Annotated in this window: 55 protein-coding genes, 5 tRNA genes and 4 pseudogenes (2 of these 64 only partly in view); 29 read left to right on the forward strand and 35 right to left on the reverse strand. The window is 35.9% G+C overall.

Features of this window, described 5'->3' with window-relative positions:
• Both HCD_RS01935 and HCD_RS01940 read right to left on the reverse strand, forming a co-directional pair.
• Positions 1-39: pseudogene (locus tag HCD_RS01935) on the reverse strand (DNA cytosine methyltransferase); its annotated part reaches 300 nt to the left of the window's first position; the annotation flags it as partial.
• A 51-nt stretch (positions 40-90) separates the two neighbouring features.
• Positions 91-1,413, reverse strand: a complete 1,323-nt coding sequence (locus HCD_RS01940) for an RNA-guided endonuclease InsQ/TnpB family protein (protein ID WP_014658798.1) — start codon at positions 1,411-1,413, stop codon at positions 91-93.
• Positions 1,414-1,449: 36 nt separating this feature from the next.
• Between HCD_RS01940 and tnpA (HCD_RS01945) the strand changes: the two genes are divergently transcribed.
• Positions 1,450-1,866, forward strand: coding sequence for an IS200/IS605 family transposase (tnpA, locus tag HCD_RS01945; protein ID WP_014658764.1), 417 nt, complete (start codon positions 1,450-1,452; stop codon positions 1,864-1,866).
• Positions 1,867-1,971: 105 nt separating this feature from the next.
• On the opposite strand, the pseudogene HCD_RS01950 reads toward tnpA (HCD_RS01945), so the two are convergent.
• From HCD_RS01950 to HCD_RS01975, 6 genes and pseudogenes are all read right to left on the reverse strand, one after another.
• A pseudogene (locus HCD_RS01950) lies at positions 1,972-2,622 on the reverse strand (DNA cytosine methyltransferase); the annotation flags it as partial.
• Between the two features lie 34 nt (positions 2,623-2,656).
• The gene (locus tag HCD_RS01955) at positions 2,657-4,156 is read right to left on the reverse strand and encodes a Na+/H+ antiporter NhaC family protein (RefSeq protein WP_014658941.1); all 1,500 of its coding nucleotides are present in this window, start codon (positions 4,154-4,156) and stop codon (positions 2,657-2,659) included.
• A gap of 121 nt (positions 4,157-4,277) precedes the next feature.
• Positions 4,278-4,365 (reverse strand) — tRNA-Ser (locus HCD_RS01960).
• 34 nt (positions 4,366-4,399) lie between these two features.
• A tRNA-Cys gene (locus HCD_RS01965) sits at positions 4,400-4,474 on the reverse strand.
• Positions 4,475-4,576: 102 nt separating this feature from the next.
• Positions 4,577-4,663: transfer RNA gene (locus tag HCD_RS01970), tRNA-Leu, on the reverse strand.
• A gap of 55 nt (positions 4,664-4,718) precedes the next feature.
• Positions 4,719-4,793: transfer RNA gene (locus HCD_RS01975), tRNA-Gly, on the reverse strand.
• 325 nt (positions 4,794-5,118) lie between these two features.
• Here HCD_RS01975 and HCD_RS01980 point away from each other — a divergent pair.
• From HCD_RS01980 to HCD_RS02015, 8 genes are all read left to right on the forward strand, one after another.
• Positions 5,119-5,496, forward strand: coding sequence for a RidA family protein (locus HCD_RS01980; protein ID WP_014658942.1), 378 nt, complete (start codon positions 5,119-5,121; stop codon positions 5,494-5,496).
• Positions 5,497-5,507: 11 nt separating this feature from the next.
• On the forward strand, positions 5,508-6,755 hold the full coding sequence (locus tag HCD_RS01985) for an NAD(P)/FAD-dependent oxidoreductase (protein ID WP_265101287.1): 1,248 nt from the start codon (positions 5,508-5,510) through the stop codon (positions 6,753-6,755).
• Positions 6,756-6,810: 55 nt separating this feature from the next.
• Positions 6,811-8,163, forward strand: coding sequence for an alanine/glycine:cation symporter family protein (locus HCD_RS01990; RefSeq protein WP_014658944.1), 1,353 nt, complete (start codon positions 6,811-6,813; stop codon positions 8,161-8,163).
• A gap of 6 nt (positions 8,164-8,169) precedes the next feature.
• Positions 8,170-9,312 carry an alanine racemase gene (gene alr, locus HCD_RS01995; RefSeq protein WP_014658945.1) on the forward strand — a complete coding sequence of 381 codons (1,143 nt, stop codon included), beginning with the start codon at positions 8,170-8,172 and terminating at the stop codon, positions 9,310-9,312.
• 94 nt (positions 9,313-9,406) lie between these two features.
• Positions 9,407-10,177 (forward strand): transporter substrate-binding domain-containing protein, encoded by a 771-nt coding sequence (locus tag HCD_RS02000; RefSeq protein ID WP_014658946.1) that lies wholly within the window; start codon positions 9,407-9,409, stop codon positions 10,175-10,177.
• Complete coding sequence (locus HCD_RS02005; protein ID WP_014658947.1) at positions 10,161-10,874, forward strand: amino acid ABC transporter permease; 714 nt, start codon at positions 10,161-10,163, stop codon at positions 10,872-10,874. The genes HCD_RS02000 and HCD_RS02005 overlap by 17 nt, the downstream gene beginning before the upstream one ends.
• A 541-nt stretch (positions 10,875-11,415) precedes the next feature.
• Positions 11,416-13,008 (forward strand): outer membrane protein, encoded by a 1,593-nt coding sequence (locus HCD_RS02010; RefSeq protein WP_014658948.1) that lies wholly within the window; start codon positions 11,416-11,418, stop codon positions 13,006-13,008.
• 10 nt (positions 13,009-13,018) lie between these two features.
• A complete protein-coding gene (locus HCD_RS02015) occupies positions 13,019-14,572 on the forward strand; it encodes an outer membrane protein (protein ID WP_014658949.1) in 1,554 nt (517 codons plus the stop codon).
• 1,227 nt (positions 14,573-15,799) lie between these two features.
• On the opposite strand, the gene HCD_RS02020 is transcribed toward HCD_RS02015, so the two are convergent.
• The 4 genes from HCD_RS02020 to accD all read right to left on the reverse strand — a co-directional run bounded on the left by HCD_RS02020 (position 15,800) and on the right by accD (position 18,760).
• The gene (locus HCD_RS02020) at positions 15,800-16,126 is read right to left on the reverse strand and encodes a hypothetical protein (RefSeq protein ID WP_014658950.1); all 327 of its coding nucleotides are present in this window, start codon (positions 16,124-16,126) and stop codon (positions 15,800-15,802) included.
• Between the two features lie 271 nt (positions 16,127-16,397).
• The gene (locus tag HCD_RS02025) at positions 16,398-17,408 is read right to left on the reverse strand and encodes a hypothetical protein (RefSeq protein WP_014658951.1); all 1,011 of its coding nucleotides are present in this window, start codon (positions 17,406-17,408) and stop codon (positions 16,398-16,400) included.
• A 9-nt stretch (positions 17,409-17,417) separates the two neighbouring features.
• Positions 17,418-17,870, reverse strand: coding sequence for a 23S rRNA (pseudouridine(1915)-N(3))-methyltransferase RlmH (gene rlmH, locus HCD_RS02030; RefSeq protein ID WP_014658952.1), 453 nt, complete (start codon positions 17,868-17,870; stop codon positions 17,418-17,420).
• Between the two features lie 20 nt (positions 17,871-17,890).
• A complete protein-coding gene (gene accD, locus HCD_RS02035) occupies positions 17,891-18,760 on the reverse strand; it encodes an acetyl-CoA carboxylase, carboxyltransferase subunit beta (RefSeq protein ID WP_014658953.1) in 870 nt (289 codons plus the stop codon).
• A gap of 82 nt (positions 18,761-18,842) precedes the next feature.
• Here accD and recO point away from each other — a divergent pair, with 82 nt between their 5' ends.
• Positions 18,843-19,457: a recombination protein RecO gene (gene recO / locus HCD_RS02040; RefSeq protein WP_014658954.1), complete on the forward strand. Its 615-nt coding sequence runs from the start codon at positions 18,843-18,845 to the stop codon at positions 19,455-19,457.
• A 12-nt stretch (positions 19,458-19,469) separates the two neighbouring features.
• Positions 19,470-20,126: a nicotinamide-nucleotide amidohydrolase family protein gene (locus tag HCD_RS02045; RefSeq protein WP_014658955.1), complete on the forward strand. Its 657-nt coding sequence runs from the start codon at positions 19,470-19,472 to the stop codon at positions 20,124-20,126.
• A gap of 192 nt (positions 20,127-20,318) precedes the next feature.
• Here the strand turns inward: HCD_RS02045 and HCD_RS09515 are convergent, their stop codons facing one another.
• The 10 genes and pseudogenes from HCD_RS09515 to HCD_RS02095 all read right to left on the reverse strand — a co-directional run bounded on the left by HCD_RS09515 (position 20,319) and on the right by HCD_RS02095 (position 31,935).
• Positions 20,319-20,483: a hypothetical protein gene (locus HCD_RS09515; RefSeq protein WP_227624868.1), complete on the reverse strand. Its 165-nt coding sequence runs from the start codon at positions 20,481-20,483 to the stop codon at positions 20,319-20,321.
• A 95-nt stretch (positions 20,484-20,578) separates the two neighbouring features.
• Complete coding sequence (locus tag HCD_RS02050; RefSeq protein ID WP_014658956.1) at positions 20,579-22,558, reverse strand: AAA family ATPase; 1,980 nt, start codon at positions 22,556-22,558, stop codon at positions 20,579-20,581.
• Between the two features lie 71 nt (positions 22,559-22,629).
• Positions 22,630-23,101 (reverse strand): annotated as a pseudogene (locus tag HCD_RS09290) (group I intron-associated PD-(D/E)XK endonuclease).
• The gene (gene dcm, locus HCD_RS02065; protein ID WP_014658958.1) at positions 23,094-24,023 is read right to left on the reverse strand and encodes a DNA (cytosine-5-)-methyltransferase; all 930 of its coding nucleotides are present in this window, start codon (positions 24,021-24,023) and stop codon (positions 23,094-23,096) included. Before dcm ends, HCD_RS09290 begins: the two are co-directional and overlap by 8 nt.
• A gap of 3 nt (positions 24,024-24,026) precedes the next feature.
• Positions 24,027-25,817 carry a translation elongation factor 4 gene (gene lepA, locus HCD_RS02070; protein WP_014658959.1) on the reverse strand — a complete coding sequence of 597 codons (1,791 nt, stop codon included), beginning with the start codon at positions 25,815-25,817 and terminating at the stop codon, positions 24,027-24,029.
• A 25-nt stretch (positions 25,818-25,842) separates the two neighbouring features.
• Positions 25,843-27,687 (reverse strand): 1-deoxy-D-xylulose-5-phosphate synthase, encoded by a 1,845-nt coding sequence (gene dxs / locus HCD_RS02075; protein ID WP_041594874.1) that lies wholly within the window; start codon positions 27,685-27,687, stop codon positions 25,843-25,845.
• A gap of 7 nt (positions 27,688-27,694) precedes the next feature.
• Positions 27,695-28,471: a flagellar assembly protein FliH gene (fliH, locus tag HCD_RS02080; protein WP_014658961.1), complete on the reverse strand. Its 777-nt coding sequence runs from the start codon at positions 28,469-28,471 to the stop codon at positions 27,695-27,697.
• The gene (gene fliG / locus HCD_RS02085; protein ID WP_014658962.1) at positions 28,464-29,495 is read right to left on the reverse strand and encodes a flagellar motor switch protein FliG; all 1,032 of its coding nucleotides are present in this window, start codon (positions 29,493-29,495) and stop codon (positions 28,464-28,466) included. The genes fliH and fliG overlap by 8 nt, the downstream gene beginning before the upstream one ends.
• 3 nt (positions 29,496-29,498) lie before the next feature.
• Complete coding sequence (fliF, locus tag HCD_RS02090; protein ID WP_014658963.1) at positions 29,499-31,202, reverse strand: flagellar basal-body MS-ring/collar protein FliF; 1,704 nt, start codon at positions 31,200-31,202, stop codon at positions 29,499-29,501.
• Between the two features lie 49 nt (positions 31,203-31,251).
• Positions 31,252-31,935, reverse strand: coding sequence for a phosphatase PAP2 family protein (locus HCD_RS02095; RefSeq protein WP_014658964.1), 684 nt, complete (start codon positions 31,933-31,935; stop codon positions 31,252-31,254).
• Positions 31,936-32,206: 271 nt separating this feature from the next.
• On the opposite strand from HCD_RS02095, the gene pyrG reads away from it, so the two are divergent.
• The 5 genes from pyrG (at position 32,207) to HCD_RS02120 (ending at position 38,431) form a co-directional block, all read left to right on the forward strand.
• A complete protein-coding gene (pyrG, locus tag HCD_RS02100; protein WP_014658965.1) occupies positions 32,207-33,823 on the forward strand; it encodes a glutamine hydrolyzing CTP synthase in 1,617 nt (538 codons plus the stop codon).
• Between the two features lie 14 nt (positions 33,824-33,837).
• Positions 33,838-35,385 (forward strand): single-stranded-DNA-specific exonuclease RecJ, encoded by a 1,548-nt coding sequence (gene recJ, locus HCD_RS02105; RefSeq protein ID WP_014658966.1) that lies wholly within the window; start codon positions 33,838-33,840, stop codon positions 35,383-35,385.
• Entirely contained in the window at positions 35,385-36,281 is an 897-nt protein-coding gene (locus HCD_RS02110; protein WP_014658967.1) for an RluA family pseudouridine synthase, read from the forward strand. The genes recJ and HCD_RS02110 overlap by 1 nt, the downstream gene beginning before the upstream one ends.
• A 411-nt stretch (positions 36,282-36,692) precedes the next feature.
• The gene (locus HCD_RS02115; protein ID WP_014658968.1) at positions 36,693-37,277 is read left to right on the forward strand and encodes a restriction endonuclease subunit S; all 585 of its coding nucleotides are present in this window, start codon (positions 36,693-36,695) and stop codon (positions 37,275-37,277) included.
• Positions 37,274-38,431 carry an N-6 DNA methylase gene (locus HCD_RS02120; RefSeq protein ID WP_014658969.1) on the forward strand — a complete coding sequence of 386 codons (1,158 nt, stop codon included), beginning with the start codon at positions 37,274-37,276 and terminating at the stop codon, positions 38,429-38,431. Before HCD_RS02115 ends, HCD_RS02120 begins: the two co-directional genes overlap by 4 nt.
• Before the next feature lie 71 nt (positions 38,432-38,502).
• Here HCD_RS02120 and ruvX read toward each other — a convergent pair whose 3' ends face one another.
• From ruvX to HCD_RS02150, 6 genes are all read right to left on the reverse strand, one after another.
• Positions 38,503-38,910 carry a Holliday junction resolvase RuvX gene (ruvX, locus tag HCD_RS02125; RefSeq protein WP_014658970.1) on the reverse strand — a complete coding sequence of 136 codons (408 nt, stop codon included), beginning with the start codon at positions 38,908-38,910 and terminating at the stop codon, positions 38,503-38,505.
• Positions 38,907-39,707, reverse strand: coding sequence for a DNA-processing protein DprA (gene dprA, locus HCD_RS02130; protein ID WP_014658971.1), 801 nt, complete (start codon positions 39,705-39,707; stop codon positions 38,907-38,909). The genes ruvX and dprA overlap by 4 nt, the downstream gene beginning before the upstream one ends.
• Before the next feature lie 12 nt (positions 39,708-39,719).
• Complete coding sequence (minE, locus tag HCD_RS02135) at positions 39,720-39,956, reverse strand: cell division topological specificity factor MinE (protein ID WP_014658972.1); 237 nt, start codon at positions 39,954-39,956, stop codon at positions 39,720-39,722.
• On the reverse strand, positions 39,953-40,759 hold the full coding sequence (gene minD, locus HCD_RS02140) for a septum site-determining protein MinD (RefSeq protein WP_014658973.1): 807 nt from the start codon (positions 40,757-40,759) through the stop codon (positions 39,953-39,955). The genes minE and minD overlap by 4 nt, the downstream gene beginning before the upstream one ends.
• Before the next feature lie 8 nt (positions 40,760-40,767).
• Positions 40,768-41,760 (reverse strand): ketol-acid reductoisomerase, encoded by a 993-nt coding sequence (ilvC, locus tag HCD_RS02145; RefSeq protein ID WP_014658974.1) that lies wholly within the window; start codon positions 41,758-41,760, stop codon positions 40,768-40,770.
• Positions 41,761-41,872: 112 nt separating this feature from the next.
• Positions 41,873-41,949: transfer RNA gene (locus HCD_RS02150), tRNA-Arg, on the reverse strand.
• 83 nt (positions 41,950-42,032) lie between these two features.
• Here HCD_RS02150 and HCD_RS02155 point away from each other — a divergent pair.
• Together HCD_RS02155 and HCD_RS02160 are read left to right on the forward strand one after the other, a co-directional pair.
• The gene (locus HCD_RS02155) at positions 42,033-42,815 is read left to right on the forward strand and encodes an NAD+ synthase (protein WP_014658975.1); all 783 of its coding nucleotides are present in this window, start codon (positions 42,033-42,035) and stop codon (positions 42,813-42,815) included.
• Positions 42,812-43,750, forward strand: coding sequence for a tetraacyldisaccharide 4'-kinase (locus HCD_RS02160; protein ID WP_014658976.1), 939 nt, complete (start codon positions 42,812-42,814; stop codon positions 43,748-43,750). Before HCD_RS02155 ends, HCD_RS02160 begins: the two co-directional genes overlap by 4 nt.
• On the opposite strand, the gene pseH is transcribed toward HCD_RS02160, so the two are convergent.
• From pseH to flgH, 4 genes are read right to left on the reverse strand one after another with little or no spacing between them, the layout of a single operon-like run.
• Positions 43,683-44,225: a UDP-4-amino-4,6-dideoxy-N-acetyl-beta-L-altrosamine N-acetyltransferase gene (gene pseH / locus HCD_RS02165; protein WP_041594875.1), complete on the reverse strand. Its 543-nt coding sequence runs from the start codon at positions 44,223-44,225 to the stop codon at positions 43,683-43,685. The genes HCD_RS02160 and pseH overlap by 68 nt on opposite strands.
• Positions 44,222-45,097 carry a hypothetical protein gene (locus tag HCD_RS09520; RefSeq protein WP_014658978.1) on the reverse strand — a complete coding sequence of 292 codons (876 nt, stop codon included), beginning with the start codon at positions 45,095-45,097 and terminating at the stop codon, positions 44,222-44,224. The genes pseH and HCD_RS09520 overlap by 4 nt, the downstream gene beginning before the upstream one ends.
• Positions 45,088-45,777: a pseudaminic acid cytidylyltransferase gene (gene pseF, locus HCD_RS09525; protein WP_014658979.1), complete on the reverse strand. Its 690-nt coding sequence runs from the start codon at positions 45,775-45,777 to the stop codon at positions 45,088-45,090. The genes HCD_RS09520 and pseF overlap by 10 nt, the downstream gene beginning before the upstream one ends.
• Before the next feature lie 11 nt (positions 45,778-45,788).
• On the reverse strand, positions 45,789-46,493 hold the full coding sequence (flgH, locus tag HCD_RS02180) for a flagellar basal body L-ring protein FlgH (RefSeq protein ID WP_014658980.1): 705 nt from the start codon (positions 46,491-46,493) through the stop codon (positions 45,789-45,791).
• Between the two features lie 150 nt (positions 46,494-46,643).
• Between flgH and HCD_RS02185 the strand changes: the two genes are divergently transcribed.
• Complete coding sequence (locus HCD_RS02185) at positions 46,644-47,318, forward strand: outer membrane protein (protein ID WP_411269451.1); 675 nt, start codon at positions 46,644-46,646, stop codon at positions 47,316-47,318.
• Positions 47,319-47,326: 8 nt separating this feature from the next.
• On the opposite strand, the gene HCD_RS02190 is transcribed toward HCD_RS02185, so the two are convergent.
• Positions 47,327-47,872, reverse strand: a complete 546-nt coding sequence (locus HCD_RS02190) for a phospholipase D-like domain-containing protein (protein WP_014658982.1) — start codon at positions 47,870-47,872, stop codon at positions 47,327-47,329.
• A gap of 144 nt (positions 47,873-48,016) precedes the next feature.
• On the opposite strand from HCD_RS02190, the gene chePep reads away from it, so the two are divergent.
• The 5 genes from chePep (at position 48,017) to HCD_RS02215 (ending at position 53,045) form a co-directional block, all read left to right on the forward strand.
• Positions 48,017-49,672 carry a chemotaxis regulatory protein ChePep gene (gene chePep, locus HCD_RS02195; protein ID WP_014658983.1) on the forward strand — a complete coding sequence of 552 codons (1,656 nt, stop codon included), beginning with the start codon at positions 48,017-48,019 and terminating at the stop codon, positions 49,670-49,672.
• Complete coding sequence (gene gmk, locus HCD_RS02200; protein ID WP_014658984.1) at positions 49,665-50,279, forward strand: guanylate kinase; 615 nt, start codon at positions 49,665-49,667, stop codon at positions 50,277-50,279. The genes chePep and gmk overlap by 8 nt, the downstream gene beginning before the upstream one ends.
• A 79-nt stretch (positions 50,280-50,358) precedes the next feature.
• On the forward strand, positions 50,359-50,598 hold the full coding sequence (gene tatA / locus HCD_RS02205) for a twin-arginine translocase TatA/TatE family subunit (protein ID WP_014658985.1): 240 nt from the start codon (positions 50,359-50,361) through the stop codon (positions 50,596-50,598).
• A 2-nt stretch (positions 50,599-50,600) separates the two neighbouring features.
• Positions 50,601-52,226, forward strand: coding sequence for an arginine--tRNA ligase (argS, locus tag HCD_RS02210; RefSeq protein WP_014658986.1), 1,626 nt, complete (start codon positions 50,601-50,603; stop codon positions 52,224-52,226).
• Between the two features lie 63 nt (positions 52,227-52,289).
• Positions 52,290-53,045 carry a HugZ family heme oxygenase gene (locus tag HCD_RS02215; RefSeq protein ID WP_014658987.1) on the forward strand — a complete coding sequence of 252 codons (756 nt, stop codon included), beginning with the start codon at positions 52,290-52,292 and terminating at the stop codon, positions 53,043-53,045.
• 223 nt (positions 53,046-53,268) lie between these two features.
• On the opposite strand, the gene HCD_RS02220 is transcribed toward HCD_RS02215, so the two are convergent.
• Positions 53,269-53,796, reverse strand: coding sequence for a hypothetical protein (locus HCD_RS02220; protein WP_014658988.1), 528 nt, complete (start codon positions 53,794-53,796; stop codon positions 53,269-53,271).
• 542 nt (positions 53,797-54,338) lie between these two features.
• Between HCD_RS02220 and HCD_RS02225 the strand changes: the two genes are divergently transcribed.
• Positions 54,339-54,773, forward strand: coding sequence for a hypothetical protein (locus HCD_RS02225; protein WP_193770227.1), 435 nt, complete (start codon positions 54,339-54,341; stop codon positions 54,771-54,773).
• A gap of 216 nt (positions 54,774-54,989) precedes the next feature.
• Positions 54,990-55,163 carry a hypothetical protein gene (locus HCD_RS09295; protein WP_158308546.1) on the forward strand — a complete coding sequence of 58 codons (174 nt, stop codon included), beginning with the start codon at positions 54,990-54,992 and terminating at the stop codon, positions 55,161-55,163.
• 135 nt (positions 55,164-55,298) lie between these two features.
• Here HCD_RS09295 and HCD_RS02230 read toward each other — a convergent pair whose 3' ends face one another.
• On the reverse strand, positions 55,299-56,621 hold the full coding sequence (locus HCD_RS02230; RefSeq protein WP_014658798.1) for an RNA-guided endonuclease InsQ/TnpB family protein: 1,323 nt from the start codon (positions 56,619-56,621) through the stop codon (positions 55,299-55,301).
• 36 nt (positions 56,622-56,657) lie between these two features.
• Here HCD_RS02230 and tnpA (HCD_RS02235) point away from each other — a divergent pair, with 36 nt between their 5' ends.
• From tnpA (HCD_RS02235) to HCD_RS02245, 3 genes and pseudogenes are all read left to right on the forward strand, one after another.
• On the forward strand, positions 56,658-57,074 hold the full coding sequence (gene tnpA / locus HCD_RS02235; RefSeq protein ID WP_014658764.1) for an IS200/IS605 family transposase: 417 nt from the start codon (positions 56,658-56,660) through the stop codon (positions 57,072-57,074).
• A 260-nt stretch (positions 57,075-57,334) separates the two neighbouring features.
• Positions 57,335-57,580: pseudogene (locus HCD_RS02240) on the forward strand (ParA family protein); the annotation flags it as partial.
• 56 nt (positions 57,581-57,636) lie between these two features.
• A protein-coding gene (locus HCD_RS02245; protein ID WP_014658991.1) for a hypothetical protein crosses the window boundary here: on the forward strand, positions 57,637-57,671 show its beginning. It continues 337 nt past the right edge of the window; the window shows 35 of its 372 coding nt (coding positions 1-35); the start codon lies at positions 57,637-57,639; its stop codon lies off the right edge, out of view.

Consider the following 57,671-nt stretch of genomic DNA (forward strand, 5'->3'; position numbering starts at 1 on the left):
ATTTCTGCTCATAAAAATGGGCGAATAAGAACCAGTGAAACACCCCTCGCTAAAGCGAGGAGCTTCCTAACTAAAGCACCCTACTGAATGCTAATACGAAAGGCTTTGCTCTTTAAAGTCTGCAAGGCTATTTCCTAACCCAAGAAGACTTAACCCTTTGCTTAAAATATTACTTGCGGCGTTTATATCTCTATGCTCTATATATCCGCAATTTTGACACAGATATTCTCTATGATTTAATTTAAGCTCGTGGTTGATTTGCCCACAACTATGACAAGTTTTACTCGTATATTGTGGGGGAGCTTTCACTAACAATTTGCCATTATGCTGTTGTTTGTAGTCTAAAAAAGAGATGATTTGATAGAATGAAGTATTTAGTATAGACTTATTAAGCCCACTCTTTTGTTTAACATTTTTGAGTTTGGCTCTTTTGGTCATGTTCTTAATTTGTAAGTCTTCAACTACTATCAATTCAAATTGCTTTGAAAGTTCGCTTGTGATTTTATGGTATCTGTCTAGTTTTTGATAGCTTGATTTATCAAAGGCTTTGTTTAATTTTTTTTGAGTTTTGTAAAAATTACCTCCTAGTTTGATTTTATTTTGTTTAGATTTTAAAACCCTACGGCTTTGTTTTCTTTGTAGTCTTTTAAATTCTTTAGAGTATTTTTTAAAAGAATGTAGTTTAGAATAAGTAGGAATAAGTCGTTTTAGATTGATATTTTCATCTACTTTTAAACCTAGTTCTTTCATGTCTTTTTGGTATTGTTCTAGGTCGGTTAGTTTTTCATATTCTTTTAAATCAACGCTTAAAGCTATATCATAGATATTTAAGTCCACACCGACACAATTTCTAGGCTCTTTAATAGTGTTAAGCTCTTTTTCGTATTCTATGCTAAAACTAACAAAATATTTTTGATGAGAGCAAGAGACTACGATTTGTTTAATCTTAGCATTAAGGGGTAAGTCTCTATGCATACGCATTTTTAAGGGCATTTTCATTAAGTTAAACATCTTAAAGCGTTCGTTAAAGTCTTTGATAGAAAAGCCTTGATTATTCCAAGTAAAACTTTGTTTAGCAAATTTAGAGTTTTTAAATTTAGGAAAGCCCCTATTTTTGACTTTAAAGGCATCTCTTAAGGCTCTTTCTGCATTCATGCGTGATTGTTGAGCGACTACACTACTAAAACTTAAATTCCTAGCTTTTAAATGGTGCTTAATCGCACTATCTAATTCGCTTGATTTTTGCCATTTTCTTTGTTTAGTGGGTAAATCTTTGTTTTTTTCGTATTGCTCTTGTTGTAGATTTAAGCAAATGTTATAGGCTTGGTTATAGACAAAAAAAGAGTGTTGTAATTTGGTCTGTTGCTCTTTGGTAGGATACAAACGAAATTTAAAGCCCTTATTTACTTTCATAGAAAGATTTTAGCATAATTTAGTTAAACTTGGTCTATGAAACAAATTGATAATATTAGACATGGCAGACATTGTGTTTTTTTAATGCATGTGCATTTAGTATTTGTAACTAAATATAGGCGTAAAGCATTCAACAAAGAAGTTATAGACTTTTTAGGTTCTGTATTTGCTAAGGTATGCAAAGACTTTGAAAGCGAGTTAGTAGAATTTGATGGGGAAAGCGACCATGTGCATTTACTTATCAATTATCCACCAAAAGTTAGTGTTAGTAGGTTAGTTAATTCTTTAAAGGGTGTTAGTAGTCGTTTGGTTAGACAACAAAATTTTAAAAATGTTAAAGCTACTTTGTGGGGCAATCATTTATGGTCGCCTAGTTATTTTGCTGGAAGCTGTGGGGGTGCTCCTTTAGAAATCATTAAGCAATATATCCAAGAGCAAGAAACACCACATTAGATTTGCTAACCTTTTGTTTTTAGGTTAAATGACACTAAAAAATAGCCTAACGGCTATTGACGCTTACATCTCCGCCCTAAAGGACGGAGTTTTTCGCTTTGTTGGGATAAAATACTCATGATTATTGATTGCTTTAGGGTTATGCTTGTTTTTTTCTAATGCACTCACTACGCTATCTTTTAAATCCCAAATAATATCTTTTAGAGTTAATTTTTTTAAATGCGTTGAACCTTTAGGAATAGTGTAATTGATTTTTAAATCTTTTCTAAATCCAATATAAAAAACTCTAAGTCTCTCTTGTGCTACTCCATAATCTTTAGCATTCACTAAATGTATGCTTACTTCATAATTGCACTCTTTAAAAGCATTAAGGATATTTTTTACGCTTTTTTCGTGGCGTTTAGCCAGCATGCCTTTCACATTTTCGCACAAGAAAAATTTAGGTTTAAGCTCTTTTAAAAGGCGCAAGTATTCATAAAATAGCTGCCCCCTAGCATCATCAATGCCTTTTAAATTCCCAGCCTCTGACCAACTCTGGCATGGCGGTCCACCAATAATCCCATCAACAGAAAAATTAATTTCATTTATTTGTAAGTTTTTAATATCTTTTTCTAATAGTTGGGTATTTTTATGGTTTAATCTATAAGTGGGCGTAATGCTTTTGTCATATTCATTTGCAACTACTATTTTAAACCCCGCTTTTTCAAACCCTAAATCTAGTCCTCCAGCCCCAGCAAATAACGAGAGTAAATTCAAAAGTTATCCTTTAATTAATTCACAACATTAAAATCTAATTTTGAGCTACTAATTCTTTTTTCCTATAAACCACCTTCAAAACATAAAACACCCCCACAAGCAAAGCTAAGCCTACTACAAGGGCGAGTGTATTAGAATGCGTAAAACTTGCAATCATTAAACTCACCATGCTACAAAGCATCGTAATAGTTGCATAAGGAAGTTGCGTGATAAAATGGCTTTGCACTGAGCATCCTGCCCCTGTAGCTGATAAAATGGTGGTATCAGAAATGGGGCTAGTATGGTCTCCATAAACCGCCCCAGAGAGAATGGCTGAAACAATCAAAATAATATCGCTTTCACTTGCCATGCTCGCTCCAATAGGCAGCATGATAGCAAACGCTCCCCAACTTGTGCCGGTAGAAAATGCGATAAACCCAGAGATTAAAAAAAAGATTAAAGGCATATACACACTCCCCCCACTACTTAAAAATTCCTTGCTAATTTGAGCCAGATACAACCCCGTTTGCATATCATCTCTAATCACAGGTCCAATAGCCCAAGCAAGCGTTAAGATTAAAATCGCTGAACCCATGCTCTTAAACCCTTCAAAAATAATTTTAAAAAAACTCCCTTTTTCTAAAAACCTGTAAGCCAAAAAATAAGTGATAACAAGCGAAAACAACCCCCCATAAAAGAGCGACAAACTCGCATCAGTGTTTTTCAAAACATACCCGGTGTAAAAAATCAATGATGAAATGGATACAATCAATATTAAAATAGAAATAGGCAATAAACTCAAGGGGGCTAGTTTTGAAGGGCTTTCTTCTTGCTCGTTCTCATTATAAAAATCCTTAACGCCTACATTTTGATACTTTTTCATACTAGGAAGATTGATTTGCCAAAAAATGGTAAGAAACACCGCAATAAGTGCAAAAATCGCATAATAATTGCTACTCAAACTTGATAAAAGCACTGAAAAACTATCTTCTAACAAAGGAGATTTATCATTATTCATAATCCCCATAATATAAGCCCCCCAACTTGAAATTGGCACAAGTAGGCACACTGGCGCTGAAGTGGAGTCTATAATATAGGCTAGTCGCTCTCGTGTTGAATTGTGTGCATCATTTAGAGATTTTGAGATTTGCCCCACGGTTAGGGCGTTAAAATAATCATCAACAAAGATAATAATCCCCACAAAAAAAGCGATAAATTCAGGGGTTTTAGCATTTTTAGTGTATTTTTTAGCTTTTTTGACAAAGTTTTGCACACTACCGGATTTAAAAATAATTTGACTTAAAATGCCTAAAAGGATTAAAAAACCAAACACATAAAGATTAGATAAATTGATAACAAAAGCGGACTCATAAGTGTAAAAAACGGATGTAATTCTATGATAAATATAATCTATGACACCAGATACATTGAAAGAGTGCAATAAAAACGCACTGACTAAAATACCTACAAACAAAGAGAGTGCTACACGCTTAGTAGCAATGACCATTAGAATAACACTCATAGGAACCACAAGGCTCAAAGCTGATAATTCCACAGACAAAATCCTTTAATATAAAATGATTAAACTTCAATTAAAAGAGACAACAGAAAAAATCTATTGGTGTAAAGAGAGAATGGATTTGTAAAAACAAACCGCTTAAAGGATTTCAATCAAGTGGCCGGGAGAGAGGGATTCGAACCCCCGGAGGTATTACCCTCAACGGTTTTCAAGACCGCCGCTTTCAACCACTCAGCCATCTCCCGCTATTCTCTTACAAAAACCCTAAAAAAAACAAAATGGAGGCGACACCCGGATTTGAACCGGGGAATCAAGGTTTTGCAGACCCATGCCTTACCACTTGGCTATGTCGCCTTCTTTAAGTGTCTCGTATTCAAAAACAATACACAATCAATCTAAATCAAATAAACACAATATCCAAGTATCACTGAATATTAACTCAATACCACGCTAAAATGGTGCCCAAAGCCGGACTTGAACCGGCACGGTATTGCTACCGAGGGATTTTAAGTCCCTTGTGTCTACCAATTCCACCACCTGGGCAAACTTAAATAGAAACCATGCTCTAGAAGTATTATAAAATAAACATGATTAAAAATGGAGCGGGAAACGGGGATCGAACCCGCGGCCCCGACCTTGGCAAGGTCGTGCTCTACCACTGAGCTATTCCCGCACTTTCAATCAAAAAACACAAACGCTATTCTATCCAAACTAAAATTAAAAATCAAGGATTCATTCAAATATTTCAACAAAATTTCATTCAATACAACACTATGTTCTTAAATTCCTAAATTCTTCGCACCCCAAAAATCCAAGCTAACTTTTTGTCTCAAAATAAACTCAAAATAAATCTAATGGATGTTTTATTGAGTAAAAAATATACAATAGCCCCTAGCAACACTAAAATTTATAGTCTTTTGCCTTCATTCTTTCCTATTTTTTAACTTGATTAAATAATAATAGCTTTCATAACACATTTTAAAGGAGTTTTAATAACCATGAAACAAGTCATTCATTCAGAATTAGCCCCAAAGGCTATAGGTCCTTATTCTCAAGCCATTAGCACCAGTAATCTTGTATTTGTCTCTGGGCAATTAGGCATTGATGTAGCCACAGGCGAGTTTAAAGGTGCGGATATTCACGCTCAAACCACGCAATCTATGGAAAATATCAAAGCGATTTTAAAAGAAGCCAACTTAGGCATGGAAAGTGTGGTAAAAACCACCATTTTATTGAAGAGTCTAGATGATTTTGCAATCGTTAATGAAATCTATGGGAGCTATTTTAAAGAACCCTATCCAGCTAGAGCGACCTTTCAAGTGGCTAAACTTCCTAAAGACGCTCTAGTAGAAATTGAAGCTATCGCCATTAAATAGCAACTCACTCAATTAGGGATAGCAGCATGAAAAAAGATGTAGTGGTAGTAGGTGGTGGGATTGTAGGGCTTTCTTGTGCGTATTCTATGCATAAATTAGGCCATAAAGTCTGTGTGATTGAAAAAAATGATGGCACTAATGGCACTTCTTTTGGAAATGCAGGACTGATTTCTGCATTTAAGAAAGCCCCGCTTTCAAGCCCAGGTGTAGTGCTAGACACTCTAAAACTCATGCTTAAAAATCAAGCCCCCTTAAAGTTCCACTTTGGGCTTAACCCAAAGCTTTTCAAATGGATTTTAAAGTTTATGAGAAGTGCAAATGAGAAATCAACGCACCGCACCATGGCGTTATTTGAACGCTACGGGTGGCTTAGTATAGAGATGTATCACCAAATGCTAGAAGATGGCATGGATTTTTGGTATAAAGAAGATGGGCTTTTAATGATTTACACTCTGCAAGAAAATTTTGAAAAAAAGATTAAAACTTGCGATGATAGTGGGGCTTACAAGATTCTTAATGCTAAAGAAACTCAAGATTACATGCCCATTGCTAATGACAATATCTGTGGGAGTGTGCTTTTAACAGAAAATGCCCATGTAGATCCGGGCGAAGTCATGCTCTCTTTACAAAAATACCTTAAAGAGGTGGGCGTGGAGTTTCTTTACAATGAAGAAGTTCTAGACTTTGAGTTTAAAAACAATCTCATAGATGGCATTATCACTAACAAGGAAAAGATTCAAGCAGAAAAAATCATTTTAGCCACTGGGGCTAACCCCACAACCATTAAAAAGACTAAAAACGACTTTTTGATGATGGGGGCTAAGGGCTATAGTATCACTTTTAAAATGCCTGAAGAATTGAAACCTAAGACCTCTTCTTTATTTGCAGATATTTTTATGGCAATGACTCCACGAAGAGACACCGTGAGAATTACCTCTAAGCTAGAGCTTAACACCAACAACACTCTCATTGATAGAGAGCAAATAGAAAACATGAAAAGAAACTTAGCCACTTTCACACGGCCTTTTGAAATGCAAGATGCGATAGAGTGGTGTGGTTTTAGACCCCTAACCCCTAATGATATTCCTTATTTAGGTTTTGACAAGCAATATAAAAACTTAATCCACGCCACAGGACTTGGATGGCTTGGCATTACTTTTGGTCCTGCTATAGGCAAGCTCATTGCTGATTTAAGTAAAGATGGGGCGAATGAAAAGAATGCCGACATCATGCTCTTTTCTGCATTTTTTAGGGATTAACCCCCCTACAAGGTTTTTATTTATCTTTAATTAGTTCCTTAAAAGGAGTTTATTTATGGAAACTATTGACTTAGTAGTGCGTTCTTTATCTAATTTTGTGTGGGGCGTTCCTATGCAAATCCTCTTAGTAGGCACTGGCCTATTCTTAACTTTCTATCTCAAGGGCTTACAATTTAGCAAAATTTTTTACGCCATTAAAATCCTTTTTGACAAAGAATCTCAATCTAAAGGCGATATTTCACAATTCTCAGCTCTCATGCTCTCTTTAGGAGCGACCGTAGGCATTGGAAGTATCGTAGGCGTGGCAACCGCCATTAGCATTGCAGGGCCAGGCGCTGTATTTTGGATGTGGGTTACAGGATTAGTTGGCATGGCGACTAAGTATTCTGAAGGTATCTTAGCGGTGAAATACAGAGAAGAAGGGGCTTTTGGATACAAGGGGGGGCCTATGTATTACATCAAAAATGGTCTTAACATGCCTAAACTTGCCATGGCGTTTGCGATTTTTACCATTATTGCAAGCATTGGCACAGGCAATATGACCCAATCTAATGCAGTCTCTTCCATTTTGAGCGAACAAGCGAACTTACCTGCTTGGGTTTCTGGCCTACTACTCACTCTTTTAACTGCTATCATTGTTGTAGGTGGGATTAAATCCATTGGTAAATTCACTTCTTATTTGGCGCCGGTTATGGTGCTTTTATACTTGCTTACCATTATTTTTATCATTTTTAAACATTTTGATTTAGCCATTCAAGCCGTGAAACTCATTTTTGAAGAAGCGTTCAATCCAAAGCCTGTTGTAGGCGGAGCAACAGGGGCATTAGTAGCTACCATGATAAAAACAGGCGTAGCTAGGGGGCTATATTCTAATGAAGCAGGATTAGGCAGTTCAGCCATTATTGCAGCAAGTGCTCAAACCCACCACCCAGTGCGTCAAGCTCTAGTCTCTATGCTTCAAACTTTCATCGTAACTTTAGTGGTGTGTTCTGCAACAGCAACCGTGATTTTAATGGCACCAGAATGGAACACTTTACTCCCTAATGGCGAGAGATTAAGTGCAAATCTATTGACCCTAAAAAGCACAGAGTATTTTCTAGGCTCATTAGGGGCGGTTGTGATTTTTACAACCATGATATTTTTTGCCTACTCCACCATTATCGGCTGGGCTTATTATGGAGAAAAATGCGCTGAATACGCCTTTGGAGAAAAAAAGATTAAATATTATCGCCTAGTCTTTTTAGCGAGTGTTATGGTAGGTGCTTTAGCTAAAATTGATTTTGTGTGGAATTTAGCGGATTTGTCTAATGGGCTTATGGCTATTCCTAATCTCATCGCTCTGATTTTACTCCACAAAGTGGTTTCTTCAGAAACGCGCTGGTATTTTAATAAGCATCATAGTAAGTGAGTGAGCATGCTACATAGAGCGAGTTTTGTAGAAGTTAATACAGCTAGTTTAAGGCATAATTTCAACCTTGTTAAAACAACCATTCCTAAAGACGCTCACATTATGGCGGTGGTTAAAGCAAACGCCTATGGAGCTGGAGCCATAAGAGCGAGTCAAATCTTTTTAGAAGAGGGGGCAAATTATTTAGGCGTGGCTACTCTAGATGAAGCCTTAGAGTTACGCTCGCATTTTTCTAAAACCCCTATTTTGATTCTAGGCTATAGCCCTAATTCTAACGCTTCTATCCTAGTTGAAAACGATTTGAGTGCAACCATTTTTGACTACTCTCAAGCAGAGTTCTTTTCTCAAACGGCCCTTAAAGCCAAGAAACGCCTAAAAGTGCATCTCAAAATTGATACCGGAATGCATCGCTTAGGTCTAGAACCCACTTTTAAAAGCATAGAAACCATAGAAAAAATACGCGCTTTAGAAGGCTTAGAAGTAGAAGGCATCTTCACCCATTTAAGCAACGCTGATTCCAAGATTAAAACCCATGCCAAAAACCAAATGCACGCCTTTAACGCTTTTTTAGAGCAACTTTTAGACAAACAAATAGAGTTTAAATACCGCCATGCCTACAATTCAGCGGGCATTCTTTCTTTGTGTAATGGTATGGAAAATCGTTTGTTAAACCTCTATCGCCCAGGAATTATGCTCTATGGCTTCTACCCATCTAATGAAGTGCAAATCGCCTCTCAAACTCAAGAGATTTTTTTGCAAAATGTTATCAGCCTAAAAGCTAGAATCGTGCAAATTAAAAGCGTTAAAAAAGGCGAGTTTATAGGCTATGGCGAGCATTTTTATACTAATGAAGAGACCTTAATAGGCACTTTAGCCCTAGGCTATGCGGATGGATTAGCACGCACTTTAGGGAATCGCATTCAAGTAGCTATCAACCATCAATTAGCCCCCCTTATCGGTAAAGTGTGTATGGACCAATGCTTTATTGAATTAACTAACCTTCAGGCTAAAGAAGGCGATGAAGTCATTCTATTTGGGGATAAAAGCACTAAGGCTAATGATGCACACGACATAGCCATGCTTTTAGACACCATTTCTTATGAAATCATTAGCACTTTATCCAAACGCTTAGAGCGTGTGTATATTTAAAAAAGGTATTAGGCTTTTTGGTTTGAAATAAAATCATCAAAGCTTTTATTTTGTGTTAGAATGCTTGAAAATCAAAAATTAGGATTAACACAAAATGAAAAAAGTTTCATACCTATTGCTTATAACAAGCCTTTTTTTAAACCTTTTGAGTGCCTCTAGCTTGTATGAACGCCTTTTAAACAAAGAGACCATAAGCGTTGCGACTGAAGGCACCTACCCCCCATTCACTTACCACAATAAAGAAGGTAAGCTCACCGGCTATGATGTAGAAGTGGCTAGAGAGTTAGCTAAAGAGCTTGGCATAAACATCAAATTCCACGAAACCGCATGGGATATCATGCTTACAGGCTTAAAGGCAGGGCGCTTTGATATGGCCGCTAATCAAATAGGTTTAACCACTAAAAAGCGTCAAGCGACCTTTGATGAGAGCCTGCCCTATAGCTATTCAGGCACAATTCTACTGGTGCGTAAAAATGAAGAGCGTATCAAGGATATTAAAGACATTAAAGGCTTAAAGGCCGCTAACACCCTAAGCTCCATTTATGGAGAATTAGCCCTAAAATACGATGCGAAAGTCCTTGCAGTAGACACTATGGCACAGGCTTTGCTATTAGTCGCACAAAAGCGAGCCGACTTGACCCTAAACAACTCTCTAGCCATTTTAGACTATCTTAATAGCCATAAAAACAGCCCTTTTAAAATCGCATGGGAATCCAAAGAAAAAAAGCGTGCCGCTTTCATTATTAATAAAAACCAAGAAAAAGCCCTAGAACTCATCAACAAAGCCATGCAAAGGCTTGTGGATAAAGGGGTTTTAAAACGCTTAGGCGAGCAATTTTTTGGAAAAGATGTTAGCAAACAATAATCTGCTTTTCTTTTTAGAGCCTTTTAATATCAATAAAGAACGCCTAGAGCTATTATTAGAAGCGTTTTACCCCATGCTAAAAGCCGCTTTTTGTATCTCTATGCCCTTAGCTATCATTTCTTTTATTTTAGGCTTATCCCTAGCGATTTTTGTCGCTTTAGTAAAGATTTCACCCCCTAAACATCTTATCCATAAAATCCTATTGCTAGGCTTGAATTTCTATGTATCGCTCATGCGAGGCACGCCTTTATTAGTCCAAATTGTCGTAGTCTTTTATGGCTTACCCGCTCTTGGAGTTTATATAGACCCCATTCCAGCGGGCATTATCGCCTTTTCGCTCAGCGTAGGGGCATACGCTTCAGAAACTTTAAGAGCGAGCTTTCTTTCTATACCCAAAGACCAGTGGGAGTCAAGCCTTAGCTTAGGCTTGAGCTACTTACAAACTTTTTGGCACATCATCTTTTTTCAAGCGCTCAAAGTCGCAACCCCATCTTTAAGCAACACTTTTATTAGCCTCTTTAAAGACACTTCCTTAGCATCTGTTGTAACCATAGCAGAGATTTTTAGAATCGCCCAGCAAAAGGCTAATACAAGCTATGATTTTTTGCCTATTTATTTAGAAGCCGCTTTGATTTATTGGCTTTTTTGCTTAGTCTTAGGCGTAATTCAAAGGCGTGTAGAAAAAATCTTAAATTAGTGTTTTGATTTTTAAAGAATGAAAACATTGTATTAAAAGAGAAGTTTTGCAACTTCTCAATGATTTTAATAACAATAAGTTACTAAAATCATGCATAATAATGCTATAATAACAATGTAATTCATTGTTTGCTCCTTAAATTAAATTTAGAGAGCAAACCATCTAGAGAAGTTGCTACCTTCCTAGATGGTTTTAACTTCCCTAGACTTTTATTATAGCACAACAAGATACCACACAAGACAAGTTTTCAAAAACAACCGCTAAAGATACAAAAACAAGAAAGCGCCAAAAGAGGATAACCAAACAATATATATATATATATATATATCTTTAAGCAAAAAGCCCAGACTATTTGTAACCTTAATACCCCTATACCCCATTATTTCTCAACTATACAGGCTTTAACTCCGTATATTTAAGTTTAACTTAAATCATATTATGAAATAATTAACGCAATTACATCTACTTTGTATTACAACACCATCATACGAACTCTGATGTAACCACAAGCATATTTTAAAATCAAGTCAAGGAGTATCCATTGATAAAAAAATCTAAAGCGCTGTTTCTTAGTCTAGTCGCTTGCGCTAGTCTCAGTCATGCAGAAGACGATGGGGGCTTTTTCACCGTCGGCTACGAACTAGGACAGGTTATGCAAGATGTGAAAAACCCAGGGGGTTCTAAGCGTGATGAATTAGCTAGAGAACTTAACGCCACCACTACGAATAATATCTTAGGGAACAACACAGGGGGTAATATCGTAGGAAGCTTGAGTAACGCTTTCTCTCAGTATCTCTACACCTTCTTAGCCGCCTACCCACCAAATAAATTAACTTTTGGTGGTAATCAAAGCGGTGATCATCAGCAAGGCGGTAACACCAACGATGTTGCCGCAAACGCTCTTTTACAAGGAACCGTCGGTCAAGGAACTTGCGCGAGCGCTGGGACACATCAAGAACTCACCAACAATCACTCTTGTACAAGTGCAGGGTATTTTTGGCTTCCTAGCTTGAGTGAGAAGATCCTACAAACAATAGGTGCAAATGTAAGCTACGGCACAAACACCACTTTCCCCAACATGCAAAAGCAAATCACCTATTTGGATTCGGCTAATATCTTTTTTAATGCAGTAAACGGGGCTTTAAGCAATGCAAAGACAACTGGTGGGTCTACAAGTAATCATCAAGGCAGTGGTAGTAGCGGTAGCACTATCCCTCAAACTGCTATAACCTACCTAAAAGAGCAGCAAACCCTTCTCAATGAGGCCGCTAACCTTTTAAAAGCGGACTCTAATATGCTGCAAGCTTTCAACTCTACAATTGCAGGCCAGAGCTTGAACTCCGCGCAATTTACTGATTTAGTCCAAGCTGTTATCACGCAATCTCAGGGCGTTTTAGAAAAGCTCACAAAGAACACCGTTAACGCTAGCGCTGTTGTAAACGCTGGCATTACTTCTTTCAACCCACAAGCAACTAATAATGTAAGTAGCCGTGCTATGGGCTTGCCAAGCGCTCTTTTGAACGCTCAAAGAACCTTGCAAAAAATCAGCGCCCTAAACGCCGAAGTCAAAAGCATGCCTTATTTACCGCAATTCAGAGCCGGAAATAGCCGTGCGACAAACATCATGAACGGCTTTTACACTAAATTTGGCTTCAAGCAATTTTTTGGGAAGCGCAGAAACTTAGGCGTGCGCTATTATGGCTTCTTCTCTTACAACGGCGCGCAAGTGGGCTTCAGAGCGACTTCTAATGATGTAAGCTTATTCACCTATGGGGTCGGTGCGGATGCACTCTATAACATTTTCAGCCGTTCGTATCAAAACCGCTCCGTAGATATGGGCTTTTTTAGCGGTATGCAACTCGCTGGCGAGACCTTTAACTCTACGCTCAAAAACGACCCGAATGTGAAATTGCATGGGAAATTGGAAAGCACGCATTTTCAATTCTTGTTTGACTTTGGGATGCGTATGAATTTTGGTAAGTTAGGCGAAAAGACCAAGCGCCACAACCAGCACACCGTGGAAATCGGCGTTCAAGTGCCTACGATTTATAACACTTATTATAAATCCGCTGGAACCACAGTGAAGTATTTCCGTCCTTATAGCGTGTATTGGTCTTATGGATATTCATTCTAAAAGGACTCGCATGACAAATAAGAATTTTAAAGAAAACAGCACAACAAATAAGGAATTTTTAGTGAAAACTCTTAAACAATCTCTTTTGGCGCCTTTAAGCCTAGCCGCAATCCTCTCTCTCAGCCCTTTGTCGGCTGAAGAAGATGGTGGGTTTATGACCTTTGGTTATGAACTAGGGCAAATCGTTCAGAGCGTAAAAAATCCGGGTAAGATTAAGGCTGAAGAATTAGCCAGAGAGCTTAACGCCACCAAAACCATCAATAATAGTTTCCAAAGCATAGGCGGCAATGTGGTAGGGAATTTAGGAAATCTCTTCATGAACGAGCTCCAAAACCTTATCAATCTCTATCCAACTCTTAACAGCAACCAAATACAAAGTAGTAGTAGTGAACAGGGTTGCAATGGTGCTAGTGGCTCATCCGGTTCCAGTGGTCATCTTTGCTTCAAAGGAGACTTTGCGTTGTATGAAAGCATGGTTAGTTCTGTTAAAAACCTTGAATCAACCATTAAAGCAGACACACAGCTAGGCGTTACCACTCCAAAACTACTGGCTGCACAACTCGGTAATATCAACACGCTCAACACCTACATGCTCTATATGAACTCTTTCTTAAAAGCTAATAATACCCCGGATGGCCTTAAAAGTTTTAACATTACACAGACCCAAGAAGTCAGCTATATCATCCAGCAAGCACTGCAATTCACTGGTCCTGATGGGGATAGTGGGGTTATAGAAGCTTTCTTAAACGCAACCCTTGCCCAACAGCTCTTCAACTCAGCTAACGCAGGGAATGATTTGAGCGCAAAACGCTTTACTAGCTTAGTCCAAAACATCATCAACACTTCTGCTAACGCGCTTCAAAAAGGTGTAAACGCTGACATCAGCACCAAAACAGGCTATGAACCCTCTTGGTCTCAAGGTCAAGGCAGAAGAGGCTCTGTAGAGTATTTAGATAACACTCAAAACACTTTGGATAAAATCACCAGATTGAATAACGATTTGAAAGCCCACCCATGGCTTGGGAACTTTGCTGCGGGCAATAGCTCACAGGTCAATTCGTTCAACGGGATTTACACCAAAATCGGTTATAAGAAGTTCTTTGGCGAAGATAAGAATATCGGTGTGCGCTATTATGGTTTCTTCTCTTATAATGGCGCTGGCGTAGGTAATGGCCCTACTTACAACCAAGTGAATCTACTCACTTATGGCGTAGGCGTGGATGCACTCTATAATGTGTTCTCGCGCTCATTTGGTTCTAGAAGTATTGATGCGGGCTTTTTTGGTGGGCTTCAATTTGCAGGCGACACTTACATCACCACTTTAAGAAACAGCCCACAGCTAGTGAATAAGCCCACAACTACGAAATTCCAGTTCTTGTTTGATTTAGGGATGCGCATGAATTTTGGTATTTTGAAAAAAGATTTGAAGAAACACCACCAGCATTCTATAGAAATCGGTGTTCAAATTCCTACTATCTATAATACCTACTATAAATCTGGCGGTGCTGAAGTGAAATACTACCGCCCTTATAGCGTGTATTGGGTTTATGGCTATGCGTTCTAAGCCTTTAGGCTTAGGCGTTTTTAGTTTTTACTCTAGCCTTATTCCTTGACTTGTTTTGGGCTTACTCTTTTTGTAAGCCTATTTTTTAACCTTACCATTCACAAGTTTAGCTTAAGCGTTTTGGCTTAAAAATCTCATTTTTTACCCTCTGTTTTTCGCTCGTTTTTCATTGCTTTTTGCAGGTTGTTTGTTGATTTTGATAAGCTGTTTTTTGAGTTGCTAGAGAGCTAAGAGAGAATGAACGCTGTTTATCGTTGCTATTCTTTATAACACACTGCCATTATAATAGCCCAAAAATATTGGAGAAAAGATTGAAAAAGCACGCCCCTAAAGTAAAGGACAAATCTTTAAAAGGAAACCCTACCTTTTAGATAAAAGGTAGGAAACTCTTACAGAAATAAAATTAACACCATTTTCATCTTAGAAAAAGACAATTTGATGTATAATCCCTTGTAAGAGTTCTTGCCACTTCTCTCTCTCATGGCAAACTCCTTCATAATGAGATTTGCCCCATAATTGCAACTTATGGGACGCAAGTAATTTTATAATAGCTTCTTTTAAAATAACCTTTTTGAAATTCAGTTTGATAAGAAGTTAAGATTTTTATTGTTTCAAGGCTTAAAGATATTTAAGCACACTAATACTTTGTGTTAAACAAAACCAAATAAAACGAGAATTTAACAATGCATGCGGTTTTATTTGAGAAGTTAAGCACGCCCCTAAAGTAAAGGACAAATCTTTAAAAGGAAACCCTACCTTTTAGATAAAAGGTAGGAAAGCCACTCAGCGTTCTACTTTAATTTCTAAATTAAACCCCAGAAACGAGAATTTAAGATATAATGAACGCCAAGAGCTTTGTTTATCATGTATCATAGACATGATATGCTCCTTTTCTCAGAATTTGCCCCATAATTGTAACTTATGGGGCGCAAGTAATTTTATAATAGCTTCTTTTAAAATAACCTTTTTGAAATTGAAATCAATAATTTTTGCTTGAATAGAAAATGTCTGTAAAATTAAATTTGATAGCTCTTACTTGAATACGGCTTATAGGATGCAAATAAAACCAGAAATTAAACAGGGGCGTGTGGAAATGGATTTAAAATCCTTCAATATCAAATCTTAGCTTGATTGCAAGACTGCCACACACTTTTTAAACGACAATCCCTAGAACTGACTGAAATTTTACAAGCCAAAAACCAAAGGTCTTAGCCTTTTTTAAGACCTTTAAAAAGAGAATAACAAAGTGGCCGTATAAGCCCCATGCTCAAGGTTCTTAGAGCTACCCGTAGGCACATGGATTTTGATGTGTTTTTGACACCCATTGAGTGCATTTTCATACTTCTTAGCGAAAGAATGTTGGTGATGCTCTAGGGGTGCTACCATGCTCTTACTCAACGCAGAGCTACTTTGTTTGATAAACATGCTCTCTCCAAATAACGACTTCATTGTAGAAGCAAACACACGCTTACGAATAGCTACTTCAATAATTCCATCACTAACTGAAGAGACCCAAGGGCGTGAAGAAAACAACTTGATTTCGCCGCTACTCAAAACGCTTAGCCAAATCCCTAAAATTAATAGCTTCCTAACCCCATTGTCCTTCCTTAAATATGGCGTTTGTCTAGTTTAAAAACTAAAGACTTTATGAATTTAACTCAAACTCACCTTAAAATTTTATTAATTTTTAAAAAGATAACACCACTTTTAAAAAGAACGCCCTAATTTTAACCAGATGTAAAAAATCTTAACAACTAAACTTCTCTTTTTGTTGCTTCCTTAACGAATTACCAATAAGATGAAACAATACAATGATTATTCCAAACTACAAAAACGCTTCTAATTTATATGCTTTACGCTCTTTTTTCAAATCCATATAGGCGTTTAAAAGCGTGTATTCTTCAAAAGGTAAGGCCGCTAAACGCTCTTTAGCCAGGTCATTCATCTCTAATTCTAATAGCACAAATAAAAAGGCTTTTTGAGCTTCTTCATCTTCTTGACTTAAAATTTCAAAAAATTTAAACCATTTATCAGGAATGAGAAAACCCTGTGATTTTTGAGCTAATTGCAAATAATCGTTTTTAGTGTAATGCGCTTCTTTGCAAAGCTGTGAAATCTTTAGAGTGTCTAGGTTTAAGGATTTTTCAAAAAAGGCTTTCAAAAAATGCATAACACATTCTTTGTCTAAAAAACCTTGCAAGATATTTAAAGCCTTTAAAATCTCTTTCTCTTGGGCTTTTTGTGTGATTTCTATAAAGGCGTAGCGGCGTAGTTCTAAAGGAATTTGAGCGTTTTTTAAAGCTTCAAAGGCGTTTTTCAAATCGTTATGAATAAAAGCTTTGAAGCGTTTAGAAAAATAAGCATGCTCATAAGTTAGAGAGTGCTTGGCATGCTCTTTAGCTTCAAGGGTATTGTTTTCAATATTTTGATAATGCAAAAAGAGATTATCCACTTTTTCGCACCCACTACTTGGTGTGTTTAAATCTGCTTGCAAATCATAGCGGGCTAAAATTTGTGAGAGATTTTGTGCATGCATGTTCTTAAACTTGGTTTTTAGAAAGGTTTTTTGAGTGTCTTGGGCTAGAATTTGATTGAGCAATTTATCAAAATCCCTTTTTTCATGGTGTAGGCGGATTTTATTGCTGATATGATGCTTGAATAAAAAAATCCATGAAAAAAATGCAAACACCCCTAAAACCCCCATAAGCCATAAAGCTATAGGTAAGTTAAGGCTATAGCCCCCTAGACCTAGAGCATAAGAGTGCGAATCTATGCTATAAACAAACACTCCAAAACCGACAATAAACAAAAACGCAAAGACAATGTAATAACGCATGCACGCCTCCTATTTATGGTATGGATGCTTAAAAATAATGCTTAAAGCCCTATAGACTTGCTCGCACAACACAATTTTAGCCACTTCATGGCTAAAGGTCATTTCACTCAAACTCCATGTTTTACAAGCTTTTAAAAAACCCTCTTCAAACCCAAACGCCCCAGCGATGAAAAAATTAATATTAAGATTATCTTGTAACATTTCACTAAACACAAAGCTATCCCCACTCCTACCCTTAGGGTGTAGGGCGATATTTTGAGCCTTAGGGTTTAAATACGGCTCAAAGGCTAGAGAGTAGGACTTTTGAGCGAGTTCTTTAGAGACTTTTTGAGCGTTTGCTATAGCTTTAGGAAACAAATCCACTAATTCTAATTCGCAAGCAAATTGTTTGCATTGCTTTTGATAAACGCTCACAAGTTCTAGGGGCGAATTTTTAGCGATAGAATACACCACACAACGCATAATTATTATAAAACTCTTTTTTAAAAAACCTTTGAAGTCGTGTGCGTAGTCATAGCAATTAAATCGCTCAAAGTCTTTTTCAAATCTTTTCTATGCACAATCATATCAATCAAGCCATGCTCTAGCAAAAACTCCGCCGTTTGAAAGCCTTCGGGTAAATCAGCCCCTATCGTTTGCTTAATCACTCTAGCCCCTGCAAAGCCTATCATAGCTCCTGGTTCTGCAATAATCAAATCCCCTAAAAAAGCAAAAGATGCACTAACCCCCCCAAAAGTAGGGTCGCTCAACAATGAAATGAAAGGCAGCTTAGCATCACTCAACTTATTCAAAGCGGCACTAGTTTTTGCCATTTGCATAAGCGAATAAGTGGATTCTTGCATTCTAGCCCCCCCACTCGCTGAAACAATCAATAACGCTTCTTTTTTAGCTATGGCACGATTAATAGCCCTTACAATCTTTTCACCCTCAACTGAGCCTAAACTCCCCCCCATAAAACTAAAATCAAACACCACTATCTGAATGGATATGCGATTGATTTTAGCCTCACCGCTAATCACAGAACTAGGGCGGTTAGTCTTTTTCTCATATTTTTTAATGCGTTGCTTATAGCTCTCTTTATCTACAAAATTCAAAGGGTCGTTAGGGCGTAAGTGCTTGTCAAACTCTTCAAAGCTCCCTGCATCGCATAAAAATTCAATCCTTTCTGTGGCACTCATGCGGAAATGATAATGGCATTTCAAACACACATAATGCTTGTTAAACACTTCTTTATAATACATTAACGCATAACATTTAGGGCATTTAACCCAATGACTCGGCTGTTCGTTCTTACTTGGTGCTGTTCGCAATTTATCTATCTTAAAATTTTTAAAGAAATCTGCAAATCCCATACTTTTCCTTAATTTTGCAGTTTTATTGAGATTGTATCTAAGTTTTGCTTATAATAAAAATAAAATTAGCCTAAGAGTAAAAATGCAAGGATTTATTTTACAGATTAGAGGCATAAGAGATGAAGATTTAATCGTGTATATTTTAACTAATAGTGAACTAAAAACACTCTATCGCTTCTATGGCAAACGCCACAGCGTGCTAAATGTGGGGCGTAAAATTGATTTTGAAGAAGAAAATGATGAAAAATTTTTACCCAAACTAAGAAATATTTTGCATTTAGGTTATGTGTGGGAGAGAGAATTAGAACGCTTGTTTTTTTGGCAACGCTTCTGTGTGCTACTATCCAAGCATTTAGAAGGGGTGCATTCTTTAGATAGTATCTATTTTGATACTTTGGATAATGGGGCTAAAAAACTCTCTAAGCAACATCCCTTAAGGGTGGTTTTAGAAATGTATGCAACGCTTTTGCATTTTGAAGGGCGTTTGCAATTTGAAGGCACCTGTTTTTTATGCAATGAAAAATTAGAACATTCTGTATCCTTAGCTCAAGGGTTTGTTCTAGCACACCCAAAATGCCTTAAAACTAAAAGCATTAATTTAGAAAAAATCCAAGATTTTTTCCACACTCAAAGCACTATTTATTTAGAAACAGAAGAAGTAGAAGAATTGTGGCGCACGCTTAATTTAGGATTTTAAAAAAGGTTAAAAATGAAATTTAAATTTTTAAATATGGATAATGAGAGCGGTTTTATTCTGATTGAAAATACATTGAAGCAATTAAATATTCAGGCTCAAGTCAAAGAAGATTATATTGAATTAAAAGGCGAAAATTTATCTCAAGCTAGAGACTATATTCAGACGCTTTTTGGCTCTAATGTTGTAGAACTAGACGCTCACAATAAAAGTGCAAACGCCCTAGTAGAACGCCTAAAACATTCAGGCTTAAAAGTTGCTGTAGCTGAAAGTTGCTCTGGGGGGTTATTATCGCATGCATTCACTTCTATTAGTGGGGCTTCAAGCGTGTTTATGGGGGGAATTGTATGCTATAACGAAGAAGTCAAACACCAATTATTAAAGGTCAATGCCACGACTTTAAAAGCCTTTGGGGTTTATAGTGAAGAATGCGTGAAGGAAATGCTAATGGGTGTGTTTTTGAATTTTAAAGTTCATTGTGCTCTTGCAATAAGTGGGGTCGCTGGCCCTAATGGAGGGAATAGCGCTAATCCTGTAGGCACTGTTTATATCGGCGTTCAAAAATTAGGGGCTAAAGCCTTAATTGAGCGTTGCTTTTTTGAGGGTAACAGAGAAACAATCCAAAATAAAAGCGTAGAGCATGCCCTAAACATGCTCGCTAGGATTTTATAGGATTAATCTATTCAAGCGTTTAGATGAAAAATCTGTGTTTTAATGCAATGGCTACTATATCTAATTATCTTATATCGTTTTATCGTTTGCTAACGCTTAAAGATTTTAAAGCCACTCAAAGACCATAGAAATTTCTATTCAAGCTATCTTATTTTGCAACGAACTCACAATTTTGAGCCTTTGCATGATTTTCTACTTTTTTGCATGCTCATTAGGAGTGATTAAATCTTGCAACCATTCTAAAAGCTTGTAAAAATTTTCTTTGCTCTCTTTTTCTACCAAATCAGGATTTGAAAGCAAGTCATTTTTCAAAGCACTCGTATAGGCGATGTGTGAGCCAGAGTGTTTATTTTCCAAATCAAATTTGATTTTGTCCTTTTGGCTAAATAAATCTTCAATATTTTTGAAATTTGGCTCGCATGCACTTAGCTTAAAGACATCAATAGGGTTTTTTAACTTGTCATGGTTTTGTAAATCGTTTTTGATTTTTTCACAAGCTTTCCTCTCTCATCGCTGTCTACCAATAAGATTGCATGGGTTTCATCTTGACTTAGAGCTTGCAATATTACCTCAGTCTGTGCGTCATCTTTGCCCAAGCCATTAATGGGTAAAAACACCATGTTTAAAGGTTTCTCTTTTTCTTTTTCATAGAGCAATTTAAACACACTTAGATAATTGTAATCGCTAATGCCTTCTACAAACACGCATTTTGAGCCAATTAAATGGCGTTTTTCCACTCCCAAAGCCTTTTTGATACGCTTTAAGGAGTCGCTATCATTTGGACTGACAGATGAAAAATGATTGATATTCACATTACGCAAATCTCTATCTAGGCTTAAAATCCTTAATTCATCTAAATGGTCTGCATCTACCAAAAAGGGGTCATGCGTGCTGATAACAAAGGTAATCCCTTTTTCTTGCCCCAACTTTTTTAAAAAATTGCGATACTCTATGCGAGATGGCACAGAGAGATTAGAGCCTACCTCATCCATTAAAACAATAGAATTAGGTTTTAAACTAGAACTGCATAAAAGGTTGAAAAACAAATCAAAATACCACCTAAACCCTTCGCTTTGGTGGTCTAATTCTAAAACTTCCTCTCCACCTTTCTTGTTTCGCTTAAATAGTGAGAGTGAGACTTTTTGGCTATCTAACTTAAAATCAAATTCATAATACAAATCTTCATTTTTATTTTGAAAATACATTTGATTGAAATGCTTAGAAATTTTTTCATTGATAAGCTTTTCATACTTTCTTCCTGCTTGATTTAGATAACCTTCTGATTTATCCTTAGCCTTGATATAAGCGTTCTTTATTTCTTCAAAAGCATTTTTATTGACAGCGTTAAACAAAAGATTAAAAAACTTGCTTTCGGTCAAACCATTTGGCGTTGTCATTAAATCTTTGGAGCTAAAACTTGTTGTAGGTTTGTAATAAATGACTTGAGCGAGTTTAGAATGCAAGAAATACCCAATTTTATTCAAAGGATAATCTTTTAAAATTTTTTCCATACTCTCATAATCCACATGTGAACTTAAAATAGGCTCTTTTAAATTGATTGTGGGGAAAGTTGGGGGATTTATCCTAGTATAACTACGATTGATTTGATTGACATAATCATTTGCAAATTGCTTGAATTTGGCTAAATTCTCCTGCATGTCTTTTAATGTTGTGTCTTCATCACAAATAGTTTCTATCAACTTTTCCAACTTTTCAGTTGAATTGAGATAGCGGTCTAATTGATTAGTAATTTTTTCTAATTCCTGCTTTAATCTTGTCTTACAAACAGTCAAATTCTTTTCAAATTGTTCTTTTATGTCATTGGATTTTTCATTATCTCGATAACGCAAAATTTCATTAAAAAGTTGTAGCAGATTATCTGCATTGCTAGTGCGATTGAGTTTGTTTGTAAAGTCTTCTTGAATGCTTGTTTCCAAGTTTAAACTATTAAGCACCTTAAAACAAACGCTTTTAAGTTGTTCGGTCTCTGGAGCTAAAGAATACGAAATTTTATCATGCTCAATTTCTATACTCGCCTTATTCTCACTCTTTTTATCTTTCTTTTCTTCTATACACAACCCTAAATGTGTGATTGTATCTTCAAAGCCTAAGTAATTAGGGGTGCAATGTTTCTTAAACTCATCTAAATGCTCGCTAAAACACCCTAAAGCTTTCAACAAATTGCTCTTACCGGTATTATTCTCACCTATAACAAGAACCAAACCACCTAATTTATCGCCAAATGAATTGTTAAGATACAATCTTTCGCATTTTTCTTGCTCGTCTTTAACACCAATATTCCTAAAATTCTTAACCTCTAAAAAGCGTGTGGTTACTTCTTTGGGCGTTACATTTTCATGGTTACTTGTGGGGGGGGGGGTAACTTGTGCCTTATTTTCTTTTTCTTTTGTGTTGTTTGAGTGCTTACTCATATAAAACTTCCCTTCTTTGTTAAATTTGTCTATTATACCAAATACCAACCTTGATACAAGAAAACACTTTGTTACTTTAATGCCAAGTCAATCAAAATGTGCCAATTTTTCTTTGTAAGATTGAAGTTGCGACAAGCTCTTTGTATTGCCCCATTCTTGCGTGTCTTCAATAGGAATAATGTAACACTCGCTTGTTCTTGTGTCTATCCCTAAAATTAAATCACAATCTTTTTTAGTATATTTATAAGTGCGTTTAGGAGCGTTTCTATCAATTTGAACCCCACTTCTATAACCCCCTGTGAAATTCAAGCTCTCTCCCCCTGTGCCTTTAATCTGTATTCTTAATAATTTTTGCTTACCCCCTAAATCTACAATGGCATCATACTTTGCATTTGTAACATCTACTCTAGAACAAGGAAAACCAGCTTTTATCACTCGCCCTATAGCAATTATCTCATCAGCGTTGCCATTCATGGTGCGAAAAATCCCCTTGTCAATACCAGTTAAATTAATCACCCAAGTTTTATGCATGTTATTATCCATAAACAACCTTTTTAATTTCTAATGCTAAAGCTTTAATCACAGGCACACTCACAGAATTACCGATTTGCTTGTAGAGTTTGCTTTTAGTAACATTAGGTAAAACATAATCTTTAGTAAAACCTTGAAAATTTAAACACTCTCTAGGTGTAAGCTTTCTTATACCTTGCTTGTCTAAAATTAAAGGCACATTATGTCCCCCTGTCCCCATGTTTGCTGTGAGAGTAGGACAAAGATTATTTTTATTCTCTCTAACATAATGCCTACGCCATTGATAACAAGTATCCCTTTTTGTGATTTCTTGCTTTAAAATATCATAAAAATTATATTGCTGATAATAAAATTCATTGTCTACTTTGACTTCTAGTAAGTCCTTAATGCTTTGCGTATGGCTAACTTTTAAAGGAAAATTAAAGCGTTCGTAATGTTTTTTATCTAAAAATCCTACGATATAAATTCGCTCTCTATTTTGTGGTATTGTAGAATATTCATAAGTATTCAATATTTTATAATACACAAAATAGCCTAAATTTTTCAAAGTCTCTAAAATGAGATTTAAGGTCTCTCCCTTATTATGACGAGCTAAATTTTTTACATTTTCTAACAATAAAACTTGTGGCTTTTTAGCTTGAATAATGCGAAATAACTCCATAACAATCGCCCCCCTTTCATCATTAAGCCCTTTTTGTAACCCTGCAATGCTAAACGCTTGACAAGGAAACCCAGCACTTATTAGCTCCACATTTTCTAACTCATTAGGATTTAAACTTTTAATGTCTTGTTCTAAAAGTTTGTGTTTAAAATTAGTTCTATAAGTATTGCATGCATCTTTATCTAATTCATTAGCCCAAAGGATTTCAAAACCCACTTGTTTAAACGCACATTCAAACCCCCCAATTCCAGCAAAAAGTGAGCCTACCTTCATGTTTTAATCAATCTTTAATATCGCTAAAAACGCCTCTTGGGGGAGCTCTACCTTACCAATAGCTTTCATGCGTTTCTTACCTTCTTTTTGCTTTTCTAAGAGCTTTCTTTTTCGTGTAATATCACCCCCATAGCACTTAGCCGTTACATTCTTACCGACTGATTTTACAGTCTCTCTTGCAATAACTTTATTACCTACACTGGCTTGAATGGCGACTTCAAAAAGCTGGCGTGGGATTAGCTCTTTCATTGCCTCTACTAAAGCACGCCCCTTTTCATACGCCTTGTTTTTATCTACTATAATAGAGAGTGCGTCCACAATATCGCCCGCCACTCTCACATCAAGCTTGACTAAATTACCTTCTCTATTTTCTATAGGCTCATAATCAAAGCTCGCATACCCTTTAGTGCAAGATTTGAGCTTGTCATAAAAATCCATAACAATTTCATTGCTAGGCAACGAGTATGTGAGCATGACACGAGACTGGTTTAGATATTCCATTTTTTCTTGAATGCCACGCTTATTATTTAATAAATGCATTAAATTACCCAAAAACTCGCTAGGGGTAATAATAGTCGCTCTAACAAATGGCTCTTTGATACAAGCGATATTGTTTTCAGGGGGCAATTCGCTAGGGTTTTGGACATATTTGATACTGCCATCTGTTAAATGCACTTCATACACCACAGTAGGAGCGGTAGCGATGAGATTAAGGCTAAATTCTCTCTCTAATCTCTCTTTAATCACTTCCATATGGAGTAAGCCCAAAAACCCTACCCTAAAGCCAAAGCCTAGTGCAACTGAGCTTTCAGGCTCAAAATTCAGAGCGCAATCATTGAGCTGGAGTTTGAGTAACGCTTCTCTTAAATCTTCAAATCTATCAGTTTCTATAGGATAAAGCCCTGCAAAGACAAAGGGTTTAGCTGGCATAAAGCCTTCAACTGGCCGAGTTGTGGGTGTTTTAGCGTCTGTTAAAGTATCGCCTACCGCAATATCAGTAACACTCTTTAGCCCTAAACTTACAATACCAATTTCCCCACACTCTAAACTAAGAGTTGGAATTTTTTTCAAAGGATTTGGGTAGTAAAGCCCTAAAACACCGTGTTTTTTACCCGTTCCCATTACTAAAATTTCTTGCTCTGTGCTGATATTTCCATCAATTACGCGCACCAAAGCTAACGCTCCCAAATAATTATCAAACCATGAATCATAAATGAGTGCTTTTAAGGGGGCATTAGGATTGCCACTAGGAGCTGGAATGGTAGTGATAATTTTTTCTAATAAGTCCTTAATGCCAAGCTTAGTTTTAGCGCTCACTTCATTAGCGTTAGCACAATCAATGCCAATCGTATCTTCAATATCCTGTTTGACTTCTAAAACATTTGCATTAGGTAAATCAATCTTATTAATCACGGGTAAAATTTCTAAATCATTATCTAAAGCGATATACACATTTGCAATAGTCTGTGCTTCTACGCCTTGAGTAGCGTCCACGACTAATAGCACCCCTTCACATGAACACAAAGAGCGAGACACTTCATAGCTAAAATCCACATGCCCTGGGGTGTCAATGAGATTTAGCACATAATCTTCTCCATTAAGCGTGTAATTCAAACGCACGCTTTGAGCCTTTATCGTAATACCCCTTTCTTTTTCAATATCCATAGTATCCATAACTTGACTAGTCATTTCTCTATTACTAATAGCGTTGCATTCACTAATTAAGCAATCCGCTAAGGTGCTTTTGCCATGGTCAATATGAGCGATAATGGAAAAGTTGCGGATATTCTTCATAGGGATTTGCAAGGTTTGTTTCATTCTATTGTCCTAAATCTTTTAAAATAGCGTTAGTTAAACTTTCTGTGTCTAAGCCTAAGGATTTTTCTACTAAGGCGGTGTTTCCATGCATGACAAATTCATCAGAGATTTCAAAGCTTTTGATAGGTTTTAAGATATTTTGTTCGCTCAAAAATTCTAAAATCGCACTAGCTACCCCGCCAAGCTTGTAATTATCGCTAAAAATATAAAGCTTTTTATAGGGAGCAATCATTGAACTTAGATTTTTATCTAAGGGCTTAAGAAACCTTAAATCTAAAAGAGCGCATTCTATGTTTTTCTCTTTTAATGCAAGCTGGACTAAATGCGCTCTTCCTACGCCATTGCCATAGCCTATGAGTAGAATTTCGCCTTCTTTTTTTAATAATTCACTTTGTCCTAAAACAAATTCACTAGGTTTAAAAACATTATCTTTTAGCACAAACGCCCCCCTTGGATAGCGGAACGCACAAGGGCTTATTTGATAATCGTTCGCAAAAAGGACGGCGTTTTTTAAAGTCTCATTGTCTCGTGGAGCAAAAATGACCATATTAGGAATGGAGCGTAAATATGCCACATCTAAAAGCCCTTGGTGCGTTTCGCCATCTTCGCCCACAATGCCCGCTCTATCAATAGCGAGTTTAATAGGTAGGCTAGAAATACAAACATCATGCACTATTTGGTCATAGGCTCGTTGTAAAAAAGTGGAATAGATAGTTACAAAGGGCTTAAAACCTTCTTTAGCCATAGCGCTGCTAGAAGTTAGGGCATGTTGTTCGGCAATGGCTACATCAAAAAAGCGTGAAGGATAAGCTTGAATAAGCTTGTCTAAGCCTGTTCCGCTTGGCATTGCAGCAGTTACGCCTACGATTTTTTCATCTTTTTTAGCTAATTCTAAAAGGGTGTTAGAATACACTTCAGTGGGCGATAAAATGGCACTCTTAGATTTTTTAGACAAACCGGTATCTAAATCAAAAGGCCCTACGCCATGCCATTTTTCATATTTACCTTCAGCTTTTTCATAACCTTTACCCTTGATAGTTTGGGCATGGATAATAACAGGCTCTTTAAGCTCTTTGGCTAATTTTAAGGTTTCAATGATAGCTTCTAAGTCATGCCCATTAATAGGTCCTATATAATTGATACCTAGTTCTTCAAAAAACACGCCAGGGGTTATGAGCTTAAAAGATTCTTCAAAACGGCTTGCTAAGTAATTCACACTCTCTGGTAAGGTGTTTAAAATTTTTTTGACTTTAGAGCGAAAGGATTGATAAAAAGGGCCTTTCATAAGCTGGCTAAGGGCTTTTGATAAGGCTCCAATAGGCGTGCTGATACTCATCTCATTATCATTGAGAATGATTATCATAGGGTATTTTCTATCGCCTAGTTCGTTTAAGGCTTCATAAAAAAGCCCCGCACTAATGCTTCCATCGCCTAGCAAAGCTATAGGAATGCCGCTTTCTTGTTTTAGATGAAAAGCTTTAGCCACGCCCACGCCCAAAGAAACAGAAGTAGAACTATGCCCAGCAATGAAATAATCGTATGCGCTTTCACTGGGTTTAGTAAAACCGCTTAAGCCTTGAAATTGTCTCAAAGTGCTAAATTCTTCAAAACGATTGGTTAAAAGCTTGTGGGCGTAAGCTTGATGAGAAGTATCAAAAATAAAGGGGTTTTTCAAGCAATCAAACATCGCATGCATACCCACAATTAGCTCTACCGCTCCTAAAGATGAGCTTAAATGGCCTCCATTAGCGCTCACTACTTCTAAAATACGCTCTCGTAATGTTGCACACACTTCTTGCAAATTCTCAATATCATCAAGGTTTAAATTAAAAGTTTGTTTTTTAATCAAAACGCTATACCTTAAAATTATCCAAAACGCTTTCTTTAAGGGTTTTATAGCGATTCATTAAATTCCCATCAATGCTCCCATTAGAGCTATCAATCACAATACCCCCCTTAGCAATAGCGTCATTACTTTCTAGCTTGATTTTTGAGGCATTTTGCAAGTGTTCGTTTAAGTAGGGATAATCTAAGGGGTTAACTCTCAAATGGATATTGGTTGCATCAATGACATTTTTTAATAATTCTTCAGCTAAAGCAAGGGCTACTTTTTGACTATTTTCTTCTACTTCTTTTACTATCACTTCTTTAGCAATGTCTATTGCAATCGCACTCAATTCTTTTTCTAAAGCACTTAAGTGCTCCTGTGAGCTTTTCATTTTTTCATGCAAGGAAGTGATAGCATGTAAGAGTTGGTTTTTTTCATCATTGACGCTATTAACTAGCTCGTTGCGAGCTTTTTCTTCGCCTTCTTTAAAGCCGATTTTATAGCCATCGTTTTTAGCATTTTCAATCAAGGATTTACTCTCTTCTTGAGCTTTCTCAAATTGCATTTGCAATTTTACTAAGTGGCTTGATAACTCATCAGTCTTTCTCAACAAACAATCTATCAAATCATTTTCTACAACTTTTTTTTCCAAAAGCTCTTTTTGAGTAGGGGTCTCCAAAGAAACACCACTAGATGAGGTGCTAACTTTAAGGGGCAAGTTTGCCATGCTCTTAAACTCATATCTTTGAATATCATGCTTATCTAAATTGTCTTTTTGAATTAAATTTTCTTGACTATTCAATTACATCATCCTCCTCACTCGTTTGAATAATGCCTTTTTCTTGCAAGTTCTGCACGATTTCAATAATCTTTCTTTGAGCAATATCCACATCTTTGATTTTAACTGCCCCTAGATATTGCATTTCTTCTACAAACTGCTCTGCGGCTCTGCTACTCATGTTGCTTAAGAATTTATCCGTTAAATCTTTGGTAGAAGTTTTTAAAGCAAGAGACAAGTCTTTTTTATCCGCTACTTTTAAAATCTCTCTAATGGCAAAATTATCTAATTTCACAATATCTTCAAAAGTAAACATCATTTCTTTAATATCGCTAGCAAGCTTATTATCTACATTTTCAATACGAGCCAAAGTGGTCTTAGCACTCTTTTGACCTAGGCGGTTAAAGATTTCAGCCACCGCTCTTAAGCCACCCACTTCAATTTTATAGCTGGTAAGCGATTCTAATTTGTTTTCTAAAACGGTAGAAACTCGCTTGACTACTTGAGGCGATATATCGCCTAAATTTGCCATTCTAATAGAAATCTCTGCTTTCATTTCATCAGGAAAATAGCTCAAGGTCTCAGCTGCATTAGGGGCTTCCATATGAGCTAAAATCAATGCAATGGTTTGAGGGTGTTCATTGATAATAAAATCGGCTAGTTGCTGGGGCTTAATTTTTCCTAAATAAGCGAAGTTTTTCTGACTTTGCAAGCTCTTAGCAAGCTTATCCATAACCTTGCGGGCTTCTTCGCTCCCTAAAGTCCTAGTTAAAAGCTCTCTAGCGTATTCTAAGCCACCGGTATTGATGTATTGATTAGACTGAAAAATAGCAAAAAACTCTTCTAAAACCGCCGCACCAATTTGCTTATCTGTGCCATTTAGTTGCACGATTTGCTTAGAAATCTCCGTAATTGAATCAATGTCTAAGTGCCTTAAAATCTCACCTGTTGTGTCTTCACCTACTTGAATGAGTAAAATGGCAATTTTTTCACTCATGGTAAGTTCATCTAATTGAGCCTTTTGTTTAGGGGTAAGCTTGATTGCCATTTTTTAACCTCTTGTTCCATCTGAAGAAATTTCATCTTTGATTAAGAGTCTAAAAAGCGTTGCGATTTCATCAGGACGCTCTTTTAGAGTTCCTCTAATTTTTTCTAATATAATTTCGTATCTTACTTCTTCTTCGCTAAAGGTTGCATTAAGCCCTAGCTGGTCTTCTACTTTCTTTCTCAAATCGCCAAATTTATTCAGCTCATCTTCTTCTTCGTCTATCTCTTCAAACATAGACTTCACTTCTTTATCCTCATCAGGAACCACTTCAAGCATGCGTTCACTGAAAGGCACAATCACTTTCTTATAGAAAATAAATAGCACCACAAACACCAAAACATACTTGATTAAAGGTGTGAAAGGCCCTAAGATTTTTTGAGCTTGATGGATAATTTTCTCTGTCAAGGTAGCATTATTAATAGTAGGCACCATAGGATTAAACTCAAAATTACTCACCGCCACATCATCGCCTCTATTTTGGCTATAGCCTATGGCTTGCTTCACTAAAGTGTTAATTTTTTTAAGCGATTCATCACTCAAGGGCACATATTCTAAAGCACTTACGCCATCTTTAAGCACGACCTTATACTTACCATCCACGACAACAGCGGCATTTAATCGTATTAAAGTGCCAAACTCGCCCTTAATCTCGCTGATAGTTTTACCCACTTCATAATTAGTCGTGTTTTGAGACTTTTCGTATTTTTCCTGCTCTTTATTATCCTTTAGCCCTTGTACAGGACCGATATTACTCACCACTCCTGGCACTCCCCCAACTTCTTTTTTAGGCGTGCCTGTTTTTTTCTCTTCTAAATTTTGCTCGCTTCTCACCACATTATTAGGGTCAAAAGTCTCTTTAGTGCTTTTCTTTTGTGAAAAATCAAACTCCGCATTAACCCTTGCTACTACTTTATTTTTACCCCCTACAATAGGGGCTAAGATATTGACCACTTTACTCTCTAAAATATTTTCAAAATTCTGTTTGTAGCGTAATTGCTCTAAGGCTAATTCTTTAGAATTATCTAAGCTATCGCCTTCGCCTAGTGGCTCGCCATTTTCATTCACGATTTTCACATTCTCTATAGTGAGCTTAGGAATTGAAGCAGCAATAAGATTTTTAATCCCTAAAATTTGGGTGGGTAAAAGCTTCATATCCGGCTTAAGCTTTAGCATAACCGATGCGCTTGGTGGCACTTCTTTAGAGACAAACACGCTCTCTTTTGGAATTGCAATATGAACATTAGCTTTAAGAATGGGGTTTAAGCTTTCAATCGTGCGAGATAATTCGCCTTCAATCGCACGAATGAGCTTGATATTTTGGTCAAAATCAGTCGCCCCAAAGTCCTTAGTGTCAAAAATTTCAAAACCTACTTTACTCGTTTTAGGAATGCCTTGAGACGCTAAAGTGATTCTTTCTTCATAAATTTTATCCTTAGGAATAAGAATGGTAGTGTCTTTAGGCACTTTGTAAGGAATTTGGTTTTGTTGAAGGTGTTGCAAGATTAAAGCGTTATCGCTAGGGTCTAGCCCTTCAAATAAGACTCCATAGCCCCCTTGAACATAATCTTTTTCTTTAAAAGGGTAGAGCAACAAAAAAACAAGCAACGCTGTAACCAAAACTCCCGCTGAAATGAGAGCAATCTTTTGCTTCTTATTCAGTTTGATAAAAAAATTAACAATTTGTTGCAACAATACTTTGAAGTCCAATGCTAGAACCTTGATAAAATTTTTAGCTTTTTCATTCTAATGATATGATTTAAATTCTCTTAAACACGCTCAAATAAATCCCTACAGAAAAACAAGCCCCTAAAGCCCCTAAACAAAAACCTCCTAAAACATCGCTAGGATAATGCACCCCTAAATAAATGCGGGCTAACCCCATTAAGAGAATGAAGAAAAGCAAGCTATAGATGAGAGTATTTCTAATTTTTTTATGAGAAATAAAATGGGGTAATAATAAGATAATTAGCCCATAAAAAATGGCACTAGAAAGCGAATGCCCACTAGGAAAGCTAAAGCCATGCGGACTTGAAAGCCACTCATCAGGGTTTGGTCTAGGGCGTGCAATGAGATGCTTTAAAAACTTTAAAACAGCTTCAGCTACCACAATACTAAGCACAAACCACACTCCAAGCACTAATTTTTTACGATAGAGACTTAAAAATACCCCCACTAACAAACTCAAGGGCAACACAAATTTAGAAGAGCCTAAGAAAGTAGCGTAATTGACTATTTGAGCTAAAGTAGGGTTAGAATCAAAAGGGTGTGAACGCACTAAACTAAAAATCGCATTATCTATCAAACTCATATGATTAAAAAGAACCAAGTAAGCAATAAGTCCAAAAAGCACGCTAAAAACAACCCCTAAAAGAAAAAGAGCCTTAATTTGCAGTAATAAAAATGGTTTAGATTGCACATTTTTGAGAGAATTTTCAGTCATTATTTTAAAACCCTTTTAGCTAGTTAATATCAAAATTTATACTCAATGAAATTCAAAATGGCTCTTAAAGATTTTAAACAATCATATTTAAACACATAAGAGCTTTTTATTCTAGTAAAAAATAGCTAATAAGAAACTGAAAAATTAAGGATTTATTATCGGTTATTTTTATTTTTTTTAAAAGACATCAATTTTTGCTCTCTTTTAAAGCTTTTTAACCCTTTTTAGACTACAATTTGAGAAGTAAAAATCAAAAGGAACACAATAACTTATGGATAGAGCCAAATTTATATTCGTTACAGGGGGCGTTTTAAGCTCTCTAGGAAAGGGTATTTCTTCATCATCAATTGCAACTTTATTGCAACATTGCAACTACCAAGTTTCTATTTTAAAAATTGACCCTTATATTAATATTGACCCAGGCACGATGAGTCCCTTAGAGCATGGCGAAGTGTTTGTAACTAGCGATGGGGCTGAAACGGATTTAGACATAGGGCATTATGAGCGTTTTTTAAACAAAAATCTCACCCGTTTGAATAATTTCACTACCGGACAAATTTTTTCAAGCGTGATAGAAAATGAGAGAAAAGGTAAATATTTAGGCAAGACCATTCAAATAGTGCCTCATGTAACCGATGAAATCAAAAGGCGTATTAAACATGCCGCTAAAGGACTAGATTTTTTAATTGTTGAAGTGGGCGGAACCGTGGGTGATATGGAAGGCATGTTCTACTTAGAAGCTATCCGCCAACTTAAATTAGAGCTAGGAAGCGAGCGAGTGATTAATGTGCATGTAACTTTGATTCCTTATATTCAAACCACTCATGAATTAAAAACTAAGCCCACGCAACATTCAGTCCAAGAATTACGCCGACTTGGAGTAACGCCCCAAATTATCTTAGCCCGTTCACCTAAGCCACTAGATAAAGAATTGAAAAAGAAAATCGCTTTAAGTTGTGATGTAGAACAAGACAGCGTGATTGTCGCCACCGATGCAAAAAGCATTTATGCATGCCCTATTCATTTTTTACAAGAAGGTATTTTGACTCCCATTGCTAGACGCTTTAATTTGAATAAACTACACCCCAAAATGGCAGCATGGAATACTCTAGTAGAAAAGATTATCGCCCCTAAACACAAAGTGAAAATCGGCTTTGTAGGTAAGTATCTAAGCCTAAAAGAATCTTATAAGTCTCTCATAGAAGCCTTAATCCATGCAGGGGCGCATTTAGATACACATGTAGAGATTAAATGGTTAGATAGCGAAGATTTTAATGATGAGACCCCTTTAGATGAGATTGATGCGATTTTAGTTCCTGGAGGCTTTGGAGAACGGGGCATTGAAGGAAAAATATGCGCGATAAAAAGGGCTAGATTAGAAAAATTGCCTTTCTTAGGAATTTGTTTGGGCATGCAACTAGCCATTATTGAATTTTGCCAAAATGTTTTGGGCTTAAAAGAAGCCAATTCTACAGAGTTTGACAAAAATTGCCAAACCCCTGTGGTGTATTTGATTGAAGATTTTATTGACCAAAATAACCACAAACAGGTTCGCACCTACAATTCGCCTTTGGGTGGCACCATGCGATTAGGCGAATATCAATGCGAAATCATGCCAAATAGCTTACTAGAAAAAGCCTATAAAAAACCAAGTATTAAAGAACGCCACCGCCACCGCTATGAAGTCAATCCCAAGTATAAAGAGCAATGGGAGTCTCAAGGCTTAAAGGTAGTGGGCGTAGGGGCTAATGATTTAGTAGAAGCCATTGAATTAGAAAAGCACCCTTTCTTTGTGGGTGTGCAATTTCATCCAGAGTTTACTTCTAGGTTACAAAGTCCTAACCCTATTATTTTGGATTTCATTAAGAACGCTCTTTATAAATCCTAATCTATAGTCAAGAGATGAAACAAAAGCTTAAGGCTCAAATCAAAGAGCAAGTGGCTTCTATCGCCTATGATAAAGGGTTTCCTAGCCCCTTTTTGTTTAAAGACCTAAAAAAGGGAGCGCTCAAAATCATAGAAGCGATAAAAACGCATACAGAGATTTTAGTAGTGGGCGATTATGATGCAGATGGCATCATTAGCTCTACGATTATGGCAAAATTTTTTGCGAGTTTGGGCTATGGGCATGTTCGTTTTGCTATTCCTAATCGCTTCATTGATGGCTATGGAATTTCTAAAAAATTCTTAGAAAAACACCACGCCCCCTTGATTATCACGGTGGATAATGGCATTAGTGCCTTTGAAGCTGCAGATTTTTGTAAAGAAAAAAATTACACTCTCATCATTACAGACCATCATTGCTTGCATAATAATGAAGTGCCTAATGCCTATGCAGTGATTAACCCCCAACAACCTGATTGTGCTTTTGTGCAAAAAGAAGTGTGCGGCGCCTTAGTGGCGTTCTATTTATGCTATGGCATTCATAAACTTTTAGAAAAAGAAAAAAGCCATTCTAGCGAATTATTGTGCCTAGCTGGAGTGGCTACAATTGCTGATATGATGCCCCTAACCTTTTTCAACCGCTTTTTAGTTTCTAAAGCCTTGTATTTTTTACAAAAAGAATCTTTAGGGGCTATGGGGTTCTTGCGTCAAAAAGAAGTTTTTAGAAAACGCTCTTTGAAAGCTAGCGATATTTCTTTCAATATTGCCCCTTTAATCAACTCTGCAGGCCGTATGCAAGACCCAAAACTTGCCCTAGATTTTTTAAACACAAATAATATGCAAGATTGCTACTCTTTGTATGAACGCTTAAAAACATGCAATTTGGAGCGTAAAATCATTCAACAACAGGTTTTTGAAGAAGCCTATGAGCGTGCTATGATTGGTAAAAAAATTGTCGTGGCTTTCAAGGACAATTGGCATGAAGGGGTGCTTGGCATTGTGGCGTCAAAATTAGTAGAAGCCACTCAAAAACCTAGCCTGGTTTTGACCTTTAAAGATGGGGTGTATAAAGGGAGTGGTCGCAGCTCTCAAAATATTGATTTAATTGACGCTCTTTGTGGGGTTTCTTCTTTATTGCTTGGCTATGGGGGGCATAGACAAGCTTGTGGTTTGAGCATTGAAAAAGAAAATCTAGTGTTACTCTTTGAAACCTTAGAAAGTTTTGATTTCAAAGTATTGCCCACCCATGAAAAAGAAACCCCCCTAAAACTACGCCTTAAGGATATTGATAAAGAGCTTTTAGAAATTATAGAATTAGGCGAACCCTACGGACAAGAAAACCCAGAACCTTTATTTAAAGCTCAAAATTTAGAAGTCATAGAAGAAAAGATTGTTAAAGAAAGCCATCAGATTTTGCGCTTTAGAGATAATGAATGTGTGAAAGATGCTATTTATTTTTGCGCTGAGCGATTTTTGAAAGTGGGTGAAAAAGTTAGTGTGCTTTTTAGCGTGGAGTTAGATGAGTATTCTAACGAGCCTAAGATGTTTGTTAAAAGTTTATTGTAGTGCCTTTTATTGAAGAAGAATTTGAAATTTTAAAACCCACAAAAGCCTTATTTTTTGTGCGTGATATTTTAAAATGCTCACTCAAAGAAGCTCAACGCCATATTGATAAAGAGCGATTGAAAATTAATCATAGAGTGGTTAAAAAATCTCAAATTATTCAAGGCATAGCGAGCTTAACCTATTTTAAGCCTACAAATAACATTCAAAAGCTTGTTTTTGAAACCAAAGACTTTGGCGTGTTTAATAAAAACGCTCAAGTTTATACCCACCCTAAGGGCTATTTCTACCATGAAAGCTTGCTAGATTGCATTCAGTCTCATTTTGGTAAAAACGCCCACCCAGCCCACAGACTAGATTATGAAACCAGCGGGTTAGTCCTAGTAGGCAAGAATTTGCAAAATACTAAAGCCTTAAAAACGCTTTTTATGCAACAACTTGTTAAAAAAACTTATTTAGCCTTAGTGCATGGCAAAATCACGCAATCATTACACATCAATAAGCCTATCTTAGTGCCACAAAACATTCAAAAAGATTTGCGTATCCGCTCTTGCATTTCTCCTTTAGGCAAGCCTTCAATTACGCTTGTTGAACCATTAACCTACAATGCCTTTTTGGATACGAGCCTAATTAGAGTAACCCCACTCACCGGACGCACGCACCAAATCCGCTTGCATTTAAGTAGCGTGGGTCATAGAATTGTAGGCGAAGGGCTTTATGGGGTGAGTGATGAAAATGCCAGAGAATATCTAAGATTAAAGCGTGAAAATAATGCCCCACTACTCATGCTCCATGCAACTAGCTTGGACTTTGAATTTAAAGGGGCGAGCTATAGGCTAATTTCTCAAATGCCTGAACGCTTTATTCAATTTTTAAAACAACAAAATACCCTAAATTGAAAATGCTTCCACATATAGTTATGCGATTTTCTTAAGAAGTCTTATTCAATTAGTTTTTAATTATCTAAGCTTTATTGATTCAAAATAAACACTCCTTAACCACAATCTAGTGAATTTGGCTGTTTTTGAAATTCAAAACCTAAGCTTGATTGATATAAATTCAAGGCTCAAAAAATATATTATATCAATTTCAATTAGACATCAATAAATCATTTGTGTGGCTTATTTTTAAATTTTTTATCAATTAAGTTTAAAATAGATAGTATTATCTCTTATAAAATTATATAAAATAATTCATTCATGAATCTATTCCTTTTTATTTTTTACCACAAATAGGTTTTTATCTTGACTTAACAAACATATTCTACTATACTAAGTCCAACTATAATTTTTCAAGTAGAAAGGATGAGCATGACACTAAATGAAATTGCTACAATTAAAACAGGTCTCATTCTTGGAAGAAAAAAATCTCTTGATATTTCCACAACAACCTACCAAGTAATTTCTCTAAAATCTTTCAATCAAAATGGATACTATAATCAGTCTTTAACAGACGACTTCACAGCTACCTGTGAAATACCCAAAGAGTTTTTTCTCAAACAAAATGACATTTTAATGAGCATGAGAGAACCACACACAGCGGTGTATATCAGAGAAACACCTCGTTATGAAACCATTATTTCATCAATCGCTGTTGTTATTAGACTTGAAAAAAAATACACCGACCTTTTTAACCCTCTCTTTTTATGTCTGTATCTAAACTCCCCCTTTACTAATAAAGCCTTATTTTCTCAAGGCTCAACTATTGCTATGCTTAATATCTCTAACTTAGGACAAATTAAGATTAATCTTCCGCCCAAAAAAATCCAAGATAGAATTGCCACTTTACAAACACTCATCTATCAAGAAAATACACTTCTTTTGCAACTCCTTACAGAAAAAGAAAATCTAATGCAAGGCTTGTTGCTAGAAACCTTAAACAAGGAGCAACAATGAAACCCATTCTCTTATCTAATATCAATGATAGTCAACTTTCTAAAAATTACCTTACAAAACCACTAAAAGATTTCTTAGAAAAAGAATCTATTGATAGCTTAAATGAAATTTTAGAAATAATAAAAGCTAAGCCTAGAATTTCCACAGAACATCATTTGCCAGATAGTGGGCTTTTAAAAGACTTTATCGTTAATAATTTCAACAAAAAAAACATGGATTTTACAAGCCCCAAAGAAATTTGCATTCTCTTAGCCAAACTCCTTGAACCAACAAAAGATAGTAGCATTTATGACCCCGCTTGTGGGATAGGCTCTCTACTCATACAAATGAAAAGAGAAGCCAATAGTCATGTAAAACTATACGGACAAGAAAGAAGTCTTTTTGTTGCAACATTATGCCAAATCAACATGCATTTAAACCATATCAAAGATTTTTATATTGAATGTGAAGACACTCTTTTTAAACCACTGCATTCTACAAACAATATCTTAAACAAATTTGATTATGCTATCTCTCACTTACCCTTTGCTTCTAAAATACAACCCCCTGCCCTACAAGAAAATCACTACCAACGATGCCACTGGAATCTTCTCTCTAAAAATAACGGCGACTACGCTTTTTTATTGCATATGTTAAGCTCTCTTAAAGATGAAGGCAAAATGGGGGTTGTCGTTCCTCATGGTGTATTATTTAGAGAGGCTCATGAAAAAGAAATTAGAAGACAGCTTGTTGAAGAAAATCTCATAGAAACCATTATAGGCTTGCCCACTAATTTATTGCCAACCACAAATATTTCTGTTTGTATAATTATCTTTAACAAAAAGAAATCTACTAAAGACATTCTCTTTATTGATGCTAGTCAAAGCTATGTGAAACAAAAAAATGGGGTTAAGCTCAATGATGAAATCATTGAAGAAATTATATCCACCCATAAGGACAAAAAGACCAAGGAAAAATACTCGTTTTTAGCCAACTTAGAAAAAATCAGAGAGAACGACTATAACTTAAACATTGCTCGCTATATAAACGCAAGAGAAGAGAAAAAAATTGATGTGAAAGAGACTGCAAGAAATATTGAAGTTATCAAACACCAATGGTTTCAATTGCAAAATGAAATCCGTCTCTGCTTAGAAGAATTTAATGTGAAAGGATAGTTATGAAAATTTTAACTTATATTGTTTTACTTTACATTGTTATAACGATGTTTGCGTTACCATTTATTGTGCTATTGAATTTTGATTAAATAAGATTTTACATAGCGTTCTAAAATCCTGCACGCACTTAATGAGTCCAAACGCCCATCTTTTTGGGCGATTTGCTTATTTTTCTTGCCTAAATGCCCTAAATCTTCATAGGCTTCTATACTAGAGTTATCTTCATTGATAAAAACAATTTCGCCCTTAAAGTCTAAAAGCGTAATAAAATGCTTAATGCGAATGTTTGTATCCACATAACTTTCGCTAGGCTTACCCACCACTAGAGTTGTAACGCCCTTTTCTTTCAATAAATGGCTTAAATCCTTAGAGGCTTGATTTCTATTCTTGCGTAAAATCGACTCTAAAGGCAAAATAACCCCTTCTAAAAGAATGGCTAAACCAATGCGTTTTAGCCCCACATCGCATGCTAAAATCATGCTAACACCACGCTATGATTTATGCGCTTGATTTTGCCTAATAATTCGTATTCTAAAAGCTTGTCGCCATATTTTAGATACGCTTCTTCATAGCTAGGGTTTTTCGCACAATATTCTAAAAATTCATCTTTGGCTATATCTAATTCTTTCAAATGATAATCTTTTAAAAGGGTGTTAATAAAATTTTGAATGTTATAAATGCCTTTAGCTTGATTTTTTTCTAAAAGCTCATTAGTGCCTTCGCTTTCATTTAGGCGTTGGGGTAAAACAAACAAAGGCTTTTGATATTTTTGAGCCAATCTTGCACTGCTCATAGAGCCACTAAGCAAATCCGCTTGCGGAATAATGACTGCATCACTTAATGCAATAACCAGACGATTTCTAGCTAAAAATGAGCCTTTATGAGCGATAGAGTCTTTTTCATATTCGCTTAAAATCAAGCCATTTTGAGCGATTTTTTGAATGATTTTAGCATTGCTTGCAGGATAGATTAAGTCCAAACTACAAGGCGAGAGCATAATGGTATTAGGCAAGGCATTTTCTTGAGCAATAATATCTACTCCTAACGCTCCCCCACTCACAATGATTGCACCACTTTTAGCAAGCTCTCTAGCTAGAGTGATGGTGTGTTGTTTGCTATAAGGGGTGGGTCTTCTTGTGCCTACAATAGCCACTTTTAAAGGTGCGTTTAAAAGCTCAGTATCGCCTACAAAATAGAGTTTTTTAGGGGGGTCTTTGAGAATGTCAAAGGCTTTAGGAATGCTCTCTAAAACATGGTATTGAAAGTTGCTTTTCATCAGTTATTCAAATTATTTGGGTAATACAATTTCTACTTCAATCGTTTCTACACTCTGATTGCTATCCAGCGTTTTAAAATGAATGTCTGAAGATTTAGTGTATTTTTGAATGACTGCAATAATTTCCTTACGCATATCTTCCATATAGGGTAAATTCAAAGTGCGTTCTTTGGCTAAAATCAATTTTAACCTATCAGAGGCTGTGTTAGCACTATTACTTTTTGGTTTGAAAAAGTCAAACAAGCTCACGAAAATATCCCTTTTAAAGCTTTAAAAAAGCCTTTTTTTGTCTTAAATTCTACAAACTCCACTTCTTCGCCTAAAATCCTTCTTGTGATACGCTCATAAGCCTTTGAGCTTTCGCATTCAGTGCGTATCACTGGCTCGCCCTTATTAGTGGCTGAAACAATATGACTATCTTCTGGAACCACCCCAATTAAAGGCAAGCCTAAAATCTTAAGCACTTCTTCTGTAGAAATCATCTCACCATTTTCCACTAATTCAGGTTTTAAGCGATTGATAATCAAGTATTTATGCACCTCTTCGCCCCTTTTAGCCCGATTAGACTTCGCATCAATAATGCCAATCACTCTATCGCTATCTCTTAGAGAGCTTACTTCTGGAGTAACCACAACTAACGCCATATCCGCATGCAAAATCGCATGCTCAAACCCACTTTCAATTCCAGCGGGCGAATCAATCAAAATATAATCAAAATCCGCTCTTAACGCGTTGATTAAAATCGCCACTTTTTCCTTATCTAAAATATTTTTGTCCTTGCTCTGAGAGGCGGCTAAAAAAGAGAGATTTTTAGTCTGTTTGTCTGTGATTAAAGCCTGTGTAAGATTGCAATTTTTTTCCATCACATCTATTACATCATAAACAATGCGATTTTCCAAGCCCAAAATCATATCCAAGTTTCTTAAACCTATATCAAAATCAATCGCTACAACCTTTTTACCACTCTCAGCTAGTCCAATGGCTAAATTAGCAGTCGTAGTGCTTTTGCCCACGCCACCTTTACCTGAAGTGATAGTAATTACTATTGCCATATTAATCCTTAATCTTTATTGTTTAAAGGGGTGCGTAAAATTTCCCCAATTTGTTCTAATTTGGTGTCTTTAAGGGCTTTTCTTTCTGTGTTTAATCTAGGATAATTCAAGCTCTTTTCTAGTAAGAAATCCTTAGCAAAAGAGCCATTTTGAATCTTATTTAAGATTTTTTGCATGCGTTTTTCTAATAAATTTGCCATAGGTTCTCTAGCTTTGATAGTGCCAAATTCAGCGGTATTAGAAATATGCTCTCGCATGCCTTCAATCCCTTTATAATGCAATAAATCCGCCACTAATTTCACTTCATGCACACATTCAAAATAGGCTAATTCTTCAGGGTATCCTGCCTTAATTAAAGTCTCAAACCCCATTCTCACAATCGCTTCTAACCCTCCACATAAAACCGCTTGTTCGCCAAACAAATCGCTCTCGCATTCTTCTTTAAAGCTCGTTTCTAAAACCCCCATTCTTCCCCCACCATTTGCTTTAGCATAGCTTAAAGCCACAGCTTTAGCATCATGTTTTGAGCTTTCTTGTTCCACAGCAATTAAATGATATAAACCTTTATTTTTAAGGTATTCTTCTCTTAAAGCACTCCCAGGCCCTTTTGGAGCAACTAAAATCGCCCCCACACCCTTTGGAAAGACCACTTGATTAAAATGCACGCTAAAGCCATGAGAAAAGGCTACAATTTGACCGTCTTTTAAAAAAGGAATCACTTCTTTTTCTAAAACTTCTTTATGCAATTCATCAGGAAGTAGCACCATAAGCACATCAGATTTTTGAACCAATTCTTTGACTTCTAAGACTTCAAAGCCTTCATCTTTTGCCCTTAAAATGCTTGAACTTCCCTTGTATAAGCCAATACGCACTTTTACTTCAGAGTCTCTTAAATTGAGTGCATGAGCTCTTCCTTGTGCACCATAACCAACAATGCCTACTTGCAAAGATTGGATTAAATGCAAATCAATGTCTTTATCATAATAAATCGGTAATGCCAAAACGAAATTTCCTAGCGTGTTTAAGTAAGTGGGTATTCTACCATAATGAGAGCGATATTTTTTTAAATATATTTAGAACACTATCTGAAAATTAAAGTGTGTGAAAGCAAGATGGTGTGCTCGGAGGGATTCAAACCCCCGGCCTACAGGACCGCAACCTGTTGCTCTATTCAGCTGAGCTACGAGCACTTTTGAGAAGTCAAAGAGAGATTATAGCAAGAAAAGCTAATTTTTTACTTAAGCGATGCATTTTTTCTACTATAATGGAAAGCATGCAAGAATACTACCAAGAACTCATAACTTATTTATGTGATTTTTTAGAAAAAGAAGTTCACAAGAAAGGCTTCAAAAAGGTTGTTTATGGACTGAGTGGGGGGCTAGATAGTGCAGTCGTTGGGGTGCTGTGCCAAAAGGTTTTTAAAGAAAATGCCCATGCCCTTTTAATGCCTTCTTTAGTCTCTATGAGAGAAAGCAAATTAGACGCTCTTAGTTTGTGTGAAAATTTTTCTATAGCCTATACAGAATGCTCTATCGCCCCCTATGACGACCTATTTTGTTCTAGCTTTAAAGATGCAAGTCTTACAAGAAAGGGGAATTTTTGTTCTAGGTTGCGTATGGCTTTTTTATATGATTATTCTTTAAAGACAAATTCTTTAGTTATTGGCACGAGTAATAAAAGCGAAAGAATGCTAGGCTATGGCACTTTGCATGGGGATTTTGCATGTGCAATTAATCCTATTGGAGAGTTATTTAAAACAGAAGTCTATGCACTCGCTCAAAACTTAAATATTCCTAAGAGTATCTTAAATAAGCCCCCTAGCGCAGATTTGTTTGTAGGACAGAGCGATGAAGATGATTTAGGGTATCCTTATAGTGTGATTGACCCTTTGTTAAAGGATATTGAAACTTTATTCAAAACAAAACCCATCCATTTAGAAACGCTCATTAACTTAGGCTATGAGCATGATTTAGTCAAGCACATAGTCAGTCGCATTCAAAAAAACGCTTTTAAATTAGAATTACCCACCATTGCCAAAAGATTTAAACCTAAATGAAGAGCAACAAACCCTTTTTAGAACGCTATTTTTACACCCCCACTCTCTTGCAAAAGGGGTTAATTTTTATGCTTTATCCTTTTTCCTTAATCTATAAACTGATTGCCACTTTGAAAAGAAGAATCTCTAAAAAACATGATTTTAAAATCCCCCTTATTAGCGTGGGTAATCTCATCGCTGGGGGGTGCGGTAAAACGCCCTTTATTTTAGAAGTCGCTCAAAAATATGAAGGAGTGGCTGTAATCTCTAGGGGGTATCAACGCCATTCTAAAGGCTTAGTTGTAGTGAGTGTCAAAGGACAAATCCTAGTCTCTCAAAATGTAGCTGGTGATGAAGCCTATCTCTTAGCGTTGAATTTAAGGCAAGCAACTATCATTGTGAGCGAAAAAAGAGAGTTAGGCGTTTTAAAAGCCCTTGAATTAGGCGCAAAAATCGTGTTTTTAGATGATGGCTTTAGGTTCAATTTCAATCAATTCAATGTGCTTTTAAAACCTAAAATCCCCCCCTACTACCCCTTTTGTTTGCCTAGTGGGTTGTATAGAGAAAGCATTAAGAGTTATAAAGAAGCCCATTTGGTTCTTGCAGAAGATAAAGACTACAAGCGAATCACCCACATTACTAATCCCACCAAATGCATGCTTTTAGTAACAGCTATCGCTAATCCCAGCAGATTAGATAGCTTTTTACCTAAGGAAGTCATTAAAAAGTTGTATTTTAAAGACCATGCCACTTTTGACTTGAAGCTTTTAGAAAGAGAGTTTCAAAAAAATAAGGCGACTTCATTATTAGTTACCACCAAAGACTTGGTTAAATTAAGCCATTGTGATTTACCTTTAAGCGTGCTGAATTTGAAACTAGAAATTTGTCCTAGGGTTTTAGAGAAAATTGAGAATTATATCCTTTCTTATTCTTGTAATACAAAAGAATATCCATAAATTCCTTGTCCCTACACATAAATTCTTTCAAACACCCTTCTAATTCATAATGGTTTTTTTCATAAAAAGCAATCGCTCTTAGATTAGTTTTCATCACTTCTAAGTGCAAGGAATTTAATTGAAACTCTTCAAAAGCAATAAATTCTAAGGCTTTTAAAATAGCTCCCCCCTTAGTTTTTAAAAAGGGGTTTTTATAAATTCCTAAATACCCATGTTTATGGGTAAGATTAATTCTAGTGATAGAGCCAACCCCCAAATAAGTTTCATCTTCTTTAAACAAAAAATAGCGGTGGTTTGGCATGTTTTTAAGCTCTTTGATGAATTGCAAATGCGTTTTCAAAGAAACAAAAGCACTATACATCCATAAAGAAGTATTTTCATGGTTACGAAACTCTAAAACAAGCAACTTTTCCTTGTCATCTAAATTAGTAAAATCAATCGCTTGGATATTTTCATAGCAATAATTTTTTCTCAAATCTCTAAAAACTCCTTTAAAGCACTCTCTAATTTGCTTCCAAATGCTAGGTTTTTTATCCATTTTTGACCCCTTTGTTCTTGCAACTCTTTGAAATCTCTTGCTAAAGTCTTAAGACTAGTTTGTTTGAAAATGCCTGATTGTTCAAATTCTTTACTTTGAATGATTTGATTACTAGCAATAGGTAATATGAGTGAAGGCGTCTTGGTTAGGGCTAATTCATACAGAGTTTGACCAGCCGCACTAATAGCACACCCACAAAATTTCATCAAAGCACTAAATTCTAAGGGGCTTAAATGGCTGTAATAATGCGTGTTTTTTTGACTACTTTTTTGAGCATTAGCCGAAATGATGTGCAAATTCACACCATTATTTTCTAAAATTTGGACTATTCTAACCAAAATTTTATGTTCACTCCCCCCCAGAGTGATTAAAACTTCTTTATTTTCTAAATCCACGGGGCGTTCATAAATAAAATTAACATCAATGGGGTAAAACTCTACCCCCAAATAATACCGATAGTCTTTAGATAAATGGTGGTAGTGCTTTAATGCATTAAGCGTGAAATTCATAATCGTTGTATTTTTTGGGTAAAAGGAATGCTCTTTATCTTCTATAACCATAAGGCTTCTAACTTTTTCTTTTAAAACATAAAAATCTTGTGGATTTAAAAGATAACTATCCACAATGAGAAAATCATCACTAGAAACGCTCTCTAAAAAAGAAGCCATGTTTTTCCCATTGTATGGATAGAGACTAAGCTCTGACTTCTTTTTGCACAATTTTTCTATATGGGCAAGGATTTTTTCACAACGCCTTAAATGCCCCAAACCACTTGTAGCAAACACATCGCAAAAAATTTTTACTCGCATAAATTTTTCAGTCGGCTGTATTTGAGCTTGGCTAATTCCAAATCTTCTAAAGTATCAATATCTTGGACTTCTAAAGCTACTAATTCTAAGGCGATAGAATTGTGGCTAAAAATAGGACGCTTTTCTTTGAAAGCCTTGGCTCTTCCCATATACAATAACCCAGCGTCATGATAAAGTTTTTTTAAATCTTGCGTGCGGGTGTTTAAATGCTCCTTAAAAGCCATTTGAACGCCATTTTCAATACTAAAAGAGCGATAGGGCGAAGCACTAAAGGGCGAACAGGTAAAGACATAATCAGCTGTTTGATATTGCTTTAAAGTCTCAAAAGCTAGTTGTAAATGCTTCTTTTGCAATAGCACTGAAGTGCCATACAAGCAACACACTATGGCATTATCTTTTAAACCTAATTCTTTGATGTGATAGGCCATAACTTCTAAAGTCGTGGCGGTATCATTAGCTAAATTTCTAGGGCGTAAATTTAAAAAACGCGCCCCATATTCTATAGCTAAATTGACATACTCTAAGCTATCGCTAGAGATAAACACTTCTTCAAATAGCTTGCAATTTAGAGCCACTTCAATAGGATAAGCTAAGAGTGGCTTATTAAAAAAATCACAAATATTTTTGTGCTTAATCCTTTTACTAGAGCTTCTTGCTAAAACAAAGGCGACTGCTTCCATTTCAATTTTCTTTAATAAGGCATTTGAGTTTCCATCGCATCTGTGGCAAATTTCTTTTTGTTAGAACGGCTTAAGTTCCCCAAATTAGTGTATTCAATTTTAGCATCAGCTAGAAACTTGGATTGAATGGTGTTGTTTCTTTCAATATCATAAGGGCGAATCACCCCACTCACCCTTAAAACCTGTTTTTCGCCATCTACTAGGACTTCCTTATTCCCATAAATGAAATAATTCCCATTTTCTAGCACTTTAATAATCCTAGCACTCAATACCACACTCAAATCTTCGCTCTTTTTTTGTGAGCCACCCCCTTTAAAATTCGTGTTATTACTAGACTTAGTGAAATTATAATTATTTTTATCGTCCAAATACTCCGCTTCTTTTTTCTTTCTCTCATCTTGTCCGTTATAAGTGAGTCTTGGGGGCGTAGAATTACCCCCTGATGTGCTTTTATAATCTTTGGAACTAGAATAATTTGCACTGGATTTTTCAGAGACAATGACCGTAATTAAATCATTGGGTTTCATCGCTCTTCTATCCGCAAACAAGGGGCGTTCCCCCTGTCCAAACAAACTTCCTAATTGATTGAGTTCAGGAATAAACTCCTTTGATGGAGTCTCTTCTACATAACTAGGGGGGTTGAAATCAATACTAGGCTCATTCGCCGACATTACGCCAAACACCATAGAAAACCCTATATAAAACACTCTCTTCATCACTAAGCCTTACATGTTGTTTTTGATAGAATTTGTGAAGTATACACTCTTATTAAGAATAAGTGTCTTAATTTTTGTCAAGTTGTTGTAAAATTTAGGGCTTTAAAATGAGAAGCCCACTTTATTTTAGGAGATAACCCCTTGCGAGCGATAGGATTGATAAGAACGATTTTTTGTGCTAGTTTGCTAACACACGCCTTGTGGGCTGATGAAGAAGTTGCAATGCCTTCTTGGACGACTAACATGTATATGGGCGTTAGTTATCAAACAGGCTCTATCAATTTAATGACCAATATCAATGGCACAAAGAAACTCACCAACATGGGTTCTAATGGTATTGGGCTAGTTCTAGGCTATAAACACTTTTTTGATGTGGAGCGGATACTGGGAATACGCTATTTTGCTTTTTTGGATTGGCAAGGTTATGGCATGAGATACCCTAAGGGTTATTATGGCGGAAACAACATGATTACTTATGGCGTAGGGGTGGATGCAGTGTGGAATTTCTTTCAAGGAAGCTTTTATCAAGATGATATTAGCGTGGATATTGGCGTTTTTGGGGGAATTGCCATTGCGGGCAATAGCTGGTATATCGGTGATAAAGGGCAATCGCTACTAGGGGCTACTAATAGCAGTAATGTTAGCAACACTTCTTTTCAATTTCTCTTTAATGTCGGGGTGAAAGCCCTATTTGTAGATGAGCATGAGTTTGAAATCGGATTTAAATTTCCTACTATTAACAACAAATACTATACAAGCGATGCCATCAAAGCTCAAATGCGTCGGGTCTTTGCCTTTTATGTAGGGTATAATTACCACTTCTAAACAGGGTTTTAAAACCCCACACAGCTTCCTAACATCTTTTTGAAATAGCTTCTAGCCTTAAGTGCGGTGTCTGTGTCATCGGTTTTTAAAAGCACTTCATAATTGTTCTCAAAAGCGTTTTTGCTCCAGTTAGCCGAGCCTAAAAACACCATTTTATCATCAATAATGGCTAATTTTTGATGCATAATACCATAATAATTATTCCTATTTTTAGCCCTAAGCCCCCTTAATAAACATGCCTTAATGTTAGGGTATTTAGCTAAATAGCCACTTGTGGATTGTTTGTTATTGTGATTACTCTCATAATCATAGATAATTTCCACTTTAACCCCCCTACTAGCCACGCTCTTAATCGCTAGGGCAATATCTTTATGCGTAAAGCTATAAATCGCAATTTTCACACTCTCTTTAGCACTACTAATACTAGAAATGAGAGTGTTTAAGGCTTCTCTTTTTTCATAAGGCAAGAAAAACACGCTATTTTTAGCTTCCAAAAACCCCAAACAACCTAGAAATACGCCCACACTAACTATCTTTTTGAACCTATCAAACACGAATTGTCCTTGATTTAAAATTACACGACTCATTGAAAAACCAACAAACCAAATGAATTTTTGATTATAATAAAAGATTTAAAATAAAAGCAATCTAACTGATAGGCTTAAATAAGCGTTTCTTGAAAATAAGGAGTTCTTAAAATGATGCAAATTATCCTATTCAACCAAAACCCCATGATTAAAAAGTTGCTTGAAAGTGTCTCCAAAAAATTGGAATTACCCCTAGAAAATGTTGAAAATTACCAAGATGTCATCTCACATCTTAAAGAAAATCAAAAATGGCTTTTTTTTGCCGATGATGAGTGTTTGGAAAAGCTTGACCAAGTTGATTGGCTGGATTTAAAAGAGATAATGTCTCAAAATGCCCTAAACATATGCATGTATAAGAAGGGTAATGAGCAACAGCTCACATTCTTAGAGAGCTTTGATATGAAAATCAAAAAGCCCTTTTTACCCACAGAGATTTTAAAAATCATTCAAAAAAAGCTTGCTTTTAACACAGATGAATCAAATAAAGATTCTGATTCAAACGCTTCAGAAACAGAAATTTTAGAGCAAACTTCACAAATTTTAGAAACTAATTGGGATGAATTGGAAAATTTAGGCGATTTAGAAGCTCTCTCACAAGAAGAATCTAATACCGAAGAGCAATTACTTTCTACCACACAAACACCAGAAGAAACTCAAGAATTACCGACCCAAGAACTCGCAACGATGAAAGAATTAGTTCAAGAAATTCAAGAAAATGCTGACCAGCAAGAGAAAGAAGTTGAAGAAAATACTGAGACTCAAGATGTGAAAGAAGTTGAAGAAAATACTGAGACTCAAGATGTGAAAGAAGTTGAAGAAAATACTGAGACTCAAGATGTGAAAGAAGTTGAAGAAAATACTGAGACTCAAGATGTGAAAGAAGTTGAAGAAAATACTGAGACTCAAGATGTGAAAGAAGTTGAAGAAAATACTGAGACTCAAGATGTGAAAGAAGTTGAAGAAAATACTGAGACTCAAGATGTGAAAGAAGTTGAAGAAAATACTGAGACTCAAGATGTGAAAGAAGTTGAAGAAAATACTGAGACTCAAGATGTGAAAGAAGTTGAAGAAAATACTGAGACTCAAGATGTGAAAGAAGTTGAAGAAAATACTGAGACTCAAGATGTGAAAGAAGTTGAAGAAAATACTGAGACTCAAGATGTGAAAGAAGTTGAAGAAAATACTGAGACTCAAGATGTGAAAGAAGTTGAAGAAAATACTGAGACTCAAGATGTGAAAGAAGTTGAAGAAAATACTGAGACTCAAGATGTGAAAGAAGTTGAAGAGTTAACTGAAACTCAAGATGTGAAAGAAGTTGAAGAGTTAACTGAAACTCAAGATGTGAAAGAAGTTGAAGAGTTAACTGAAACTCAAGATGTGAAAGAAGTTGAAGAGTTAACTGAAACTCAAGATGTGAAAGAAGTTGAAGAAAATACTGAAACTCAAGAGCTTTCAACTCCACAGGGTTATGAAAAAATTGAGGATATTCCTGAACCGGTTATGGCTAAAGCTGTGGGAGAAGAATTACCCCTTTCTAATGAATACACTACAGAACCAACCAAAGAACCCACTAAAGAAGAGAATAACACAGACGCCCTAGAAACGACCAAAGAAACTACAAGCGATGACACTTCTAATTCTCTTGAGTTATGCTTGAGTTTGCAAGATTTGTTTAAAAATCTCAACCAAAAGTCTTTAGAAAGCCTTCTAGAAGGCAAGACCTTAAACATTAAAATCACTTTAGAGGATAAAAACTCCCATGCATAGTGCAACTAATTTGCTGATTCTTTCAGGTCCTAGTGGGGCTGGAAAAAGCACCCTTACCAAATATTTACAAGAAAATATCTCTCAAATCTATTTTTCTATTTCTACAACCACTCGCAAACAAAGAGAAGGCGAGATTAATGGATTACACTATCATTTTGTCAGCGAAGAAGAGTTTAAACTAGGCATAGAAAAAGGGCAATTTTTGGAATGGGCTATTGTGCATAATCATTACTATGGCACATCTAAACTTCCTGTAGAAAAAGCCTTAAAAGAAGGGCAAATCGTTATTTTTGATATTGATGTGCAAGGGCATAGAGACATCAAAAAGCACTATCCTAACGCATGCTCAGTGTTTATCAACACTAAAAATCAAGAGATTTTAAAAGAACGCTTGCTTTTAAGAGGAACAGATTCTAAAGAGACCATAGAAAAGCGATTAGTTCATGCCTATAATGAAATGCAGTTTTTAGAAAGCTTTGATTATCTCATTATAAACGACAATTTAGAAAAATCTAAAGATGCAATATTAAGCATTGCTAAGACTTTAGCCTATCGCAAAAAAGCGTTTAATTTTGAAAAAGTCTTAAGAGTTTGGAAAAACGACTAGACTAAAGCCTATCAATTATTTTTTAAACAAGCTATAATTTGGGAATTAAAATCAATGAATACATCAAGGAGTTAAAATTATGGGTGGATTTACAAGCATATGGCACTGGGTCATTGTCCTATTAGTGATTGTTTTATTATTTGGAGCTAAGAAAATTCCAGAGCTAGCTAAAGGCTTAGGTAGTGGGATTAAAAATTTCAAAAAAGCCGTGAAAGATGATGAAGAAGACTTGGCTAAAACAGAGCCAAAAACCCTAGACGCTCAAGCGAAAGCTAACGAAACTAACGAAATTAAAAGCACTCAAAAACAAGAAAGTTAGAAATGCACACTCTCATTAAGAGCGTTTTAGAAGAAATTTTAGAAACTGAAGTCGTTATTGAATACCCTAAAAACAGAGAGCATGGGCATTATGCCACGCCCGTTGCCTTTAATCTAGCAAAGGTCTTTAAAAAACCGCCTTTAGCTATCGCTGAAGAGCTGGTTGTTAAAATCAGCTCGCATTCAAAAGTTCAAGGATTTTTTGATAGCGTAGTTGCTTGTAAAGGTTATATTAATTTCACCCTTTCTTTGGGCTTTTTGGAGCGTTTCACTCAGAGTACTTTGGAATTAAAAGAAAAATTTGGCTCTAAAACTCCTAGTAAAAATTCTCAAAAAATCTTTTTAGAATATGTGAGCGCTAACCCTACAGGGCCTTTACATATAGGGCATGCAAGGGGGGCGGTATTTGGCGATAGCTTGGCAAGAATCGCCCGCTTTTTAGGGCATGAAGTTCTATGCGAATACTATGTGAATGATATGGGGGCTCAGATTCGCTTGCTAGGGCTTTCAGTATGGCTTGCTTATAAAGAGCATGTTTTAAAAGAGAGTGTAACTTACCCAGAAGTCTTTTACAAAGGCGAATACATCATAGAAATCGCAAAGCTTGCTAGTAAGGATTTAGAGCCTAGCCTTTTTGAGCAAAACGAAGAAGTGATTATTGAAGTCTTAAGCGGCTATGCTAAGGATTTAATGCTTTTAGAAATCAAGGACAATTTAGATGCTTTGGGCATTCATTTTGATTCCTATGCGAGCGAAAAAGAAACTTTTAAGAATAAAGACAAAGTGTTTGAACGCCTAGAAGCAGCGAACACCCTTTATGAAAAGGATTCTAAAGTTTGGCTCAAATCTTCGTTACACCAAGACGAAAGCGATAGAGTGCTTATCAAAGAAGATAAGAGCTACACTTATTTAGCCGGCGATATTGTCTATCATAATGAGAAGTTTAAGCAAGATTACACCAAGTTCATCAACATTTGGGGAGCAGACCACCATGGCTATATCGCTAGGGTAAAAGCCAGCCTTAATTTCTTGGGCTATGATTCTAACAAACTTGAAGTTTTACTCGCTCAAATGGTGCGGCTACTCAAAAACGGCGAACCTTATAAGATGAGTAAGCGAGCGGGCAATTTTATCTTAGTTAAAGATGTAGTAGAAGATATAGGCAAGGACGCCTTGAGATTTATTTTCTTAAGCAAACGCCTTGATACGCATTTGGAATTTGATGTAAACAGCCTGAATAAGCAGGACAGCTCAAACCCTGTTTATTACATCTATTACGCTCATTCTCGCATTCATACCATGCTAGATAAATCAGCTTTTTCTCAAGAAGAGATTTTAAAAACCCCCTTAAACCATTTGAATGCTGAAGAAAAATACTTGCTCTTTAGTGCCTTAAGCCTACCTAAAGTCATTGAGTCTTCTTTTGAAGAATACGGCTTACAGAAAATGTGCGAATACCTAAAAACTTTAGCTTCTGAGTTTCACAGCTTCTATAATGCCTGTAAAATTTTAGATACCCCTAAGGAAAAAGAGCTTTTAAAGGTGTGTTTGGTCGTTAGCCTAAGTCTTAGAAACGCCCTATCTCTCTTAGGTATAGAGATAAAAAAGAAGCCCTTATCTCAAAATTAAGTTTGAGATTAACCCTTTTATTATAATATTCTCTCGTTATCAAAACTAAGGAGAATATTTATTATGCTTACTCGTATTATAGAACACATGAACGCTCATCATGTAGAAGACATGAAGGGCTTGTTAAAAAAATTCGGACAAATCCATAACGCTGAGAATGTGAAGTTTCAAAGCGTGGATTCTCAAGGCATTGTGATTAGCTACAATGATAATCAAACCTTAAGAATTGAATTTAGCGAAGAGATTAAAGACCCCAAAGATTATAAAAATGCCATTATTGAGCTGTGTCAGAGTGTAGAAAAAACCCATGATTTAAAAGGTGTTGAAGAAGAAATCAAAGCCTTTAGAGAAAGCTTTGATTCTATTTGTTTAGCGACCTTACACCCTAATGGGCATGTGGTATGCTCTTATGCAAGCCTTATGTTTGATGGCAAGCAATACTATATTTATGTGAGTGAAGTGGCAGAGCATTTTGCCAGCCTTAAGCACAACCCAGAGAATGTAGAAGTCATGTTCTTAGAAGATGAAAGCAAAGCCAAATCAGCGATTTTGAGAAAACGCTTGCGTTATAAGACTAAAGTGCGTTTTATTGAAAGGGGAGCTGAGTTTGACAAAGCATTTGACGCTTTTATTGAAAAAACAGGCGGAGCTGGGGGCATTAAAACCATACGCACCATGCAAGATTTCCATTTAATCGCACTAGATTTTGGCAAGGGTCGCTATGTAAAAGGCTTTGGTCAAGCCTATGATATTTCAGGCGATAGCATCACTTACGCCGGAGCTAAAGGCAACCCACACACTTTCGTGCATAAGAAATAAATTAGAGAGAGTCCTAGCTCTCTCTAATTTATCCTAAAAAACACTCTTCAATAATAATTTTAATGAAATTTAGTTGCTTCACCCCTATTTACAAGCCATAAATTTGGCATTTTATAAACAATAAACAAAACGAATTTATTGTGGGTTTTTTGTGTTAACAAAAAATAAGCGAAAGCTTTAACGGATAATTAGAGTAACAACCCTATGCTCTCATCTTATCATCTCATTTAAGAGCCTTGACTTTTAAGCTAAAGTCAGCGTGGGGGCCACCTGTAAAAGGGCATAGACATGAGCCTGTAACCACGCCATCATTCAAGCTCGCACTTTTGCCCCCTAGAATAATATCGCCACTATCTATAACGACACTATTTGCTGTTATTGTGGCGTTTTCTTTAGCCTTAATCGTGGCGTTAGAGCATTCTATGATTAGCTCCTTTAAACTCTCCACTTTTAGCACGCTGTCTTTGTAGGTTATTTTTGTGCCGTCTTTATATAATATGGTTTCGGCATCGCTTTCTAGCTCTTTTTCATCATTGATAATGCTAGTGCCTAGCACTAAAGAAAATCCTTGAATTTTCAAATATAGCACCACCTCATCTTTGGTCGGTGGTATATAGTGCGTTTTGAAGCCATTTTGTAATTTAGTGTATGGAACAAAATCGCTTTGTGTGCCATTATATACTACTCTTACAAGGCTTTTATTGACTTCTATAATCTTTGCGAGATAGATTTTTGCTTCCCCAAATTCCATTATATTACCTTTCATGTGTGATTAGTCAGCGTGGGTAACTACTCCAGCATTTTACACTATATGCTCCATACTCCCCATAGCTAAAGCTAGGGGCTTTATAGCGTTTTTTGTAAAATCGCTTTAACTCCAAAACACCCCCATAAAAGCCTTTTAACGCCGTTTTTCTAGTGTCTTATTGTATCTAAAGTAAAAATACCTATCTCTTTACAAAATACAAAATAGAGCCTTTAAACAGCTTTATTCAAAAATTCCCCTTTTTCGCGGTTTGGAACCGTACGGAGTGGATTTTGCTAGGAAGAACCTATTATTTGGTTTGGTTGTAGTCTAGTCTTTTCTAGGTCCTACACTCTCTACTGACTAGCAACCCTAACACGAAGCTAAGCATTACATTTTTGGTTTTCTTTTTGGTTTGTTTTTTATAGAGTTTTGGTTTTTGTTTTGTAGGGGTTAGGCTTTGTTGTTTGGTTATGGTCTTAAAAACGCTCTTATTAAGTTAAGTTTTTCTTTATATAGAATGCCCCCAAACTTGCTCGGTTTCTAATTTGAATAAAATTTTAATAGATTATTGCTCCCCATTAGTTAAGTATGAAGAAATGCTAACTATTACTCATAGGCATAGAAACGAAAATCTTAATGCTTCAGGTAGCACACGAGAAACTTGCTTACTCTACTTAGTATATCATTATCAAAATGAGATTTTGGAGCGTTTAAACAATGATAAAAATTTATCGCTATTAATTTATGAAAAAAATCAATCTTTCAACGACCTTAGAAAATTCCTAGTCATTTTCAACCGCTATGGTATGTCTTTAACCAAAGAAGATATTAAGAGTATAGAGCTAAAAGAAAGAGATGGTAAGAAATCTTTATGCATCGTTATTAAATACGATGAAAAAATTAAAACAGAATTTATCCAAAAACATAGCAAAAAGGAAGCGGATAGAGCAAGGTTTAAGAAAAGAAGTCGTAGTCTTTGATAGTCTCTGTTTGGAATTTAAGACAGCTTTGAACTGCATTCAAAGTCCTAGAAAGATTATTTTTTCACAGTCTCTCCTTTTGTAATGCTAGTGGGAGCTATTCTTGATTTTTATACTGATATTTACAAAAAATCAAAACCAAAAAGACCAAGATAAAATAAAACTATGATTAAGATATAAGAGCAATGGAGATTGTTTTTTAAAAAAGACATTTGAATGCAAAAACTAAAAGATTTTATTAACAAACACGAAAGCCTTTGCTATGTTTTAGGATTGCTAATCCTAATGGTGCCTTTAATTATCAACCATATAGATAGAGAGATGAGAATACTAGCAAACGCTTTGACTATGCTTATTTTTGCTTTGCTGTATGCTAAGAACATAAGATGAGATTTTAAAATGCCATACAAAATATTTAAAAACCCTTTATGACAACCTCACTTGTTATAACCTTATTATTCTAATTTTAGTGAAACACCCCTCGCTAAAGCGAGGAGCTTCCTAACTAAAGCACCCTACTGAATGCTAATACGAAAGGCTTTGCTCTTTAAAGTCTGCAAGGCTATTTCCTAACCCAAGAAGACTTAACCCTTTGCTTAAAATATTACTTGCGGCGTTTATATCTCTATGCTCTATATATCCGCAATTTTGACACAGATATTCTCTATGATTTAATTTAAGCTCGTGGTTGATTTGCCCACAACTATGACAAGTTTTACTCGTATATTGTGGGGGAGCTTTCACTAACAATTTGCCATTATGCTGTTGTTTGTAGTCTAAAAAAGAGATGATTTGATAGAATGAAGTATTTAGTATAGACTTATTAAGCCCACTCTTTTGTTTAACATTTTTGAGTTTGGCTCTTTTGGTCATGTTCTTAATTTGTAAGTCTTCAACTACTATCAATTCAAATTGCTTTGAAAGTTCGCTTGTGATTTTATGGTATCTGTCTAGTTTTTGATAGCTTGATTTATCAAAGGCTTTGTTTAATTTTTTTTGAGTTTTGTAAAAATTACCTCCTAGTTTGATTTTATTTTGTTTAGATTTTAAAACCCTACGGCTTTGTTTTCTTTGTAGTCTTTTAAATTCTTTAGAGTATTTTTTAAAAGAATGTAGTTTAGAATAAGTAGGAATAAGTCGTTTTAGATTGATATTTTCATCTACTTTTAAACCTAGTTCTTTCATGTCTTTTTGGTATTGTTCTAGGTCGGTTAGTTTTTCATATTCTTTTAAATCAACGCTTAAAGCTATATCATAGATATTTAAGTCCACACCGACACAATTTCTAGGCTCTTTAATAGTGTTAAGCTCTTTTTCGTATTCTATGCTAAAACTAACAAAATATTTTTGATGAGAGCAAGAGACTACGATTTGTTTAATCTTAGCATTAAGGGGTAAGTCTCTATGCATACGCATTTTTAAGGGCATTTTCATTAAGTTAAACATCTTAAAGCGTTCGTTAAAGTCTTTGATAGAAAAGCCTTGATTATTCCAAGTAAAACTTTGTTTAGCAAATTTAGAGTTTTTAAATTTAGGAAAGCCCCTATTTTTGACTTTAAAGGCATCTCTTAAGGCTCTTTCTGCATTCATGCGTGATTGTTGAGCGACTACACTACTAAAACTTAAATTCCTAGCTTTTAAATGGTGCTTAATCGCACTATCTAATTCGCTTGATTTTTGCCATTTTCTTTGTTTAGTGGGTAAATCTTTGTTTTTTTCGTATTGCTCTTGTTGTAGATTTAAGCAAATGTTATAGGCTTGGTTATAGACAAAAAAAGAGTGTTGTAATTTGGTCTGTTGCTCTTTGGTAGGATACAAACGAAATTTAAAGCCCTTATTTACTTTCATAGAAAGATTTTAGCATAATTTAGTTAAACTTGGTCTATGAAACAAATTGATAATATTAGACATGGCAGACATTGTGTTTTTTTAATGCATGTGCATTTAGTATTTGTAACTAAATATAGGCGTAAAGCATTCAACAAAGAAGTTATAGACTTTTTAGGTTCTGTATTTGCTAAGGTATGCAAAGACTTTGAAAGCGAGTTAGTAGAATTTGATGGGGAAAGCGACCATGTGCATTTACTTATCAATTATCCACCAAAAGTTAGTGTTAGTAGGTTAGTTAATTCTTTAAAGGGTGTTAGTAGTCGTTTGGTTAGACAACAAAATTTTAAAAATGTTAAAGCTACTTTGTGGGGCAATCATTTATGGTCGCCTAGTTATTTTGCTGGAAGCTGTGGGGGTGCTCCTTTAGAAATCATTAAGCAATATATCCAAGAGCAAGAAACACCACATTAGATTTGCTAACCTTTTGTTTTTAGGTTAAATGACACTAAAAAATAGCCTAACGGCTATTGACGCTTACATCTCCGCCCTAAAGGACGGAGTTTTTCGCTTTGTTGGGATAAATTATTACTTCCCAATAATTGATACTACTATTAGCTATCTCTTACTAACTTAATTACTTATTAGATAATTCTGTATAATTCATTAAAGTTAATTCAAAATCTATATCATTATGACATACTTTTAAAACAACTAAATTTAAGGAAAATAACATGACCATTTGTATTGCTAATGAAAAGGGTGGTAGTGGTAAAAGCACGCTTTGTGTAAACTTAGCCGTGCAATTACTAAAAGACAATAAAGAAGTGGTTGTTTTAGATATTGATAATAAAACTTTTAGTTTATTTAATCGTGGTAATGGCTTTAGCGATACTTTAAAGCAAATGGTATCTAAGTATGAGAATATCCTTATTGATACTAAGGGGGAATATAGCAAGGAAACCCAAAAAACCATGCTTTGCGGTTTAGAAGAGTAAAAAAACATAAAAACAAACACAGCAAGGAGCATACAAGTATGGATTTACAACAAATTGATGAGCTAGAAAAAAA

The sequence above is a fragment of the Helicobacter cetorum MIT 99-5656 genome, from assembly GCF_000259275.1.
In the GTDB taxonomy this organism is placed as follows: Bacteria; Campylobacterota; Campylobacteria; order Campylobacterales; family Helicobacteraceae; genus Helicobacter; species Helicobacter cetorum.

Coding starts and splice junctions, on each gene's coding strand:
- HCD_RS02220 (WP_014658988.1), bottom strand. CDS start 53,796: ATGGAATTTGGGGAAGCAAAAATCTATCTCGCAAAGATTATAGAAGTC.
- tatA (WP_014658985.1), top strand. CDS start 50,359: ATGGGTGGATTTACAAGCATATGGCACTGGGTCATTGTCCTATTAGTG.
- flgH (WP_014658980.1), bottom strand. CDS start 46,493: ATGAAGAGAGTGTTTTATATAGGGTTTTCTATGGTGTTTGGCGTAATG.
- HCD_RS02015 (WP_014658949.1), top strand. CDS start 13,019: ATGACAAATAAGAATTTTAAAGAAAACAGCACAACAAATAAGGAATTT.
- recJ (WP_014658966.1), top strand. CDS start 33,838: ATGAAACAAAAGCTTAAGGCTCAAATCAAAGAGCAAGTGGCTTCTATC.
- HCD_RS02215 (WP_014658987.1), top strand. CDS start 52,290: ATGCTTACTCGTATTATAGAACACATGAACGCTCATCATGTAGAAGAC.
- HCD_RS02160 (WP_014658976.1), top strand. CDS start 42,812: ATGAAGAGCAACAAACCCTTTTTAGAACGCTATTTTTACACCCCCACT.
- HCD_RS02045 (WP_014658955.1), top strand. CDS start 19,470: ATGAAATTTAAATTTTTAAATATGGATAATGAGAGCGGTTTTATTCTG.
- HCD_RS02050 (WP_014658956.1), bottom strand. CDS start 22,558: ATGAGTAAGCACTCAAACAACACAAAAGAAAAAGAAAATAAGGCACAA.
- argS (WP_014658986.1), top strand. CDS start 50,601: ATGCACACTCTCATTAAGAGCGTTTTAGAAGAAATTTTAGAAACTGAA.
- fliG (WP_014658962.1), bottom strand. CDS start 29,495: ATGGCAATCAAGCTTACCCCTAAACAAAAGGCTCAATTAGATGAACTT.
- pyrG (WP_014658965.1), top strand. CDS start 32,207: ATGGATAGAGCCAAATTTATATTCGTTACAGGGGGCGTTTTAAGCTCT.
- pseF (WP_014658979.1), bottom strand. CDS start 45,777: ATGGAAGCAGTCGCCTTTGTTTTAGCAAGAAGCTCTAGTAAAAGGATT.
- HCD_RS01990 (WP_014658944.1), top strand. CDS start 6,811: ATGGAAACTATTGACTTAGTAGTGCGTTCTTTATCTAATTTTGTGTGG.
- HCD_RS02000 (WP_014658946.1), top strand. CDS start 9,407: ATGAAAAAAGTTTCATACCTATTGCTTATAACAAGCCTTTTTTTAAAC.
- HCD_RS02155 (WP_014658975.1), top strand. CDS start 42,033: ATGCAAGAATACTACCAAGAACTCATAACTTATTTATGTGATTTTTTA.
- HCD_RS02120 (WP_014658969.1), top strand. CDS start 37,274: ATGAAACCCATTCTCTTATCTAATATCAATGATAGTCAACTTTCTAAA.
- rlmH (WP_014658952.1), bottom strand. CDS start 17,870: ATGCGTTGTGTGGTGTATTCTATCGCTAAAAATTCGCCCCTAGAACTT.
- HCD_RS01980 (WP_014658942.1), top strand. CDS start 5,119: ATGAAACAAGTCATTCATTCAGAATTAGCCCCAAAGGCTATAGGTCCT.
- tnpA (WP_014658764.1), top strand. CDS start 1,450: ATGAAACAAATTGATAATATTAGACATGGCAGACATTGTGTTTTTTTA.
- minD (WP_014658973.1), bottom strand. CDS start 40,759: ATGGCAATAGTAATTACTATCACTTCAGGTAAAGGTGGCGTGGGCAAA.
- dprA (WP_014658971.1), bottom strand. CDS start 39,707: ATGAAAAGCAACTTTCAATACCATGTTTTAGAGAGCATTCCTAAAGCC.
- HCD_RS02230 (WP_014658798.1), bottom strand. CDS start 56,621: ATGAAAGTAAATAAGGGCTTTAAATTTCGTTTGTATCCTACCAAAGAG.
- HCD_RS02115 (WP_014658968.1), top strand. CDS start 36,693: ATGACACTAAATGAAATTGCTACAATTAAAACAGGTCTCATTCTTGGA.
- HCD_RS01940 (WP_014658798.1), bottom strand. CDS start 1,413: ATGAAAGTAAATAAGGGCTTTAAATTTCGTTTGTATCCTACCAAAGAG.
- dcm (WP_014658958.1), bottom strand. CDS start 24,023: ATGAAGGTAGGCTCACTTTTTGCTGGAATTGGGGGGTTTGAATGTGCG.
- tnpA (WP_014658764.1), top strand. CDS start 56,658: ATGAAACAAATTGATAATATTAGACATGGCAGACATTGTGTTTTTTTA.
- HCD_RS02005 (WP_014658947.1), top strand. CDS start 10,161: ATGTTAGCAAACAATAATCTGCTTTTCTTTTTAGAGCCTTTTAATATC.
- HCD_RS02025 (WP_014658951.1), bottom strand. CDS start 17,408: ATGCGTTATTACATTGTCTTTGCGTTTTTGTTTATTGTCGGTTTTGGA.
- HCD_RS09295 (WP_158308546.1), top strand. CDS start 54,990: ATGCAAAAACTAAAAGATTTTATTAACAAACACGAAAGCCTTTGCTAT.
- alr (WP_014658945.1), top strand. CDS start 8,170: ATGCTACATAGAGCGAGTTTTGTAGAAGTTAATACAGCTAGTTTAAGG.
- chePep (WP_014658983.1), top strand. CDS start 48,017: ATGATGCAAATTATCCTATTCAACCAAAACCCCATGATTAAAAAGTTG.
- HCD_RS09520 (WP_014658978.1), bottom strand. CDS start 45,097: ATGCGAGTAAAAATTTTTTGCGATGTGTTTGCTACAAGTGGTTTGGGG.
- recO (WP_014658954.1), top strand. CDS start 18,843: ATGCAAGGATTTATTTTACAGATTAGAGGCATAAGAGATGAAGATTTA.
- lepA (WP_014658959.1), bottom strand. CDS start 25,817: ATGAAGAATATCCGCAACTTTTCCATTATCGCTCATATTGACCATGGC.
- HCD_RS02095 (WP_014658964.1), bottom strand. CDS start 31,935: ATGACTGAAAATTCTCTCAAAAATGTGCAATCTAAACCATTTTTATTA.
- gmk (WP_014658984.1), top strand. CDS start 49,665: ATGCATAGTGCAACTAATTTGCTGATTCTTTCAGGTCCTAGTGGGGCT.
- ruvX (WP_014658970.1), bottom strand. CDS start 38,910: ATGATTTTAGCATGCGATGTGGGGCTAAAACGCATTGGTTTAGCCATT.
- accD (WP_014658953.1), bottom strand. CDS start 18,760: ATGGGATTTGCAGATTTCTTTAAAAATTTTAAGATAGATAAATTGCGA.